This is a genomic window from Pseudomonas sp. NY15435 (assembly GCF_048068295.1).
Classification (GTDB): domain Bacteria; phylum Pseudomonadota; class Gammaproteobacteria; order Pseudomonadales; family Pseudomonadaceae; genus Pseudomonas.
This window is the reverse complement of sequence record NZ_JBLUQA010000006.1, coordinates 341882-397554: the sequence shown is the minus strand read 5'-3', so window position 1 is coordinate 397554 and position 55673 is coordinate 341882. Positions and strand designations below refer to the sequence as shown.

Sequence of the window (55673 nt, the reverse complement as noted above, 5' to 3'; positions counted from 1 at the left end):
GCGGCTGAAACTGTCCTGGGCATCACCCTTGATGGACAGGATGCGCTCGTCCTCGGTCTCGATGGTCAGGCCGCAGATGGCCTCGCACAGGTGGCACGCACGGTGGTGGAGGGTCTTGCTCATGGCTCGCCTCGTTTTTGTTGTCGCCGGCGCCTCATGGGGCCGGTCGTGGGGTGCAAAGCACTATGAATCCAGTCCTGGCGCAGCACCACCAGCTTCCGTCGGGTGAATCCCCGGGCATCAGGAACGACCATGGAGAAACCCCGCCCGACGGGCCTTCCGGGCGAAACTTGCGTAGATCCGTCATTTCCTTATAGGATCGCGCCTTCCTCCATTTTCCGCTCCATGCGGTCCCGCCGCAGGTTCAGCCCGTTTTTTCTCACGAAAGCCGGTCGGTACCTCGGCCTGATTCTGAGAATAAGTAGTAGGTACGAACCATGAGCGCACGTCACTTCCTCTCGATGCTGGATTACACGACCGAAGAACTGCTCGGTCTGATCCGCCGCGCCACCGAGCTGAAGGACTTGCGAGACCGAGGTGTGCTCTACGAACCGCTGAAGAACCGCGTGCTGGGCATGATTTTCGAGAAAGCCTCGACGCGGACGCGGATTTCCTTCGAAGCCGGCATGATCCAGCTCGGCGGCCAGGCCATCTTCCTCTCCCCGCGCGACACCCAGCTGGGCCGCGGCGAGCCGATCGCCGATGCCGCACGGGTGATGTCGCGGATGGTCGATGCGGTGATGATCCGCACCTTCGCCCACAGCAACCTGATCGAGTTTGCCGAGAACTCCCGCGTGCCAGTGATCAACGGCCTGTCGGACGACCTGCACCCCTGCCAGTTGCTGGCCGACATGCAGACCTTCCATGAGCACCGTGGCAGCATCGCCGGCAAGACCGTGGCCTGGATCGGCGACGGCAACAACATGTGCAACAGCTACATCGAGGCAGCCATCCGCTTCGACTTCCAACTGAACGTGGCCTGCCCGGAAGGCTACGAGCCGAACGCCGCCCTGATGGAACTGGCCGGCGAGCGCGTGAAGATCTTCCGTGACCCGCGTGAGGCGGTAGCCGGCGCACACCTGGTGAGCACCGACGTCTGGGCCTCGATGGGCCAGGAAGACGAAGCGGCCGCGCGCCTGCGCCTGTTCCAGCCATATCAGGTAACACGTGAGCTGCTCGACGGCGCGGCGGCGGATGTACTATTCATGCACTGCCTGCCGGCCCACCGTGGCGAAGAGATCAGCGAAGACCTGCTGGACGACGCGCGCTCCGTGGCCTGGGACCAGGCGGAAAACCGTCTCCACGCCCAGAAAGCCCTGCTCGAACTGCTGGTCGAGCACGCGCACTACGCTTAAGCCCCACTTCGAGTCCGATGACCCAAACGCTGCTGCTCAACCTCGACGATCTTTCCTGTGGCTATGAACAGCAGCGTGTGGTGCAAGGCGTCAGCCTGCACCTGAACGCCGGCGACATCGGCTGCCTGCTCGGCCCCTCGGGCTGCGGCAAGACCACGACCCTGCGCGCCATCGCCGGTTTCGAGCCAGTACAGAGCGGGCGCATCGAACTGGGCGGCGAGGTGATTTCCCGCCCCGGCTTCACCCTGTCGCCGGAGAAGCGCCGGATCGGCATGGTGTTCCAGGACTACGCACTGTTCCCGCACCTGTCGGTGGCGGACAACATCGCCTTCGGCATCCGCAAGCACCCCGAGCGCGAGCGCATCGTCGGCGAGTTGCTGGAACTGGTGAAGCTCGACGGCCTCGGCCTGCGCTTCCCTCACGAACTTTCCGGCGGCCAGCAACAGCGTGTGGCACTGGCCCGCGCGCTGGCGCCGCAGCCGCAACTGCTGCTGCTCGACGAACCCTTCTCCAACCTCGACGTGGAGTTGCGCCGCCAGCTCAGCCACGAGGTCCGTGACATCCTCAAGGCGCGCGGCACCAGCGCGATCCTGGTCACCCATGACCAGGAAGAAGCCTTCGCCGTCAGCGATCACGTTGGCGTGTTCCGCAACGGCCTGCTGGAACAGTGGGACACCCCGTTCAACCTCTACCACGAGCCGCAGACGCCCTTCGTTGCCAGCTTCGTCGGCCAGGGTTATTTCATTCGCGGACAGATGCACGGCAACGATGCGGTGCAGACCGAGTTGGGCCTGCTACGCGGCAACCGCGCCTACAGCCTGCCGGATGGCAGTGCGGTGGATGTACTGCTGCGCCCTGACGACCTGGTGCCGGCTGCCGATGGCGCACTGAAGGCACGGATTGTCGGCAAGTCCTTCCTCGGCGCGGCGACGCTCTATCGTCTGCAACTGCCCACCGGCACTCAGCTCGAATCGCTCTTCCCCAGCCACGCCGACCACCAGCCGGGCGATGAGGTCGGTATCGGCGTCGCCGCCGAGCACCTGGTACTGTTCCCGGCCCAGGGCAGTGTGGCGCTCTAGGCGAGCGCCTTCTCAAGTTCGGGCAGCAACTCGAACAGGTCGCCCTGCAAACCGTAGTCGGCAATCTCGAAGATCGGCGCGTCCGGGTCGAGGTTGATCGCGGCGATCACCTTGGCGTCCTTCATGCCCGCCACGTGCTGCACCGCGCCGGAAATGCCTACGGCCAGATACAACTCCGGCGCAACGATGCGCCCGGACTGGCCGATCTGCAATTCTGCCGGCGCGAAGCCCGCGTCCACCGCCGCCAGCGAAGCGCCGACGGCACCGTGCAAACGATCCGCCAACGGATAGAGCGCAGCGAAACCTTCTTCGGTTTGCAGACCACGCCCACCGGCCACTATGACTTTCGCCGACTCCAGCGCGGGGCGCTCGAAGTCCGGATGCTCCTCGCCCTGCCACTGCGCCAGACCGAGATCGCCCGGACCGCCGATGCGTTCCAGTTCGGCGTTGCCGCCGCCAAGGGCAACCGGATCGAATGCAGTGGGACGAATGCCCAGCACGCTCACCGCCGCCTCGCAGCGCACGGTGGCGATGGCGTTGCCGGCGTAGATCGGGCGCTGGAAAGTCTGGTGGTCGAGGACAGCGATGACGTCGGATACCGCGTCCACATCCAGCAGAGCGGCAATCCGCGGCAGGCAATCGCGCCCCACCGCGGTGGCCGGCGCGAGGATATGGCTGTAGCGCGGCGCAAGCTGCACCACCAGCGCTGACAGGCTTTCCGCCAGCAGATGGTCGTAGGCGGGATCGTCCGCCAGCAGCACGCGGTCAACGCCATCAATGGCACGGACACGCGCGGCCAGTTCGTCGAGGACGCTACCGGCCAGCAGCAGATGCACCTCGCCGCCGATCTGCCGGGCGGCAGTCAGCGCGCTCAGGGTCGCGGGAGCCAGAACGGCGGAGCCGTCGGTGCGGTGATAGTCAGCGATGAGCAGAATGGCCACGGGCCTGCCTCCGAATCTGCGAACCGCGCCAGAGGGGCACGGTATTCAGTGAAGGCCAGCCTACGCCAGGGAGCGGGAAGCCCCCCCGGTCACAGATCAAACAACCAGCAGACGACCGCTGGCCACCAGGCGCGCGTAGCCGGCGATGCTCACTCGGTCGCCTTCCAGGCGGCACCAAAGCTCGCCGCCCCGCTCGGAGCACTGGAATGCGCGCATCTGCAGCTTGTTCAGGCGACCCGACCAGTAGGGAATCAGGCTGCAGTGGGCAGCGCCGGTCACCGGATCTTCATTGAGACCAATGGCCGGGGCGAAGAAGCGCGAAACAAAGTCATAGTCATCACTGCGCGCGGTGACGATCACGCCCAGGTAAGGCAGGCGCGCCAGAGCGGCGAAGTCGGGCTTGCACTCACGCACGGCCTGCTCGGACTCCAGCAACGCCAATAGATGCGAGGCGTTGCTCAGGGCATCCACCACATCCACGCCCAGTGCGCTGGCCAGCTCCACGGTGGTGCCGGTTTCGCTCGGCGGCTGCGCCGGGAAGTTCAGCGCCAACCGACCATCCTCACGGGTAACGCGCAGCGGTCCGGACAGGGAATTCAGCTCCAGCACCTCGCCCGGCTCATCGAACACCTCGAACAGCACATGGGCGCTGGCCAGGGTCGCGTGGCCGCACAGCGGCACTTCGGCGGTCGGGGTGAACCAGCGGATACGCCAGCCTTCGGATTCGCGCACCAGGAAAGCGGTCTCCGACAAGTTGTGCTCGGCGGCGATCTTCTGCATCAGTTCGTCGCTCAGCCAGCCGTCGAGGCGGTAGACCATGGCCGGGTTGCCGGCGAAGGGACGGTCGGTGAAGGCGTCCACCTGATGGAAGTCGAGCAGCATGGCGATCTCCTTGTAAGTGATGGCCGAGCATGACAGAAGCCGACGGGCGGCGAACCGTACAGAATGGACCGAACAGTCTTCGCTTTCGACCGGTCAGCTACGCCCGATGGGCGCAAACTTTGCCGAAGTCAGCCCGGCCAGCGTCTCGGCGCTCAGCTCCACTTCCAGCCCACGGCGCCCGGCGCTGACGTGGATAGTCGGGAAGCCCTGGGCGGATTCATCGATGAAGGTACGCAGGCGCTTCTTCTGCCCCAACGGGCTGATGCCGCCGACCAGGTAACCGGTGGCGCGCTGCGCCGCAGTGGGGTCGGCCATGTCGGCCTTCTTCACGCCTGCCGCATGAGCCAGCGCCTTGAGGTCCAGCGTGCCTGCCACCGGCACCACCGCCACCAGCAACTCGCCCTTCTCGCTCGCTGCCAGCAGAGTCTTGAATACGCGCGCCGGGTCGAGGTTGAGCTTCTCGGCGGCCTCCAGGCCGTAGGACGGCGCCTTGGGGTCGTGCTCGTAGCTCAGCACATGGTGTTCGGCGCGGTTCTTCTTCAGCAGGTCGATAGCGGGGGTCATGATCGGCGGGCTTCTCGCAAGCGGCTTTCCAGCGCATAACAGTATGCCAAGGCGTGCTGCACTGCACGGTGTTCGCTTCACCGACACGGACGAATCCCGTATGGTCTGCGCCATTCACCTTCCGGCCCGCGTGGCCGGGACTGCCGAACGGAATCCGCACAAGGCCGCCCGCATGACCGACCTGAAGAACAAGAAATACATCGTCGCCCTCGATCAGGGCACCACCAGCTCGCGCGCCATCATCTTCGACCACGACGCCAACGTGGTCAGCACGGCCCAGCGCGAGTTCGCGCAAATCTACCCGCAGCCGGGCTGGGTCGAACATGACCCGATGGAAATCTGGGCAACCCAGAGCTCGACCCTCGTCGAGGCGCTGGCCCAGGCCAATATCAGCGTCGCCGAAGTGGCTGCCATCGGCATTACCAACCAGCGCGAAACCACCCTGGTATGGGACAAGGCCACCGGCCGACCGATTCACAACGCCATCGTCTGGCAGTGCCGGCGCAGCGCGGCTATCTGCGAGCAGCTCAAGCGCGACGGCCTGGAACAGCACATCCGCGACACCACCGGGCTGGTCATCGATCCGTACTTCTCCGGCACCAAGCTGAAGTGGATCCTCGATAACGTCGAAGGTGCCCGCGAACGCGCCCAGCGCGGCGAGCTGCTGTTCGGCACGGTCGACACCTGGCTGATCTGGAAGCTTACCGAGGGCGAGGTACACGTCACCGACTACACCAACGCCTCGCGTACCCTGATGTTCGATATCCACAAGTGCGACTGGGACGAGCGCCTGCTCACCGCGCTGGATGTGCCGCGCGCCATGCTGCCGCAGGTACGCGGGTCTTCCGAAATCTATGGCCACGCGAAGGTCGGCGGTCTCGGCGTGCACCGTACGCCCATCGCCGGGATCGCCGGCGACCAGCAGGCCGCGCTGTTCGGCCAGATGTGCGTGGAGCCGGGCCAGGCGAAGAACACCTATGGCACCGGCTGCTTCCTGCTGATGAACACCGGCGCCAAGGCGGTGAAGTCCACCCACGGCCTGCTCACCACCATCGCCTGCGGCCCGCGCGGCGAAGTGGCCTATGCGCTGGAAGGCGCGGTGTTCAATGGCGGCTCCACCGTACAGTGGCTGCGCGATGAGTTGAAGGTGATCAACGACGCCCACGACTCCGAGTACTTCGCCACCAAGGTGAAGGACAGCAACGGCGTCTACCTGGTCCCCGCCTTCACCGGCCTCGGCGCGCCCTACTGGGACCCGTATGCCCGCGGCGCACTGTTCGGCCTGACCCGTGGGGTGAAGGCCGATCACCTGATCCGCGCCACCCTGGAATCCATCGCCTACCAGACCCGCGACGTGCTCGACGCCATGCAGCAGGATGCCGGCGAGCCACTGCGCGCCCTGCGCGTGGACGGCGGCGCGGTGGCCAACAACTTCCTCATGCAGTTCCAGGCAGACATCCTTGGCACTGCGGTGGAGCGCCCGCAGATGCGCGAGACCACTGCCCTCGGCGCGGCCGTGCTGGCGGGGCTGGCCTGCGGTTTCTGGGGCGGCCTGGACGAGCTGAAGAACAAAGCGGTGATCGAGCGGGTGTTCCAGCCGGCCTGTGACGAGGCCGAGCGCGCGCGCTTGTACAAGGGCTGGAAGAAGGCCGTGGAGCGCACTCGCGACTGGGCCGCCGACGACTGACGCGACAGGTTCTTTGTAGGAGCGAGCTTGCTCGCGAACCGCCTGATGCCAAGGTGCCAAGCGGGGTTCGCGAGCGAGCTCGCTCCTACAAGTTCATGACATACCCTGCCCACTCCGGCATCCTTGCCCCTTCGGCCCGTCCTCACGAGCACAGCGAATGAACCTGCCCCCCCGCCAGCAAAGCATCCTCGACCTGGTCCGTGAACGCGGCTACCTGAGCATCGAGGAGCTCGCCCAGCAGTTCGCCGTGACCCCGCAGACCATCCGCCGCGACATCAACCAGCTCGCCGAACAGAACCTGCTGCGCCGCTACCACGGCGGGGCAGCCTGGGATTCGAGCATCGAGAACACCGCCTACAACACCCGCGCCGACCAGATGCGCGATGAGAAGCAGCGCATCGCCGAGGCCATCGCCGCGCACATCCCGGACAACGCCTCGCTGTTCATCAACATCGGCACCACCACCGAAGCCATCGCCCGCGCCCTGCTCGGCCACCAGAACCTCAAGGTCATCACCAACAACCTGCACGTTGCCAGCATCCTCGCCGGCAAGGACGACTTCGAAGTGCTGATCGCCGGTGGCACCGTGCGCGGCGACGGCGGCGTAGTCGGGCAGGCGGCGGTGGACTTCATCGAGCAGTTCCGCGTCGATTTCGCCGTGGTGGGTATCAGCGGCATCGACGAGGACGGCAGCCTGCTGGACTTCGACTATCAGGAAGTGCGTGTCTCCCGCGCCATCATCGACAACGCGCGGCAGGTGTTCCTTGCCGCCGACTCCAGCAAGTTCGGGCGCAACGCCATGGTGCGCCTGGGGCCGATCTCCCTGGTCAGCCGGGTGTTCACCGACAGCCCGCCGCCCGCCGCCGTGGCGCGCCTGCTGCACCAGCACAAGGTCCAGCTCGACCTGGTCTGAGCCCCTCGCCCATTCATTTTCGAACATTCAGACGAATGCCTGCGCGAATTCGCGCCGAAGGCTGGTCATATTCCGTTCACTGAACTAGGATATTTTCGAAAACGAACATCAAAAGATTCACTTTCAATCCCCAAGGCGGTCTCCATGCACCCAACCAGCAAGCGCCACGCGCCCCTGGCCGAAGTCTATGACCTGGCCGTCGTCGGTGGCGGCATCAATGGTGCTGGGATCGCGGCGGATGCCGCCGGGCGCGGGCTGTCGGTGTTCCTTTGCGAACAGCACGACCTCGCCAGCCACACCTCCTCCGCCAGCAGCAAACTGATCCACGGCGGCCTGCGCTACCTCGAGCATTACGAATTCCGCCTGGTCCGCGAAGCCCTCGCCGAACGCGAGGTGCTGCTGGCCAAGGCCCCGCACATCGTCCATCCACTGCGCTTCGTGCTGCCGCACCGCCCGCACCTGCGCCCGGCCTGGATGATCCGCGCCGGCCTGTTCCTCTACGATCACCTGGGCAAACGCGAAAAACTGCCGGCCTCCCGTGGCCTGCGCTTCGGTATCGACAGCCCGCTGAAGACCGAGATCACCCGTGGTTTCGAGTATTCCGACTGCTCCGTGGACGACGCCCGCCTGGTAGTGCTCAACGCCATGGCCGCCCGCGAGAACGGCGCCCATATTCACCCGCGCACCCGTTGCGTCAGCGCCCGGCGTAGCAAGGGCCTGTGGCACCTGCACCTGGAACGCCACGACGGCAGCCTCTACTCGATCCGCGCCCGCGCGCTGGTGAACGCCGCCGGTCCCTGGGTCGACCGTTTCCTGCGTGAGGAGCTGCGGCAGAAACCGCCCTACGGCATCCGCCTGATCCAGGGCAGCCACCTGATCGTGCCGCGCCTGTACGACGGCGAGCACGCTTACATCCTGCAGAACGAGGATCGGCGCATCGTCTTCGCCATTCCGTATCTGCGCCAGTTCACCCTGATCGGCACCACCGACCGCGAATATAAGGGCGATCCGGCGCAGATCAGCATCAGCGAAGAAGAGACTGACTACCTGCTCAATGTGGTCAACGCCCACTTCAAGCGTCAGTTGAGCCGCCAGGACATCCTGCGCAGCTTCTCCGGCGTGCGCCCGCTGTGCGACGACGAGTCCGACGACCCATCCGCCGTCACCCGCGACTACACCCTGGCGCTGGACAACACCCCTGGCGAGGCGCCGCTGCTTTCGGTGTTCGGCGGCAAGTTGACGACCTACCGCAAGCTCGCCGAAGCCGCACTGGATCAACTGGCGCGGCACTTTGCCGGCGTGATGAAAGCGAGCTGGACCGCCAACGCCCCGCTGCCCGGCGGCGAAGCCATGACCACCGTGGAAGACCTGGCCATCCAGCTCATGGAACGCCTGCGCCAGCTCGACCCCGCCCTCGCCCGGCGCTGGGCCAGCACCTACGGCAGCCGCATCTGGAAACTGCTGGACGGTGCACACAACCTCAGCGAACTGGGCGAACACCTGGGCGCCGGCCTCTATACGCGGGAAGTGGAATACCTGGTGCGCGAGGAATGGGCGCGCGACGCCGACGACATTCTCTGGCGCCGCACCAAGCTCGGCCTGTTCCTCAACGCCCGGCAGCGGGAGCGCCTGGAGCAGTTCCTGCGCAGCGAAAGCCCGCTGGAACCGAGTACACAGGTCGCCTGAACGTCGAATTGGAGTGGGCAGCCAGTCTCGCGGATAATCCACCGAGTAATCCCCCCGACGCCAACGCCCCGGTGGCGTCGCCAGCTAGAGAACGACGTGGACCTGATCCTCAAGGCAACCATCGGCGCCGGCGTGGTGCTGATCCTCGCCGCGCTGTCGAAGACGCGCAATTACTACATCGCCGGCCTGGTGCCGCTGTTCCCCACCTTCGCCCTGATCGCCCACTACATCGTCGGCAAGAGCCGTTCGCTGGACGACTTGAAGACCACCATCCTGTTCGGTATGTGGTCGATCATTCCCTACTTCGTCTACCTCGCCGCGCTCTACCTGATGGTGGACCGCATGCGCCTGGAACTGTCGCTGGCGATGGCCGCGCTGGCCTGGCTGGTGGCAGCTTCGCTGCTGGTATTCATCTGGGTGCGCCTGCACTGAGTCAGCCGCGCGCCGCCAGCTGAACCTCCAGCTCGGCAATGCGCGCCTGCAGGCGCTCGCGCTCGGCGCGTTCGGCGCGGATGTCCTCGAAGACGCTGATCAGGTGATCAGGCAGGCCGTCCTGGCGATGGCGCTGCAGCGAGGTGCGCACCCGCACCCAGACGTACTCGCCGTCGCGGCGGCGCAGGCGCTTCTCCACCACGTAGCGGTCAAAGTGCCCGGCCAGCAGTTGACGCAGCAGTTCGAGGTTGGTCGCCAGGTCGTCGGGATGGGTGATCGCCTGGAAGGTCATGGCGTAGAGCTCTTCGGCGCGGTATCCCAGCAGTTCGCAGAGGCTGCCGTTGACGCGCTGCCAGCTGCCGTCCAGGCCGATGTAGGCCAGCGCGCCCCAGGTCAGCTCGAAGATGGCGCGGAAGCGCTCCTCGCTGTTGCGCAGCTGCTCCTCGGTGGCCATGCGCTCGGTGTTGTCCATGCTGATGCCCACCATTTTCAGCGGTCGGCCAACGGCGTCGTTGACCACCGTGGCGCGCGAGGCGATCCAGCGCAGGCTGCCGTCGGGCTGGACGATGCGGAAGTCGCACTCGCAGCCTTTGCCCTCGGCCGCGGCGCGATCGTACATCGCCTGCACCGCTGTCACGTCCTCGGCCGGCAGGTGACTCCAGAACTCGTGATTCGAGCTGACGTGCCAGCCGTAGACTGCCTCGACGTTGGGTGAGTAGGTCACCTCGTCGCTGATCAGGTTCCATTCCCAGGTGACGATCCGCGCGCCCTCCTGGGCCAGTTTCATGCGCGTCTCGCTCTCCATGATCTCGGCGGTGTAGCGCCGGCGCAGGTCGGTCATCGGCAGCTCGACGGGTTCGGCGTCCTGCACGCTGCGCAGGGCTTCCTCACCGTAACGCAGCCACAGCCAGTTGACCTTGAGGAAGTCCGCCAGCTTGCGCAGATTGTCGTAGTCGATCTCGCCGCCCTTGGTCCACTTGTGCACCGCCGTGCGCGAGATCCCCAGCGCCGTGCCCACTGTCTGCAGCGTCAGCTTGTGGAGTTCGAGCAGTTCCTTGAGACGGAAGGCGAAGCTGTTTTCCATCATCGGTGGCGCGGTCCCTGGAGGTGATCAAGGGCCGCAGTATACACAGCTGTAAACCGATGGATGACAGCACTGGACCTGTAGGAGCGAGCTTGCTCGCGAACAAACCCGACTACGCAGTGGGTTCGCGAGCAAGCTCGCTCCTACATCAAGGCCAGGAAGTTACAGGTCGATCACCAGCCGCTCCCCGCGGGCGCGGGAGACGCAGAGCATCAGGGTTTGCTGCGACGCTTTTTCCTCGTCGGAGAGGTACTGGTCGAAATGCTCGACCTCACCTTCAAGGATGCGCGTCTCGCAGGTGCCGCAGACACCTTCGCGGCACAGGCAATCCACCTGGGCGGCCTTCACGTTCTCGATGGCCTGGATGATGGTCATGCCCTCCTCTACACGCAGTTCGCGACCGGAACGGCCCAGTACCAGGGTAAAGGCGCCGCCGCTGGCGGGAGCGGCGGCGAACTGTTCGAAATGCACACGGGCGTCGGCAATGCCGGCTTTCTTCGCACCCTCGATCACCGCATCGATGAGCGGTTTCGGCCCGCAGACATAGACGTGATCATTCGCCGCCAGCGACCCGAGCAACACGGAGAGATCGAGCCGGCGCTCTTCGCTGTCCACGTAGAAACGCACATTGGCGGCATGCGGGCTGCCCGCCAGCTCGCTCCGGAACGCACCATGCTCCGGGCTGCGGAAGGCATAGTGCAGTTCGTACGGAACGGTGCCACCTTCCAGCTCATGCAACTGGGAAAGAAACGGCGTGATGCCAATGCCGCCAGCGATCAGTACGTGGCGCCCGGCCGTGGGGTCGAGCTCGAACAGGTTGTTCGGGGTGGAGATGGTCAGCTCGCTGCCGACTTCCACCTGCTGGTGCATGAAGGCCGAGCCGCCCTTGGACTGTTCTTCCAGGCGCACGCCGATCTGGTAGTGGCCAAGGTCGCGCGGATCGCTCATCAGCGAGTAGGCATTGCTCAGGCCGCCGGCCATCTTCACGATCACATGGCTGCCGCCGGTGAAGGCCGGCATTGGCTGGCCATCGGTGCGCGCCAGGGTGAAGCGCTTGATCTGCGGGGTCGCCTGCTCCACGGCAGTCACGCGCACGCTGAACATCTCGTAGGAATTGGCCATGGTTCACCTCAACTGCAATCTCGCGGGGGCTTTCGCCACCCGCCTCCGCCGCCCCCTCAGGCACGGCAGCTCTGTTCTTATGGGTTGCCGCCCCGAGACAGCGCGGGGCGGGCTTTACGCAAGGTCCGGCCCGCGGGCCGGGAAGCCTCAGTCCAGGTGCGACACTGCGATCAGGTTGTGGAAGTGGGCAATGCCGTGCTCGCTGATGCCGGTGCGCTGCTTGTCCACCATGATCCGCCCCTGGCCGCGGTAGCCGCGGGATTTGAGGCCCTTCTGCACGCTCTCCACCAGGCGCAGGTCTTCGGGGCGGAACACGTCGCGGTACCAGTCGATGAGCTTCTGCTGCTCTTCGGTGATGTCCTTGTTGAGGAAGTAGATGTCGTAGTGCTGCAGGGTGGTCTCGGCGTCGACCGGGAACTCGTAGATCACGGTCATGAAGTTGGCGCCCGGCGGCACGTTGAACATGGTGCAGGGCCAGGCCCAGAAGCCGGCGAAGGACGGGTCGGTCACCGACTCGTCGACCTTGAAGGACTGCTCCGAGGACTTGGCGATGCCGTACTGCAGCGTCCAGTTGCCGTGCAGGGTGTGGCCGTACTGGCCGACGTCCACCGAGTCGGCGAAGCTGGGGTGCGCCGGGCCGCAGTGGTAGCACTCCATGTAGTTGTCGACGATGGATTTCCAGTTGGCCGGGGTCCTGCTGACGAAACGCGCGGCCAGGTGCAGGTCATCGATCACCGCGCAGGCGTCGCGCATGCGTGCCTGCAGGCCGGGCAACTGGTCTTCGACGCTGCCGGAGTTCGGGTCCATGTTGACGAAGATGAAGCCGGCGTACTCCTCGACCTTGAGCTGCACCAGGCTGAAGTCGCCCTTGTCGAAGGCTTCGACCTGGTCGCAGTTACGCACGTGGGTCAGCTCGCCATCGAGCTTGAAGGTCCAGGCGTGGTACGGACAGGCGATGACGTTCTTGGCAATGCCGCCGGTGCCCTCCAGCAATTGGTGGCCGCGGTGTGGGCAGACGTTGTAGAAGGCGCGCAGCACGTCGTCGCGGCCACGGACAACGATGATGCTCTCGCCGATCACCTCGCGGACGATGTAGGCATTCTTCTCGGCCACTTCACTGCGGTGACCCAGGCAGATCCAGCTGTGGGCGAAGATCTTTTCCTTCTCGTGCTGGAACACGGCGTCACTGGTGTAGAAGTTCGCCGGAATGGTGAAGGCGCGCTCATGGTCACGGCAGAAGTCGGCGGGCAGGCGTTCGAAGTCGGTCATCAGATATCTCCAGGCTTTCATCGACTCGCGCAACGCGCGGTCTTTACTTGTTAGTTAACTGCAACCCGATGGTTAACAGCGCAGGCAAAAAAAAGCCTGCCGGTGGCACCGCCCTCGGGCTGGCGGCGCCACGCAGGATTCATTGGGCGAGCGCCACCTTGTCGGCGACGGACTCGTCCTGCGGAGCCGGTGCCAGCGGAGGCTGTCCCTCCAGCGCCATGGCGGCGGCTTCCTCTTCGATGCGATAGGCCGGCATCGAGCCGTAGTCGTGGAGCATCCACTTGAAGAAGCCATAGACCTTCACCAGCAGGATCAAGGTGAAGGGAATCGCGGTCAGCACCACGGCGGTCTTCATGGTCGACAGCGAGGCCTTGGCAAACAGCATGGCCAGCGGCACCAGGGTCAGGGTGATGGCCCAGAACAGCCGGTGTGTCGGAGTCGGATCGTCGCCTTCCTGCAGGTTGCGAGTGCTGGTGGCAGCCACGGCATAGGCAGCGGCGTCCATGTGCGAGGCGCAGAATACAGCCATGATGAACAGGTACACGGCGAGGAACAGCTTGCCCCACGGCAGCCCCAGCAGCAGCGCTTCCACGGCGCTTTCGCCGCCCTGCTCGCTGAGGATCTTCGGCACGTCGATGGCGCCGGTGATGAACTGGTGCATGCTGTAGCTCTCCAGCGCACCGAAGAAGAACCAGCAACCGAAGCTGCCGCCCAGCAGCAGGGCGAACACCACTTCACGGATCTGCCGGCCGCGGGAAACACGGGTCACGAACATCGCCACGCCGGGCGCGTAGGACACCCACCAGAGCCAGTAGAACACCGTCCAGTTGCGGGTGAACGCGCCATCGCCAGCCGGGTCGGTGAACAGGCTCATGTGCACGTAGTTCTGGATCATCAGGCCCAAACCATTGGCGGTGTTGTTGATGGTGAACTGGGTCGGGCCGACCAGCAGCACCACTGCGGCGAACACCAGCGCGCCGTAGCAGACGATCTTGCTCAGCTTCTGCAGGCCGCCATCGATGCCGATGTAGGAGCTCAGGGAGAACAGTACGGCGATCACGCCGATCACCATGACCTGAACGAAGAAGGTGTCCGGTGTCCCCACCAACCCGGACAGGCCGCGGGTCAGGGTCGAGGCGGTAAGCGCGAGGGACACGGTGAGCGCGCCCATCATGGTCAGCAGGAAGATCAGGTCGACCACACGCCCCACCGGGCCGGTGGCCTTGAAGCCGGTGACGGCCTCGACGATGGAGGCCAGGTTCAGGCCGCTCTTCTTGCGCACGTGGAAGTGGTAGGCCATGGCCAGCGAGGCCAGCGCGTAGATCGACCAGGCGCTGATGCCCCAATGGAAGAAGGAGTAGCCGACGCTGTACTCCAGCGCTTCACGGGACTGCGGCGCGATGTTCAGGCCTGGCGTCTGGTAGTAGTACGCCCACTCCATCACGCCCCAGTAGAGCGTGGAAGACCCCATGCCGGCGCAGATGAACATGAACACCCAGGTAGCCGTTGAGTATTCCGGCTTGCCGCTGCCGAAGCGGATGTGGCCGTACTTGCTGCAGGCGATGTAGAGCACGGCCAGGGAGCTGCCGAAGATCAGCAGCTGCACGGCTGTGCCGAAGGTACGGGTGGCAATTTCGAACAGTTGGTTCGCGGCTTGCTCGGCCTGGGTCGGAAACGCAGCCAGCCCGATCACGGTCAGCAGCACTGCGACCAGGCTCATGGAAATCAGGAAAACATCGACCTTCTTCTTGTTGCGGGACATCAAGGGGGACATCAGGCGTCTCCTGGGACGTTTTTTGTTGTTGTTTCGCATCCGACGCAGGCAGCGGATGAAGGATCAGCGAGCCGTTTGACTCTCTTTTAATTAACCATCAGTTAACAAATATCCATTGGTTAACAGTCTGCGATGAATCGACGCAGGGCGCAAGAGCTCTCCATCGCCTCGTGCTCTCCCCCTTGATGCCCGCAGCCATACAGCCACGGGCATTTCATGCGTGATCGCCACAGAGTCAGGATTTATCTGCTAACGATCTCGGCAATTGCCGCCCCCACCGCCTGGGTCGACAACTGCCCCCCCATGTCACGAGTGACCGCCCCCTGGGCGATGACCTGCTCGATGGCCGCCAGAATCTCGTCATGGGCGGCGCGGTAGCGCGCATCACCCTGACCGACGAAGTCGAGCATCAGAGCGCCGGACCAGATCATGGCGATAGGGTTGGCGATGTTCTGGCCGAAGATGTCCGGCGCCGAGCCATGCACCGGTTCGAACAGCGAAGGGAATTTGCGTTCGGGGTTGAGGTTGGCCGAGGGGGCGATACCGATGGTGCCCGCGCAGGCCGGGCCGAGGTCGGAGAGGATGTCGCCAAACAGGTTGGAGGCCACCACCACATCGAAGCGTTCCGGCTGGAGAACGAAGCGGGCGCAGAGGATATCGATGTGCTGCTTGTCCCAAGTGATATCCGGATAGTTGGCGGCCATGGCGGCGGTGCGCTCGTCCCAGTACGGCATGCTCACCGCCATGCCGTTGGACTTGGTGGCAGACGTCAGGCGCTTGCGCTCACGGGTCTGCGCCAGGTCGAACGCGTACTTCAGAATGCGATCGACGCCGCGGCGGGTGAACACCGATTCCTGCAGGACGAACTCGTTCTCGGTACCCTCGAACATGCGGCCGCCCAGGGACGAATACTCGCCCTCGGTGTTCTCGCGAATCACCACGAAATCGATGTCGCCGGGCTTCTTCCCGGCCAACGGGCAGGGCACGCCGGGGAACAGGCGCACCGGGCGAATGTTCACGTACTGGTCGAAGTCGCGGCGGAACTTGAGCAGCGAGCCCCAGAGGGAAATGTGGTCCGGCACCTTGTCCGGCCAACCGACCGCGCCAAAGAACAGCGCGTCGAAGCCCTTGAGTTGCTCGAACCAGTCGTCCGGCATCATCTTGCCGTGCTCCAGGTAATAGTCGCAGCTGGCCCATTCGAAATGCTCGAACTCCAGCGCCAGGCCATGTTTGCGCGCGGCCGCCTGGACGACGCGCAAACCTTCGGGGAGGACTTCCTGGCCGATACCGTCTCCGGCAATGGCGGCGATTCTGTAGGTCTTGCTCATGGGGCACCTCGCAGGTCAGAAGAAAGAAGCAGCGCGGGCCATGCTATAAGTCGACGAAACAAACATAATCAGATCGACCGTTGATTCTTGAAACACGAAATGTGAACAATCTGCCGAACCTGGAAGACCTGCGGGTCTTCATCCATGTCACCCGCCGCTCCAGCTTCGCCGCCGCGGCCAGCGAGCTGGGCATGTCCGCCGCCTTCGTCAGCAAGCGCATCCGCCTGCTGGAAGAGGACCTCGGCGTGCGCCTGCTGCACCGCACCACCCGCCGGGTCTCGGTCAGCGAGGATGGCGAGCGGGTCTACCAGTGGGCGCTGCGCATCCTCGACTCGGTGCAGCGCATGGGCGATGACGTGTCAGCATTGCACCGAGAGCCCAGCGGCCAGCTGCGCATCGCCAGCAGCCTGGGACTGGGCCGCCGCTTCGTCGCCCCCGCCCTGTCGGAGCTCGCCACGCGCCACCCGCAACTGGATATCCGGCTGGATGTGCAGGACAGGCTGGTGGACCTGATCGGCGAAGGATTCGACCTGGACGTCAGGGTCGGCAACGAGATCGATCCGAACCTCATCGCCCGCCCCCTGGCGCGCAATCGCCGCGTACTCTGCGCCGCTCCCGCCTATCTGGAACGTCGCGGCACACCGCGCGCACTGGCGGAACTGGCAGGACACGATTGCCTGGTGATCAAGGAGCGCGACCACCCCTTCGGCATCTGGCACCTGCAAGGGCCGGACGGCGAGGAAAGCGTGAAGGTGACCGGGCCACTGTCATCCAACCATGGCGAAGTGGTTCATCAGTGGTGCATCGACGGGCGCGGCATCCTGCTGCGCTCCTGGTGGGACGTGCATGACAGCCTGGAAGACGGGCGCCTGGTGCAAGTGCTGCCGGAGTACCAGCAGCAGGCGGACATCTGGGCGGTGTACGCCGCGCCCCTGGCCAGCTCGGCCAAGGTGCGGGTGGCGGTGGAGTTCCTGCGACAGTATTTCGCTGAACGCTACAGCCTGCCGGAAGGCTGAATCTCACAGGGAGCGCAGGAGCGGACTCTGTCCGCGATCGATTTCGGACAGCTCCGAACTGGCGGGTTGCACATCGAGGACAGAGTCCGCTCCAACAAAAACATCAGAGCTGAGCGACGTGCCCACCACCCTGATGCTCACGCAGATAAGGCAGCACCGCCCCCAGCAGTGGCTCCTTGAAATCCTCCTGGAAGCGATGCGCCATCCCCGGAATCAGCTTGAGCACCGAACCACGGATATGCGCGGCCACGTGCACGCCGTGCATCACCGGCAGCAGCGGGTCGGCGGTGCCGTGGACGACCAGCGTTGGCACATTCAGGCGATTGAGCAACTCCACGCGGCTCGGTTCGGCGAGGATCGCCAGCATCTGCCGCTGCACGCCTTCGGGGTTGAAGGCGCGGTCGTAGGAGCGCGCCGCCTGTTCCAGCAATTGCTGGCGGTCGTCACGCACTTCCGGGCTGCCGAGGGCGGCCAGCAGGTCAGCCTGCTGTTCGATGGCCTGCTCACGGCTGGCCGCTTCACGCCGCGCGAGCAGACGCAACAAGGATTCACTGGGCGCCGGCAGGCCTTCGGCACCGGAACTGGTCATGACCAGGGTGAGGCTGATGACGCGATCGGGAGCGAGATCGGCCACGTGCTGGGCGATCATCCCCCCCATGCTTGCACCCAGCACATGGGCGCGCTCCACATGCAGGGCGTCCAGCAGATGCAGCGCGTCGCCGGCCATGTCGGTCAGGCTGTAGGGCGCGCTGACGGGCAGACCGAGGCGATAGCGAATCACTTCGTAGGTCAGGTTGCCGCTGGGTGCAGGTACGCGCCAGGAAGACAGGCCGACATCGCGGTTGTCGTAGCGGATCACCCGAAAACCCTGTTGGCAGAGCGCTTCGACTACTTCATCCGGCCAGTGGATGAGTTGACCGCCCAGGCCCATGACGAGCAGCAGCGTCGGGTCCTGGGGGCGGCCGATGCTCTGGTAGGCCAGGCGCACGTCGCCCAGGTCGACCATTTCGGTCGGCACCCGCGCATCGCAACGATCCGCGGCAACGGCCCGATCGGCAATAGAGATGGAGGACAGGCCGCAGAACAGAGCGGCTGCCAGTAGAAAAGCACGCATGAGTGAAAATCCGGAACGCAAAACCCCAGTGGATAGCGATTCTGATGAATTTCCGACGTTCGCTCTGCCACAGCTCCGTGACAGTTTGATGAAAGTCGCCGAGCGGTCGCCAACGGCCCTTCCCCACGCTTCCCGGGTTTCCCATGACAGGGATCAAGGGAGGCTTGCCCCGACAGTCGCGAAGATAGGAACTCCTCGCTCGGAAGTTTCGTCATGGCTTATCCCGTCCTGCTGGTGCTGCACCTGTTCGCTGCGATCATGTTCGTCGGCACGGTGTTCTTCGAGGTGCTTATCCTGGAGAGCGTGCACCACCATGTGCCGGCGCGGGCAATGAGAATGGTCGACGGCGCGCTGGGGCGTCGCCTGCGCCGGGTCATGCCTTGGGTGATCCTGACGCTCTTCGGCAGCGGCCTGGGCATGCTGCACCTGCGTTATGCGCCGCTGCTGGTCGATCCGCTGGCAACGTCCTTCGCCACCTTGCTCAGCCTCAAACTGTTGCTGGCCGCCAGCGTCCTAGGCCATTTCATCTTCGCCATGTACTCGTTTCGGGTGGGACGCATGACCGGCCAGCGCTCGCGGCGTATTCACTACAGCGTGTTTGCCCACGTGGTACTGATCGTCCTGTTGGCCAAAGGCATGTTCTACCTGAGTTGGTGAGCGCCGGACTGGTGAAGCGCCAGCCGCCGACTTATCATGAGAGCAGCTCAATTGATCCGCCGTTTAATCAAGATTCCCTCATATTGAGGCGAGGCCGCGCCATGCTTGAACTCCGTCACCTGAAAACCCTGCATGCCCTGCGCGAAGCCGACAGCCTGGTGGAAGCCGCCGAACGCCTGCATCTCACGCAGTCCGCCCTGTCCCACCAGTTCAAGGAACTGGAGGAGCGCCTCGGCCTGTCCCTGTTCATCCGCAAGACCAAACCGGTGCGCTTCACCAGCGCCGGGCTGCGCCTGCTGCAACTGGCCGACGCCGTGCTGCCGCAACTGCGCGGCGCCGAACGCGACCTGGCGCGCCTGGCCGGCGGAACCGCCGGCCGCCTGCACATGGCCATCGAATGCCACAGCTGCTTCCAGTGGCTGATGCCGACCATCGACCAGTTCCGCGACGCTTGGCCGGAAGTGGAACTGGACCTCGCTTCCGGTTTCTCCTTCGCCCCGCTGCCGGCCCTGGCCCGCGGCGACCTGGACCTGGTGGTGACTTCCGACCCGGTGGAAATCGCCGGCATTACCTACGTGCCGCTGTTCACCTACGAGGCACTGCTGGCGGTGGATAACCACCACGCGCTGGCCGGCAAGTCCTACATCGTCCCGGAAGAGTTGGCCAACCTGACACTGATCACCTACCCCATCGAACGTGATCGACTGGACATCTTCACCCGCTTCCTCGAGCCGGCCGACGTGGAGCCTGCGCAAGTACGCACCTCGGAACTGACGGTGATGATGATGCAGTTGGTGGCTTCCGGCCGCGGCGTCTGCAGCCTGCCCAACTGGGCGCTGCACGAATACAGCTCGCGGGGCTACGTGACTGCCAAGCGCCTGGGCGAGAAAGGCCTGTACTGCACCCTGTTCGCCGCTATCCGCGCGGACATGCTGGACGCGCCGTTCATGCGGGATTTCCTGCTGACAGCGAAGGACACCTCCTTTGCCACCTTGGAAGGTGTCAGCGCGGCCAAGGGCTGACAGTCGGTGCCTACGTTTCAGATAAATCACAGAATCTGACGTAAGCCTCACGGGCACCCGATGAACAAAGGCCGCAAGAGGAACACCCGTCCATAAAAAAGGCCCGCCATTGCTGGCGGGCCAAACGATAACGATTGACTAGTCGATCAATCATTAGGAGCACCCTGTAGGAACAGGGTGCGGGAAGCATGATCGGTAAGTTGACGGATTTATCCAAGCCCGCTCATCCGCGTAGGAATCGCCCTATGCACTTCTGAGACATCCGCCACATCCCGGGTTTGTTTTCCGACGCAAAGGGGAAGGGATAAAAAAGGCCCTTCCAGGTGGAAGGGCCTTGGGGGACATAACGCTCGTAGCGGCTTGTAGTAGTTATGGTTGCCGACGCCGCGCGATGGGGTGCGCTGCGTTGAATGGATCATTGACCAGCTCGGCCACATGGGAAATATGCCCACGCCGAAAAAGGAATTTTCCCAAGCATCTTGAGACTGTTTCCTCAAATTCTTCGCTTGGTCTCTCCTTTCGCAAAACTTCCGATACATCCCTCTGTTCAGGGCGCCTTCGCTTCAGCGGCCTTCAGATGCTCCTCCGCCCACTGCACGTCCCGCGCCCATACCCGCTGGAAGGACGGGCGAGAGGTGACCAGTTCCACGTAGCGTTCGAACACCGGCAGCTTGGGCACCACGCCGAAACCAATGGTCCAGCGCAGGGCCGCGCCCCACAGCACGTCGGCGGCGGTCATGCGGTTGCCCAGCAGGTAAGGCCCGGTTTCCAGTTGCTCGGCGAGGGCGCGCATCACACTGTCGTAATCGCCGTAGGGGCTCATGGCCGCTGGCGCGGGCTCGCGTTTCAAAGCGCGGTCGACGATGGCCGGCTCAAAGCTGGAGCCATAGAACACCAGCCAGCGCAGATAGGGGCCACGCAGCGGGTCGTCGAGAGCGGGAGCAAGGTTCGCTCGGGGGAAGAGGTCGGCAAGATAAATGAAGATGGCGCCCTGCTCGGTGACCAGCGATTCGCCGAGGCGGATCGCCGGGACCTTGCCCAGCGGGTTGAGCGCCAGATAGCCCGGCTTGCGCTGCTCGCCGGCCTTCATGTTGATCAGTTCGAGGTCGTACTCGGCGCCCAGTTCTTCCAGCAGCACCAGGGTGCCGCTGGAGCGAGTCTGGGGCGAATGGTAGAGAGTGAGGCGGGGCATGGCGGGATCTCCTCGGGCATCACGGCTCGGAGTCCCCAGCATAGCCCCGCGCGGGGCTCACGCCTCCTCGAAATGCATCTCCGGTGGTTGCTGGCGGAAGCCGCCGGTGATCACCGCCAGGTAGATCACGCCGAGCACCAGCCAGGTGGCGCCGAGCCAGATCGCCAGGTGGTCGAGGCTGACCATCAACCACAGGTCGGCAAGCAGGCCGATCAGCGGGAACAGCAGGAACAGCACCAGCTCGCGCAGGCCGCGACGCTCGGCGTTGAGGTAGTAGTGGAAGATCACCGAGAGGTTCACCAGGCTGAACGCGAGGAAGGCGCCGAAGTTGATGAACGAGGTGGAAGTGGTGACGTCCATGTGCAGCGCCAGCAGGGCCACCACGCCGCACAGGACGATGCTGTTCACCGGGGTTTCGAAACGTTTGCTGATGCGCCCGAAGAACGGACGCGGCAGCACGCCGTCGCGGCCCATGGCGAACAGCAGGCGCGACGCGCTGGCCTGGGCCGACAGCCCGGAGGTGAACTGGCCGACGATCAGACCGATCAGGAAGAAGCTGACGAACAGGTCGCCACCGATGTTGCGGGCGATTTCATACGCGGCGGAATCGGCGTTCTGGAACTCCACCGACGGGTGCGCGAGCTGTACGAAGTAGCTGGCAGCGATGAAGATGCCGCCACCAATCAGGGTGATCAGCAGGATGGCGCGCGGAATGGTCTTGCGTGGCTCGTGGGTTTCTTCCGTCAGGGTACTGACCGCGTCGAAGCCCAGGAAGGAGTAACAGGCGATGGCCGCTCCGCCCATGATCAGCGGCAGCTGAGTGCCTTCCTTGAGGAAGGGTTCCAGGGTCCACAGCGGACGGCTGCCATCACCCATGACGTAGTGAATGGCCAGGCCGACGAAGGCGATCAGGACGAGGAACTGCACCAGCATCAGCACGCCGTTGATATTCTTCGCCAGGCGCAGGCCGACCACGTTGATCGCGGTGGTCACGCCGATGAACGCCAGCACCCAGAGCGCCTGGGGCACCGCCGGAAACGCGGAGTGCAGGTAGGCCGCGCCGATCAGCCAGATGGCCATGGGCAGGAACAGGTAGTCCAGCAGCACGGCCCAGCCGGCGAGGAAGCCCAGTTTCGGGCTGATCGACTTGCGCACGTAGGTGTAGGCCGAGCCCGCCACCGGGAAGGCGGCAGCCATGCGCCCGTAGCTGAGCGCGGTGAACAGCATGGCCACGGAGGCGACGAGGTAGGCCGAGGGCACTACGCCGCGGGTGACGTCGGCGAGGATGCCGAAGGTGCCGAGGACGATGATCGGGGTCATGTAGGCGATGCCGAACAGCACCACCGAACCCAGCGACAGGGTTCGTTTGAGTCGAGCCATTACTGCTTACTCCGCGTTGTGTTTGTTATGGCAGTACTAAGTTGCTGGCCTGCGCTCACCCGCAGGCCTCGCGGGCGCTCAGGTCGCCCGTCGAATGTGGAATAACGCTGTATCGGCGCAGCCCTGCGCCCCGGCATCCTTGCAGCGGTGCCGGAAGGGAACTCAGGCGGGAATGATCAGCTCGCGCAGGCCATCGTCGTGCTCGCGCATCTCGCCCGGCAGCACAAAGCGGCGCTCGGCCAGGTAGCTGTAGTCGCGACGCGATTGCGCCAGGCGCTCGAAATCCAGCTCGACGATCTGCCGGCACTCTTCGCGGCCGGCTTCGACGATCAGTTGGCCGTAGGGGTCGACCACCGCACTGCCGCCGGCGAACACCAGGCCGTCGTCACCTTCGCCGACGCGGTTGACCATCACGGCGTAGGCCTGGTTTTCCATGGCGCGGCCCATGATTGCGGTACGGTGGGTCGGGCCGTACGGGTCCATGTTGCCGTTGGTCACGATGATCAGCTCGGCACCCAGCTGGCCCAGGGCGCGGGCAGACTCGGGGAACTCGATGTCAAAGCAGATCACGATGCCCACGCGAATGCCGTTCCACAGGCAAGTGGCGTAACGGTCGCCCGGGGTGAAGATGCCGCGGTCCGACGCCCACAGGTGCGTCTTGCGGTACTTCATCGCAATGCCTTCGGGGGTGATCAGCAGCGTGGTGTTGTAGAAGCGACCGTCCTCGGCGGCTTCGGCGAAGCCCACGGCGACGCTGATGTTCTTCTCCCGCACGGCGCGCTGTACTGCCTGGACGCTGGGGCCGTCCACCGGTTCGGCGATGGCGGCGATATTCTGCTCGGTGGGGAAGCCGGTCAGCTGGGTCTCGGGGAACACCACCAGTTGGGTGTCGTCGGCGCAGGCGTGGATGGCCTCCAGGGTGCGGGCCAGGTTCCAGGCCACGTCGCCATCACGGCCGGCGAGTTGGACGAGTTCTACTTTCATGGGGCTTCCTCGGATTCTTGTATTCCAGTGACCGCGCAACGCAAAAGGGTCAAAATGCGCACCGCGCCGGCTCAAGGCATCCACCGAGTATGCCGGGCGTGCCATCACCGGGTAATTACGCCCGCGTGGTAACCCATCGGGGGTAGAGTCATGAGCCTTTCCCTTCAGGATATCGCCTGGCATCGTTCGGTCGGGCAGCTGATCGAGGCACTGGACAAGCCAACTTTCTGGACCTCGCTGGTGCGTCTGCTGGGCCAGTATGTGCCCTTCGACAGCTGGGTCGTGCTGCTTTTCAGCGATGGCCGGCCACAAGTGTTCGCCGAATGTCCCGGCGAGGACGGTGGCCCGGATTCGCTGTTCCAGGACTACCTCAAGGGCCTCTACCTGCTTGACCCGTTCTACATCGCCAGCCGCGAGGCGCCCGGCAGCGGGCTGTTCCGGCTCGATGACGTGGCGCCGGAGATGTTCGAGCAGACCGACTACTACCAGCGCTACTTCAGCCTCAACGTGGTGGCCGATGAGGTGCAGATCAACGTGCAGCTCGACGGCGAGCGGACCCTTTGCTGCTCAGTGGGCAGCAAGGGCCGCTTCACCCCGGAGCAGATCGCCCTGCTCGCGCTGGTGCAACCCTGGGTTGCCGGACTGATGCGCCAACGCATGGCCTTCGAGCGCGAAGTGCAGGAAGCGCCCCCGCCGCCGCGCTGGCAGAACCGCCTGGAGTCCACCGCGCAGCAGATGGAAACCCCGCTCACCGCCCGCGAGCTGGAAGTCGGCCGGTTGATGCTCAGCGGCTGCTCCAGCAAGGAAATCGCCCGCAAACTGGCGATCTCCGCAGAGACGGTGAAGGTCCACCGCAAGCACATGTACGCCAAGCTTGGGATCAAGTCGCAGTCGGAGCTGTTCTCGCTGTTCCTGCAGGCGCAGGGCTAGAGCCGCTTTTGTAGGAGCGAGCTTGCTCGCGAACCGTGCAGCACTGGAGCCGCCGGCGAACTCGTTCGCGAGCAAGCTCGCTCCTACAGTGAATGTCCAGCCGCCGAGCGGTCGGTGAGCATTCGAGGCTTCATGGGTCCATGCTGAAGGCAGGAGGAATCCCCATGAGCCTCAGCGTCTTCGACATGTTCAAGCCCGGTGTCGGGCCATCCAGTTCCCATACGGTGGGGCCCATGCGCGCCACCCGCGAGTTCGTCGACCGCTTGCGCGACGCCGATCTGCTGCCGCACACCGCCGCCGTGGAAGTGCACCTCTACGGCTCCCTCAGCGCCACCGGCAAGGGCCACGCCACCGACCGCGCCTGCCTGATCGGCCTGCTCGGCATCGACCCGGCCGAAGCCGATCCCGCCACCCTCGCCCCGCAGGTGGACGACATCCTGCTGCGCCATCGCCTGCGCCTGGGTGGCGTGCAGGAGATCGACTTCGACCCGGCGCGCCAGTTGGTCTTTCACGATGACAGCCTGCCCGCCCATCCCAATGGCCTGCACCTGCGCGCGCTGGATGAACAGGGCGAGTTGCTGGCCGAGCGCGTCTGCTACTCGGTCGGCGGCGGCTTCGTAGTGGACCAGGCGGACTTCAACACCGACCGCGCCCTGCCCGACAGCCCCATGCCCTACCCCTTCCACAGTGCCGAGGAATTGCTGCGCCTGTGCCACGAGCACGGCTTCAAGCGCATCAGCGATCTGATGTGGGCGAACGAGCTGGCGGTGCGCAGCGAGGCGGAAATCCACGCCGGCCTGGCGCATATCTGGGAGGAAATGCAGGCCTGCGTGAACCGCGGCCTGGAAACCGAAGGCACACTGCCAGGTGGCCTCAAGGTGCGCCGTCGTGCGCCCATGCTCTATCGCCGGCTGAACGAGGCGGACAGCGGCAACCTGATCGCCACCACCCTCGGGGCCATGGACTGGGTGGACCTCTGGGCACTGGCAGTCAATGAGGAAAACGCCGCCGGCGGACGCGTGGTGACCGCACCCACCAACGGCGCGGCCGGCATAGTCCCGGCGGTGCTGCACTACTACGCGCGCTATGACAGCAACGCCAACGCGCAAAGCATCGAGCGCTACCTGCTGACCGCCGCCGCCATCGGCATCCTGTGCAAGCTCAACGCCTCCATCTCCGGTGCCGAAGTCGGTTGCCAGGGCGAAGTGGGTTCGGCCTGCGCCATGGCCGCCGGTGGACTGGCGGAAGTCCTGGGAGGCAGCCTCGAGCAGGTGGAAAACGCCGCCGAGATCGGCCTGGAGCACAACCTCGGGCTGACCTGCGACCCGGTCGCCGGACTGGTGCAGGTGCCTTGCATCGAGCGCAACGCCATGGCCTCGCTCAAGGCCATCAACGCCGCCCAACTCGCCCTGCGCGGTGATGGCCAGCACCTGGTCAGCCTCGACAAGGCCATCGACACCCTGCGCGATACCGGGCGCGACATGATGGACAAGTACAAGGAGACGGCGAAGGGCGGGTTGGCGGTGAATGTGATTGCCTGTTAGCCCGAGTGAATGGTGGTTCGCGAGCAAGCTCGCTCCTACGAAGAGCGCACCGGCTTCAGTCCTGTAGGAGCGAGCTTGCTCGCGAACAGCCCGGACACATGACTCCTTGCACCGCCCGAAACAAGCTTTCTCAGCCCCCGAGAAAATCGTTAGCTAGCTTTCTTTTTCCATCGCTTCGGGCTACCGTCGATGCCCGCCAGAACTAGAACGACTTCCGAAAGTCCGCCGCATTGACCTTTGCCCAGGCACGTTCGCGTGATGCCTGCCATGCTCTGTGGCGGCCCTTTCGGCCAACCTGACCGTGATCAAAGCCTGACGACTGGAGATTCCATGAACCTGTCGCTCCTAAGCCGCTATGCCTTTTTTGCCGCTTGCGTCCTGTTCACCGTGCTCAGCCTGCCCTTCCTCGGGCATGACTGGGTGTGGCCCTTCACCCTCACCACCCTTGCCCTGAGCGTGCTCGGGGTCTTCGACCTGCTGCAGGAGCGCCATGCGGTACGGCGCAATTACCCGGTCCTGGGCAACATCCGCTACCTGGTGGAAGCCATCCGCCCGGAGATCCGCCAGTACCTGCTCGAAGGCGACCAGGAGGCCCTGCCCTTCTCCCGCGCCCAGCGCGCCCTGGTGTACTCGCGGGCAAAGAACGAGACCGCCGACAAGCCCTTCGGCACCCTGATCGACGTCTATCAGTCGGGCTTCGAGTTCATCGCCCACTCCATCCGCCCCGCGCCGGTGGCGGACCCGTGCACCTTCCGCGTCACCGTCGGCGGCCCGGAGTGCAAGCAGCCCTACTCCATCTCGGTGTTCAACATCTCGGCGATGAGCTTCGGCTCGCTCAGCGCCAACGCCATCCGCGCGCTGAACAAGGGCGCCAAGCTCGGCGGCTTCATCCATGACACCGGCGAAGGCAGCATCAGCCCCTACCACCGCGAATACGGCGGCGACCTGACCTGGGAACTGGGCAGCGGCTACTTCGGCTGCCGCAACGACGACGGTAGCTTCAGCCCCGAGCGCTTCGCCAAGCAGGCAGTCGACCCGCAGGTGAAGATGATCGAGATCAAGCTCAGCCAGGGCGCCAAGCCCGGCCATGGCGGCATCCTGCCCAAGCACAAGGTGACCCCGGAAATCGCCGCCACCCGTGGCGTGCCCATGGGCCAGGATTGCATCTCGCCCTCCTCCCACAGCGCCTTCGACTCGCCCCACGGACTGCTCGACTTCATTGTCCAGTTGCGCGCGCTTTCCGGTGGCAAGCCAGTGGGCTTCAAGCTGTGCATCGGCCATCCGTGGGAGTTCATGAGCATTGCCAAGGCCATGCACGAAACCGGCATCCTCCCCGACTTCATCGTCGTCGACGGCAAGGAAGGCGGCACCGGTGCGGCACCGCTGGAGTTCACCGACCACATGGGCCTGCCGATGCGCGAGGGCCTGCTGTTCGTGCACAACACCCTGGTCGGCCTGAACCTGCGCGACAAGATCCGCATCGGCGCCAGCGGCAAGATCGTCAGCGCCTTCGACATCGCCAGCGTGCTGGCCATGGGCGCCGACTGGGCCAACTCGGCGCGCGGCTTCATGTTCGCCATCGGCTGCATCCAGTCGCAGTCCTGCCACACCAACAAATGCCCCACCGGCGTCGCCACCCAGGACCCGCTGCGCCAGCGCGCCCTGGTGGTGCCGGACAAGGCCGAGCGCGTCTACCACTTCCACCGCAACACGCTCAAGGGCCTGGCGGAGATGATCGCCGCCGCCGGCATCCAGCACCCGTCGCAGCTGGAAGCCAAGCACCTGGTACGTCGTGTCTCCGCCACGGAGATCCGCCTGTTCTCGCACCTGCACTACTTCCTCAAACCCGGCGAACTGCTCTCGGGCAACATCGAAGGCGAGTTCTACGAGCGCATCTGGCGCATGGCGCGCAGCGACAGCTTCGAGGCCGCAGCGGGCTGATTCCACGCGATACATCCTTGGTGACTGTCCCTGCCGGCCAACCGGCCAGGGGCAGTTCCACCTCCCGTGACGTATTCGTCGGCGCTGAATGAGGCGTCGTCATCGCGCCCACTGTACGGCGGTATAGGGGAGCCTGTTCTTCGACGGTAAAGCGTCGTAATTTAGCTGCAAAAATTACAGGGATGCTGGGGGCTTGGGTGGGGGCGTATCGTCTGTTGTTGGCCGTTCTGGTGGCCGTTTCCCATTTGGGAAAAACCTTTGCCGGCTTGAACCCGGGCGTGGTCGCGGTGATTTCGTTCCTTCTGATCAGCGGCTTCGTAATGACCTCGCTGATCGAGCGTAACTACGCCTCCTTGGATAAAGTCGGCCTGTTCTACCTGGACCGGGCGATGCGGCTATATCCCCAGTTCATTCTCTACTTCGCAAGTGCTTGCCTGGCCATCCACTTCCTCCTTCCCGACACACCCCAGGCAGCCGAGCTGACGCTCGGAAACATGGCCGCAAGCATCGCCATGGTGCCGCTGGGTTTCTACATGTTCGGAGCTGCAAGCCCAGACATCCTGCCGCCGGCATGGTCACTGGGATTGGAGGCGTGTTTTTACCTGGCCATCCCTTTCCTGATCATTTACAGGCTACGCGGTGTTGCGTTTTCGCTATCGGTCGGCGTCTTCCTCGTCGCGTGCCTGGGTTACGTCAACACGGACAATTACGGATACCGGCTTCTGCCCGGCGTACTGTTCATATTCCTCTGCGGCAGCTACCTGTACAAAGCACGGGCCAAGGGTCTGATCATTGCAGCTTGCACCGCCGTCGCGGCAGCGCTGATGTTCGCGGCGATCATGACTGGAATTATCGAGCGTCGGCCATTCAATGCCGAAGTGAGCGCCGGCATCGCACTGGGCATCCCGGCCGTCTATCTGCTGACGAAATTCCCATTCCATTCGATCGACGAGTTCCTCGGAAACATCAGTTACGGCGTATTCCTCAACCACTTCGTGGTCATTTACATCCTGCGGGCGTTCTGGCCAATCAGCTATTCGGACTACATCGTTCCAGCGGTGCTGGTGTTTTCCTTCCTGCTCAGTGGCGTGTCGTACTACTACGTCGAACGCCCCGCGCTGACGCTCCGCCATGCACTGCGCAGGGGCACAACTCGCAAGCAGCAGCCCCTCAGTTCTCCAGCCGCCCCCACACCTGCGCCAGCCCTAGCAGATGCATCAGCGCAAACCCCAGGCAAATTGCCGAGCTGACGTAGATGAAGCGCTGGCTGCGCCCGGTGCCCTTGAGAATGAGCGGGCCGGCCACGCCGCGCAGCAGGTAGATCAGCGAGATCGCCGCCAGCGCCGGGCGCAGCAATGGCAGCGGCCTCAACACTCCGGCTGCGGAGAGCGCATAGGCGGACCAGATGAACAGCACGAAGGCGATGCCGAAGGTGATCAGGGCCGGATAAAGCCGCCCGGCTTCGGCGGCCCGGGCGAGCCTTTCGCCAGCGCCGAACAGCCGGTACCAGCGCGGCCCGACCAGCACCACGCCGACATGCAGCGCCCCTGCGATGGCGCTGAGCGCCGCGGCGATGATCAATGCCAGGTTGTAGTCCTGCCCCATGAACGGCTCCCTCCTGGAGTGTGGCGATGTGCGCAAGAAGCAATCATATCGTCAGCGTCGACGAAGCATGCGAGTCGACCATCGGCTGCACGAATCTTCCAGACAGCCACTCCACGCGCGGTATGCTGGCCGACCGGGCAAGCGGTGCGGAGGCGGCCCATGCACAAAGACAACTGGATCGACCTGCTACAGGATGCCGACACCGGCATCCAGAGCCTGCGCGCGCACTTCAAGGGCCACGCCTACGACCCGCACTGGCACGACAGCTACCTGATCGGCTACACCGAGTCCGGTGTGCAGCAGTTCCGCAGCCGCAACCAGCGCTACGTCAGCACCACCGGCAAGGTGTTCTTCCTCGAGCCCGGCGACATCCACGACGGCGATGCCCCCACCGAGGGCGGCTTCACCTACCGCACCCTCTATCTCGACGCCCCCTGGCTGGAGCGGGAGATCGCCACGCTGTTCGAAGAGGCGCCGGGCAACTGCCAGCTGGCCGTGCCTGAGTTGCTGATCGACGACCCGCAACTGGCGCGGCGCATCGACAATGCCTTCCAGGCGGTGCACGGCAACGACCTGAAGATCGTCCGGCAGAGCGCCCTCGATGACCTGCTCGACGGCATGACCTGCCACCTGCACTGGCGCAAGCGCGGCGCCACGCAAGCGCACCTGCCGCTGGTGGCGCAGCGTGCGCGGGATTATCTGCACGCCAACCTGACCACCGATATCGGCCTCGATGACGTGGCGCGCGCCAGCGGCTGCGACCGTTTCCGCCTGACCCGCGCGTTCAAGCAGGCCTTCGGCCTGCCGCCCTACGCTTACCTGATCCAGCTGCGCCTGGCCCGTGCGCGGCAGTTGCTTGGCCGCGGCCTGGCGCCCGCCGACATCGCCGCCGACCTCGGCTTCGCCGACCAGAGCCATCTCGGCCGCTGGTTCCGACGCGCCTATGGCGTCACCCCCGCTTACTACCGCAAGCGCTGCTCAAAGCTTCCAGACTGAACCCGCCGTGCTGGCGAAGATGAACTCCCACGGATTCACCGGAGTTCCCGCCATGCACTTCTCGCAGCTCGGCCAATGGCTGCCCTTCATCCTCTTCGCCTTCGTCGCTTCGATCACACCAGGGCCGACCAACCTGCTGATCTTCAGCAACAGCGCGCGCTTCGGCTGGGGCGCCGCATTGCCGATCATGTTCGGCGGTTGCGCGGCCGCCGCCGCACTGGTGCTGGCGGTGGGCAGCGGCCTGGGCGAAGTGCTGGCCAGCCGGCCGCACGTGCAGCAGGCGATGAGCGTCGTCGGCGTGCTCTGGCTGAGCTGGCTGGCGTGGCAGATTTTCCGCAGCCCGCCAGCGGACCTGGAACGCGACGGCGATGCCGCGCGCCTGGGAGCGGTCGGCGCCGCTGCGCTGCAACTGGTCAACCCGAAGACCTGGATGATGGCGCTGGCGGTGATCAGCGTTTACGCCGGCCACGGTGTCGATCGGCTGGACCGCGTGCAGTTGCTGTCGCTGCTGTTCTTCCTCGTGTCGATTCCCTGCACGGCCGTCTGGGCCGGCCTGGGCATCGGCAGCCAGCGCCTGCTTTCGCCCACGCAGATGCAGCGGCTCAACCAGCTGATGGCAGCCCTGTTGCTGGTGTCGGCCTGGGCCGGGGCGCTGCTCTAGGAACTCAAAGGATGCCGTCGCGTCGCAAGTATTCGCGCAGGTGCTCGATGAACGCGTGGATCTTGCGCGTCGCCCGCCGGTTGCTCGGGTAGACCGCCAGGATCTGCGCACCGAAGGTATCGGGCTCAAAGAAGTAGTCGTCCAGGACCGTCACCAGCCGCCCGCTGCGCAAGTGCTCCAGCACGCTCCAGCGCGGGCAAGGCAGCAGGCCGTGACCGGCGAGGCAGGCGGTCAGCAGCACCGCCTGGTTATCGCTGTTCAGGCGGCCGGTGCGCGGAGTGGAAAAGCGCTCGCCCTCCACATCGAACCACCAGCGGTCATCCAGCGCCGGATGGCGATAGACTAGGCAGTCGTGCTCTGGAATCTCGCTGGGGTGACGGGGCGTACCGCGCCGCTCCAGATAGGCCGGGCTGGCGCACATGGCCAGGCGACTCTCGGCCAGCGGCTGGGCGATCAGCCCCGGCAGGTCACTGTTGCCCATGCGCAGGGCGAGGTCGTAGCGGCCGTCGAGCAGGTCGACGTAGCTGTCGGAGAGGTCCACCTGCAGGCGCACGTCCGGATGCAGGTCGAGGAACTCCGCGCAGGCCTGGTCGAGAAACACCGGGCCGACGATCAGCGGCCCGGTTATGCGCAGCACGCCACGCAGGCTGTGCTGCAACTGGGCGATCTCCTCGGTGGTTTCACGCATCCGCGCCAGCACCTCGCGGGCGCCGTCCAGATAGAGCTGGCCGGCTTCGGTCAGCGACATGCTGCGCGTGGTGCGCTCGAACAGGCGCGCGCCGACTTCGATCTCCAACTGGCCGACCGCCTTGGTCACCGCCGAGGGTGTCTTGCCCAGTTGCTCGGCGGCGCGGCTGAAACTGCCGGTCTCGGCGCTGGCCACGAACATTGCCAGGCTGCTGAATCTGTCCATCGTCATTCGTGCCAATCCTTCACAAGTGTTATGCCCATTGGCGACTTCCGCGCGACTCCGTCCGCCAGTAGCCTGCGCCGCAGACCAACAATAATCCAACGAAAAGCAAGGGGAAGTCATGCACGGCATGCTCAAGGGCGCGCTGGCGCTCGCCATCGCACTCGGCACTTTTGAAGCACAGGCACAGAACGCAGACCTGATCCTGTACAACGCCAAGGTCTTCACCGCCGAGCCTGGCCAACCGCTGCAGCAGGCCGTGGCGGTCGCTGGCGGCAAGGTGCTGCAGGTGGGCTCCAACGAAGACATCCGCAAGCTCGCCGGCACCGGCAGCAAGCAGGTCGACCTGGGCGGCAAGGTACTGATGCCCGGTTTCATCGACAGCCACTCCCACTCGATCTTCGGCGGCCTCGAGCTGATCTCCGCGAGCCTGCTGGACGAACAGATGGACCTGGACGCCTTCGAGAAGCGCCTCAAGCAGGATCGCGACAGCGGCAAGGCCAAGGTGCACGACACCATTGTCATGAACGGCATGAACTCCACCTACTGGTCCCAGGCCGATGGCCTGGCCAAGCGCTTCAACCAGGGCGAGTGGAAGGACACGCCGGTGGTGCTGATCGGCAGTGACCACCACACCGCCTGGGCCAACGCCGCCATGCTCAAGCGCGCCGGGCTGGATGCGAAACGCCTGCGCGGCCTGAGCCCGCTGGAGCAGCAGAACGTCGCCCACGACAAGGACTTCAACCCCACCGGCTTCCTCGTCGACTCCGGTTTCGACCTGGTGGCCGCCGCCATGCCGGTTCCCGACACCGCCACCATGGATCGCGCTGGCGTGGCGGCGGTGAAGTACAACAACAGCCTCGGCATCACCGCCTGGATGGACCCGGCCGCCAACGGCACGCCTGGCGAGGCACTGTTCGCCATCAAGCCCACCGAGAAGACCGTCGGCGTGCTGCCGGTCTACCGCGACCTGGCGCGTGACGGCCAGCTCACCGCCCACGTCGCCGCGCTGCAAGTGGTCAACCCGAAAAGCACGCCGGCCGACCTGGACGTGATCGAGAAGGTCCGCCAGCAGTTCCAGGGCATCCCCAACCTGACGCTGCCGGGGATCAAGGTCTTCGCCGATGGCGTGATTGAGTTCCCCGCGCAGTCCGCCGCGCTGCTCGAGGACTACAAGAACAGCCACAAGCCGGGTGAATTGCTGATCGATCCGAAGCACTTCGGCGAGCTGGTCAGCGCCGCCGACGCCCGCGGCTGGCTGGTGCACGTGCATGCCATCGGTGACCGCGCGGTGCGCGAATCGCTCAATGGCTTCGCCCAGGCGCGCAAGGACCGGCAGAGCGCCGTGACCCACTCGATCACCCACCTGCAACTGGTCAACCCCAAGGACTTCCCGCGCTTCAAGCAGCTGAACGTGATCGCCTCGATGCAGCTGGACTGGGCCACCGCCGAGCCCTACACCGTGGAGCTGGTGAAGCCCTACATCGCCGACGAAGCCTACCGCTACATGTACCCGGCCAAGTCGCTGCTGGACAACGGCGCCACCATCGCCGGCGCCAGCGACTGGCCGGTTTCCACGCCTGATCCGCTCAAGGCCATCTACCAGGCCGTGACCCGCCAGGGTGAGGAAGGCGTACTCAACGCCGCCGAGCGCGTGGATCGGCAGACCATGTTCTACGCCTACACCCGCAACGCCGCGCAGACCATCGGCCTGGCCGACAAGATCGGCACCCTCGCTCCCGGCAAGCAGGCCGACATGGTGGTGATCGACCGCGACGTGTTCAGCGTGCCCGACCAGCAACTGGACGAAGCCCGCGTGCTGCGCACCCTGTTCGAAGGCCGCGAAGTCTACCGCGCCGACGATCAACCGGCTCTCTGAGCCGGGCTCCTGCGCCGGGGTCTGAACAGCCCCGGCGCCTTGCCCGCCAGCCCTGCACTCCCTTCACGCTCCTCGGCATAGCCGGGAGGGCGGGTGCTGCGCGGGATTTTTCATCTGCCCACAGACAATCACAACAAAGGGACTCCCCGCATGAATCGCCCCCATTGGCTGGCCGGCGCGCTGCTCGCCTGCGCGCCGCTCACCTCCGCCCTGGCCGTCGAGCTGGGCCATGACTTCAACCTGCAGATCGACACCGCGCTGGTCAGCGACTACCGCACCCGCGGCATCTCGCAGACCCAGGGCGACCCGGCCCTGCAGGTCGGCGCCACCCTGCAGCACGCCTCCGGCGCCTACCTGGGCGTATGGAGTTCCAACGTCGACTTCGGCGGTGGCCTGAAGACCCGCCAGGAAATCGACTACTACGGCGGCTGGTACTGGCAGGCCAACGAGGATGTCGCCCTGGACCTGGGCTACATCAAGTACGCCTACCCCAAGGAAAGCCAGTTCAACCAGAGCGACACCTACGCCATCCTCCACGCCTACGGCTTCGAAGTGGCGGCGTACTACGGCAACGACTACCCGACCTACTTCGGCGAAGACCAGGCCAACCTCTACACCTACCTGGCCTACAACGCCGAGCTGCCGGCCGAGTTCAAGCTGCGCGTGCGCTACGGCCGCAACGATGCCAAGGACCCGCTCTACCTTTCCGGCGACGGCAGCACCCGCGATACCTACCACGAGTGGGAGGCGAAGCTGAGCCACGAATGGGTGGGCTTCGACTGGGCAGTGAGCTACATCGACACCGACCTGTCGCAGAACGAATGCCGGACCCAGTTCGGTTTCGGCGACGTGTGCACGGCCACCGTGGTGGCCAGCGTCTCCCGCAGCTTCTGACGCCGGTCTAGCGCAACGGTGCGGGGCGCGACGCGTGCGCGCCCCGTTCGCCGAGCAGGGCGATGGCGCACAACGCCAGGGCGGCGATATTGGTGGACACCGGATTGAAGGCCCCCAGCAGCAATTCCGGGGCGAGCAGTGCGACGTCCACCAGCAGTCCGACCAGCGCAGCCACCGCCAGCCACAGCGGCCAGCGGCTCCGACGCAGCAACAGGATGGCCAGCGCCAGGACGATCTCGGCGACGCCTGCGACCTCGGCAATGCGCTGGGTGGACAGCGGCCAGCCGTGGGCCTCGATCATCCGCACTTCATCGGCGCTGAGAAACAGCAGCTTGGGCACCAGCCCGTGATAAAGGAATACCACCCCCAGCGCCAGCCGGGCGATGGCCGCGCTAGTCATTGCCAAGGAAACGCCCGCGGAACTGTGGCGACGGCATCAGGCAGATATCTTCGCGGCCGAACAGGCGATAACGGTTGAGCGCAATGCGGTCGTAGCACCAGTCGCGCAGCGGCCTGGGGATCAGCCAGAGCACGCGCAACCAGTTCCACGGCGCCGGCAACTGGCCGACCACCCGCAGGAAGGCGTCGCTGCGCTCGAAACCTTCACGGCCATCGACATAGAGCATGGTGTCGAAATACTCGGTGGGCAGGCCGAACCAGTCGAGGATTGCCTGGCCCTCGGCGGACTGCACGCTGCACAGCTTCACCCGGCGCTCGCGGTCGTGCTGCAGGAGAAAGCGGCTCCATCCGTTGCACAGGCGGCAGGTGCCGTCGAACAGCACCACCTTGTCGTCGGGCTGCATGTGGGGGGGCAGAGCCATGGCGTCGCCTCCAGTTCCTTGATGCGCCAACTGTGCCCGCCGTGTGTGACAAGTCTTGCTCTTCATCGCTCATCCATTGGCGAGTGAGTACAAACGGTATTCGACCCAGCCTGGCCCCAGCCGGCCCTCCCCCACCGCCAACTGGTGATTGAGCCAGCGGTAGCGGTCGTCGCCCACCTCGAAACGTGGCTGGATCATGAAATAGGTGTCGCCGAACTCGGTGCTGTCTCCCCGCGAGACCGCATGGATGATCTTCGGGTTGGCCACCAGCAGCCCGTTGTGCTGCATCAGGATACGCGCGCCATCGTCGGTGCGCAGCACCAGGCGCACCTCCAGATGCCAGCCACCGTCGCCATCCACCAGAATCCAGTCACCACCGCCGGGCAGCACTTCGCCGCTCAGGCGCTGGCCCTTGAAGGTCCCCCCGCCGGCTGCCGAGATCAGCCGCTGGCCCTGCGGCACGCGGCCGATTTCCACGGGCACGCTGGCCTTCACGTTCATTTCCATCAACGGCTCGAGCTTCATCGCCGGCTCCTGCGCACTGTCGTCGTAGAGGGATGAGTAAAGCAGCCAGCGGCCGAATCGGCCTGTCTAGCCGAAGCGATAGCGCAGCAGGCGCCCCATGCGGCGCATCGCCGGAATGGCCAGGGTGATCTCGTAAAGCAGGCGCATGCCCAGCGACAGACGGGCGATCTGCGCGCGGTCGTAGCCAGCGATGGCCTCGACGAAGCGCAGGCCCGGCACTTGCTGCTCCAGTTCCTGCGGCTCGTCGATGCCCCAGTGCAGCACGGCGCCGGTGCGGCGGATCATCGGATTCCACTGCAGCAGGCGGATACCCAGGCGGCTGTAGCCGTCCAGCGCCAGCTCACCCTGGCCACAGTGCATCACCAGCGCGCGCAGCAACTCGGGCACCTTGTCTGCCTCGACGTAGGGCAGCACGCCTTCGGAAAGGATCAGGACCGGCCGCCCGGTCGGCACCGCGCGCCACCAGTCCCGAGCCGTCAGCGAGGTGGCCAGCAGATGGCAGTTTTCCCGCGGCGGATACAGGCGCTCGCGCAGCGCGATCACCTCGGGGAAGTCCACCTCGAACCATTGCACGGTGGACGGCGGGTCGATGCGAAAGACGCGACTGTCCAGCCCGCAGCCCAGTTGCAACACCACACAGGCCGGATGCTGCGCGAGGAAGTCGCGCACCCAGTCGTCAAACAGCTTGGCCCGCAGGGCAATGCCCACCTGCTCGGCAGGGCCGATGTGCAGGCGCGCGAAGTCATAGTCGATCTGCTCCACGGCTTGTCGCGAGAACCGGTCACGCAGCAGGCTGTCGGGCAGCTCGCTCTCCTTCGCCTTGGCGTAGAGGGTGATCAGCAGGGTTTCCGGTGTACCGCGCAGGCCGATGCGTTCCACGTCACTCGTGCAGGTAGTAGAGCTTGTTGATGATCTGCCAGCCGTTGCCGACCTGCAGCAATGACAGGTAGTCGGTGAAGTGCATGCCGAGAAACTCGTCGGTGACCTTGGCCACCGCGCTGTCGCCGGTGATGTCCAGGGATTTGAGCTCCCACGCTGGCGGCGCGCCTTCCGAAGGCGGCGACTCGGCCTTGATGGCGCCGATGAACTCGTCCAGCGACGACCACTCCAGCGCGCCATGGTAGTTGCCGATGATCTTGCAGGAAGGATGGAAGGCCTGGCGCAGCCTGGCCTCGTCGCCGAAGGTCATGCCCTCGACATAGTCCGTGAGTACCCGGTTGATGGCGGCGCTATCCGCCGTGTAGTTGCTCATCGCCTCTGCCCTCCAGGCCGTCTTGGCCATTGGGCAAGGCTAGCATCGCCCCCCGGTCGCGCCGGGATGGGCGACGACCGGGCGGCGGGCCGCGCTCAGACCACGGCGAGGTGGCGCTTGCGGGTCGGCGGCGGGAAGGCCGCGTCCAGGGCTTCGAGGTCCTCTGCTGTCAGTCGCAGTTGCAGCGCAGCGGCATTGTCGCGCACGTGCAGCGGCTCTACTGCCTTGGGAATGGCGATCACGCCCGGCTGGTGGATCAGCCAGGCCAGCGCCACACGGGCCGGCGTGGCGTCGTGACGGCCGGCGATTTCCACCAGGGTGCGGTGGCGCAGCAGGCTGCCGCCCTGGCCGACCGGACAGTAGGCCATCAGCGGCATGCGTTGTTCCTGGCACCAGGGCAGCAGGTCCCATTCGATGCCGCGCTCCTCCAGGCTGTACTGCACCTGGTTGGTGGCGCAGGCCGGCTCGTTCAGCTCCTGCATGTCGTCGAGGTCGAAGTTGGAGACGCCCCAGCGCTTGATCTTGCCGGCCTCGCGCAGCCGCTCGAAAGCTTCGACGGTTTCCTCCAGCGCATACTGGCCACGCCAGTGCAGCAGGTAGAGGTCCAGGCAGTCGGTGCGCAGGCGCTTGAGGCTGCGCTCGCAGGCCTCGGGCACGCCGCGCCGGCTGGCGTTGTGCGGATAGACCTTGCTGACCAGGAAGACCTGCTCGCGCAGCCCGGCCAGCGCCTCGCCGACCACCTCTTCCGAGCCGCCCTCGCCGTACATCTCGGCGGTGTCGATCAGGGTCAGGCCGCGCTCGATACCTTCGCGCAGGGCGGCGACTTCGCGCTTGCGCTGCGAGCGGTCCTCACCCATGCGCCAGGTGCCCTGGCCGATGGCGGGAACGGCGGTGCCGTCGGCGAATACTACGGTGCTCATCTCGTGCTCCTTCTTGCGCGGGTAATGGGGACACGGGGCCGGCCGCCCGAAACCGGGCGACGGGCACTCAGGGTAGCGCAGAAGCAGGAGCCGGGCTGTGGATCAGCGATTGGTCTGCAGGTTCCGACGCGCGGCGTGGCGCTCGATGGCCAGGTCGATCAGGCGGCTGACCAGCTCGCTGTAGGTCATCCCGGCAGCCTGCCAGAGCTTGGGGTACATGCTGATGCGGGTGAAGCCGGGCAGCGAGTTCAGTTCGTTGATCAACACCTCGCCGGTCTCGGTGAGGAACACGTCGACCCGCGCCAGGCCGGAACACTCCAGAGCCAGGAAGGCATCCACGGCGAGCTGACGGATACGCTCGCTGGCCTCGGCCGGGATATCCGCCGGCACCACGACCTTGGCCGCGTCTTCGTCGATGTACTTGCTGTCGTAAGAGTAGAAGCCGCTGCCCACCACGATCTCGCCACAACCGCTGGCAATCGGTTGTTCGTTACCCAGCACCGCGCACTCGATCTCGCGGCCCTTCACGGCGGACTCCACCAGCACCTTGTCGTCGAAGGCCAGTGCCAGGCGCACGGCTTCGTCGTAGGCAACCTCGTCCTCGACCTTGCTGACGCCCACCGAGGAGCCCATGTTCGCCGGCTTGATGAACAGGGGCAGGCCGAGCTTGCGCTGCGCCTCGGCAAATGGCGTGCGCCCGGCGCTGGCGCGGGTCAGGGTGACGAAAGGCGTGATGGCGATGCCAGCATCACGCAGCAGGCGTTTGCTCACGTCCTTGTCCATACAGATGGCCGAGCCCAGCACGTCGGAGCCGACGAAGGGGATGTCGGCCATGCGCAGCAGGCCCTGCAGGCAACCGTCCTCGCCCTGGGTGCCGTGGACAATGGGGAAGATTACGTCGACATGGTCGAGCAACTGGCGGCTGCCGGTTTCCACCAACTGCTGCTCGGCCTTGCCGGGCACCACCGCCAGTTCGCGGTTGGAGCGGTTGAGGGCGATCAGCGCGGGGTTTTCCTGGTTGAGCAGGTAGTCGGAGGCATCGTTGAGGTGCCAGCGGCCTTCCTTGTCGATACCGATCAGCACCGGCTCGAAGCGCTCGCGGTCCAGTGCGTCGACGATGTTCTTCGCCGATTGCAGGGACACCTCGTGCTCCGCCGAACGCCCACCGAAAATCACCCCAACGCGCAACTTGCCCATGACAACCTCCGAATGATCGATGGGCGCTTTCTAACACGCGCTCCAGCGCTTGGGTAGGAACAGTGGACGACGAACAGACCGGACGTCCCCGCTCAAAACCGGCTCAGCGCCTGCGCCAGTTCTCGAGCGGCCTGGCCACTGTGCACGCCGGGGAACAGGTGGGTAAAAGGCAGCGCCACGAAGCGCCCTTCGCGCACGGCACGCAGGCGTGAGAGGACCGGGTCGGCGCGCAACGCTCGCCTCTTCTGCTCGGCCGTGGACCACAGCGCGTCAGCCAGCAGGATCACATCCGGGTCGCGCGCCAGCAGTTGTTCTGTGTTGGCGGTAAAGCCGCCCAGATCGACATCCTCGAACAGGTTGTGCGCGCCGGCAGCGTGCAGCAACTGCGTGACCACGCCGCGCCGGCCCTGGCTCTCCAGGCCGTTACTGGCGCTATCGAGGTAGAAGACTTCCAGCGGCGTGCTCCCGGCGAAGTGGCGGCGCGCGTTGGCCAGCTCGGCGCGTTGCTGGCGAATCAGTTCCTGCGCTCGCTCCTGCTCATCCATCAGATTGCCCAGCGTTTTCAGATCCAGTTCGATACCCGCGAACAGATCGTCCTGCCGCGCTGCGCAACCGGCATCCAGCAGGTAGCTGGTGACGCCATGACCGGCCAGTTCCTCGCGGGACAGGTTGCCCAGCCGAAAGGCCGAGGCAAAGCCGGCCACTACCAGGTCCGGACGCTGCGCGTAGACCGATTCCGCCGCAGGGTACTGGCGAGATAGAACCGGCACGCCGCGATAGCTTCCCTTCGTCAGGTCGAGATCGTCATCGATGTAGGCCACGCCGATCAGCCGTTCCCCGGCGCCCAGCGCCAGCAGCAGGTCAGCGGCATGCTGATTGAGGGCGAGGATGCGCTGCGGTGGGTGATCGATGTGCCAGTCCTGCGCGCAGTTGCGGTAGTCCTGGGCAGTGGCCGTCGCCATGCCCAGAATCGCCGCCAGCCCGAGCACCAATGCCAATGTGTAGGAGCGAGCTTGCTCGCGAACCAAACCGGGCACCGATGGCATCAAGCGCTTCGCGAGCAAGCTCGCTCCTACAAAGAGCCATGCCGGCCTCATGCTTCGTCATCCACGCGCAAATCCGCCACCGGCACGCCATCAAGCAGATGTTCCTGCACCACCCGACACACCTGCTCGTCACTGTGCAGGCCATACCAGACGCGCTCGGGATAGACCGTCAGCACCGGCCCGCGATTGCAGGGAAATTGGCAACCGGTACGGGTCAGCAAGGCACCCTCGCCGTTCTCGTAGAGATCGAGACGGATCAGCTCGCGGCGCAAGGTCTTCCACAGCGGCAGCGCACCACGCCGCACGCAGCGCGGCCCGGTACAGAGGAACAGGTGATGCCGGTGCGGCGGCGGCGCGGACCAGTCCGGCTGTGACGGCACCTCGCCGATGCCCTGGCAATCCAACTGCTGCGCTGGATCGTCAATCGCCGCCAGTACCGCCGTCGCATCCAGCCCGCGCCGGCCAAGCGCCGATGCGGTGATCCTGGGCGGCGGCGCCTGGGGATAGCCTGCCGACAGCACGGCCAGCTCGGCACGCAACCAGTCCAGGTAGGCACCGTCAGCGCTCGGCTCCAGGTCCACCAGCAACAGCTGACGATTCTCGGCGAACAGCTCGCGCATCCGCCTCCAGAGCGAATCGAAACCCTCGCCGGTGTCGATGATCTCGACACCGGCAAGACGCGCCGATACCGCGCGCTGCAGGTGCTCGCCCTGGACGCCGGCCAATGGGCCGACCAGCAGGATGGCCTTCATCAGAAGCTGAAGGTGTAACGAAGTTCGGCGGTGCGTGGGCGGCCGAGGTTGTCCACCTGACGCATGCCGTTACTGGTGCGGCCGGTGGCGTAGTCGCGGTCCAGCAGGTTCTCCAGCAGCAGGCTCAGGCGGTGTGCGCGGGCCACATCGAGGTAGCGGTAAGCGTCGCCGTCGAGCACGCTGTAATGGCCGTAGTCGTCGTCCTGGGCGCTGACGATTGAGCCTACGTAGCGCGTGGCGAGGCCGGCGCCCCAGAAGTTGTCGTCGTAGCCGGCACGCACGCGGGCGAAGAAGTGCGGGATGTTGTTGACCGTCACGCCGTCACGGCTGTCCACCAGGTTGCGCGTGGCGTCGGCCGAGACCTGCCAGTGCCGGCCAAACTGCCACTGGCCGTTGGCTTCCACGCCGCGTACCTCGATCTCACCGTTGCCGTTCACCCACTGGTCGCCGGCGAGAGTGATGAGGTCGGTGATCTCGCGGCGGAACAGGGTGACGCTGCCGCTCCACGGCTGGTCGAACAGCTCGCCGGTGTAATCCAGGCCCAACTCGGCGTTGCGGCTGCGCTCGGGCTTGAGGTCACGGTTACCGACTTCATCGCCCGGTTCGTTGACGAACAACTGCTCGGCGGTGGGCAGCTTGAAGGCGGTGCCGAACTGGCCGCGCAGCTTGAGCTGCTGGGTCAGGTCGTAGAGCGAGGTGAGCATCCATACCGTGGCGCCCTCGCCGCCGGAGATTTCCTCGCGGCGCACGCCCAGGCTCGGGTGCCAGTCGGGCAGCGCCTCGATGTTCGGCCGCAGCTGGGCATACAGCGCGTGGGACTCGGCCTTGTCGTTGTCGATGATCAGCACGTCGTCCTGGCCCTTGTACCACTGGTTGTCGCTGCCGAAGACCAGCTCGTGGCCGCCGGCCAACCTGGCCTTGCCCTCAAGCTGCGCGCCCCAGTCGGTAAAGCCCCAGTAGTCGTTGTGATTGAGCACCTGGGTGCCGCCGCCCTGCAGGTTGTAGACGCGGTCGTAGCGGGTGTCCCAGTCATTGATATGGGTCTTGGCGAACCAGCTGAAGTCGTCGCTGACGCTCTGCTGGAAGGTCGCCGTGGCGATCTGCTGGATACGGTTGTTGCTGGTGTGGTGGTTGGATGTCGGGCGGGCGAAGTCCAGTTCGGCGTCGGCGTACTGGTAGAACAGCTCCAACCGCGAGGCCTCGCCGATGGCCTGGATGGCCTTGGCGCCGAACACGTTGACGTCATAGGAGCGGCGCTTGTCGCTGACCGTGCTGGTCATGTCCTGGTCGCGGTAAGGCTGGTAGCCGTCGGAGCGGTTGTGGCTGACGTAGGCCATCAGGCCGAGATCGCCCAGGCCGTTCTGCACGATTCGCTCCGCGCGGGCATCACCGCTGCGACCCTTGAACGTATCCAGGCCGAGGTTCACCTCACCGGCCGCCTCGCGCGAACGCGCACTGCGGGTGACGATGTTGATCACCCCGCTCACCGCCTGGGTGCCGAACAACAGGCCCTGGCCGCCCTTGAGCACTTCGATGCGCTCCACGGCGGTGGTCGGCAGGGTGTCGATGTAGATGCCGCCGTAGAGGCGGTTGTTCAGGCGCACGCCGTCCAGCAGGATCAGCGTGTCGTCGTTGCGCCCGCCCAGCAGCGAGTAGGTCCCGTAGTCGAACGGGCCGTTCTTCGGCGCAACGAACAGGCCGGGTACGTACATCTGCAGCACGCGGGTGATGTCGGCGCTGGGGCCGGCACGCTCGATCTGCTGGCGGTCGATGACCTCCAGCTTGCTGCCGTAGCGCGCCATGTCGGCCACGGTGGTGGACTCCACCGAAGGCGCGCTGACGATCTCGTCGGCCAGGTCGAGTGGCGCCGCAACGAGCTGCGAGCTGAGGGCACAGAGGGAGAGAACGGGAGTCCAGCGCGGGGCGCGCCGGTTCAGGAACGAAGAATGTTGCAAGGTGATCGCCTCGAAATAGAAATTTCGCAGGCGGCGCAGCGACACCCGGAACGAGCGCGCCCCGGGAACCGGCTCACGCCCGCCCACCGCGGGTTTGCCAAACAGGTTCCAGGCCGGTCTCCGGGCTTGCGAGGGTCGTGGGGCATCCGCCTTCCCATGCTTGCGCACAGTGGCCTAGTGGATGCTCCGCTCGCTTACCGTTGCGGGGGCAGCGCCGGACTGATCGCACGAAGGCGACGCACCGGCTTCCCGTTTCACCCCACGCACGGCGGCGGGGGGCACCTGAAACGGGGCGCATATCAACATTGCGGGTGGGAAAGCGTCAAGCACGGGGGTTGGGCAGGATGTTGCGAACGTCGCCGTCAGTGCCACGGATCGTAGGTGCCGAAGCTCCAGATATGTCCTTCAGGATCGCGGCAGGTGAAGCCCTGGCCGCCGTAGTCCTCGTCCTTGATGTCGATGACGATCTGCGCGCCGCCGTTCACCGCCGCGCGATACAGCACCTCGGCGTCCCTGACCACCACGTAGATGCTCTGGGTGCAACCGCCGATCTCGTCGGGCTGGCGCATCAGCCGGCCGTACTCGTTGTCGTGCAGCGAGCCAAGCATCACCAGCCCACTGCCGTCGGCCAGCGCCAGCTGCGCATGGGCGATGCCGCCATGGTCATCGGCGACCACCAGTTGGCGCTGGAAGCCGAAAGTCGCGCACAACCAGTCGATGGCCTGCGGCGCATCGCGGTAGCGCAGGCAGGGAATCACGCTGGGGCGAACGGCGGGCAAGGGCTGCGACATGGCAATCTCCGGCAAGAAACGGGCGCAATGCTCTGAGCATAGTCGCCGGTTTTTCGCTCCTCAGCGCTGCGCGGCGACCAGCAGCAACATGGGGCGCTCGCGCTCCTCGGCCAGTGCCGGAATGGTCTGCACCTGCTCCGCACTCGGCCCCCAGTCCTCGACGTGGCGCAGCGTCAGCCCCGCGCCGATCACGGCATTGAGGATGCTGCCAAGGGTGCGGTGATGCTTGAGCACACCCTTGGCCAGCCAGTCGGTGCGGCGCTCGCCTTCGTCCTGGTAATGGTCCACCGGCCAGCAGCGGCGGCCGTCTTTTTCGACGATCCAGCCGGGATTGCGCGACGCCATGTAGATCGGGTGCTCGATGGAGAACACCAGGCTGCCGCCAGGGCGCAACGCGTCGTGCACGTTGCGGAAGAAATGCGGCAGATCCTCGAGGTAATGCAGGGTCAGCGAGCTGTAGGCCAGATCGAAGGCCGCGGTGGGCAGCTCAAGCTGCTCGAGGTCGGCGTGGAAGTAGCTCACTTGCGCCGCCTCGGTCGTCTCCCGCGCGCGGTCGAGCATCTTCTGTGACACGTCCAGCCCGCTCACCGTGCGCGCGCCCTGCTCCGCCGCATATCGGCAGAACCAGCCGTAGCCGCAGCCAAGGTCGACCACATCGAGCCCCTCCAGCGGCGGCAGCAACGCGCGCAGCGAGGCCCACTCCGGCGCGCCGTCCAGGCCGTGCTGCGAGCGCGGCAGCTGGGCGTAGCCGGCGAAGAATTCGGGGTTGTCGTAGATGTTCTGCGCCATGGGATGGCACCTCCTTTCTGACGGACCAAGGTCCGATTGTCTGCACCAAGGACGGGGGTGGCAACCCGATGAGGTCAATGCCTGGGCGATCGAAGCGCAAGTTCCTGCAAGACCGCTTGGCGGGGCGACCTTAGTGTCAGCCCAATCAAAAAAGGAGAATCAACCGTGACCCAACGCCAACCGATCAACCTGCAGAACAAGCTCGCGCTTATCCACGAAACCTGGCAGCCGCGAGTGATCGCCGAGATGAACGACTACCAGTTCAAGGTGGTGAAGCTGCATGGCGATTTCGTCTGGCACAGCCACGCCGACACCGACGAGACCTTCATCGTGCTCGACGGCGAACTGCGCATCGACTTCCGCGACGGCCCGCTGACCCTGCGAGCCGGTGAGCTGTACGTCGTACCGCGCGGTGTCGAGCACAAGCCCTACGCCGAGCACGAAGTACAGGTGATGCTGATCGAGCCGCGCGGCGTGCCGAACACCGGCGATGCGGGCGGTGAGCGCACGGCGGAGAATGATCGTTGGCTGTGACCGTCGATCACCTGCCTTGGCGGCCGCCGATCAGTGGCCGCGCCCGCTTCGCTGGGTGCTGCTATGCCTGTCGGAAGAACGCCGCTCCCAGCCGGAGACTGTCACGCCTGGGATACACAGGCGCGGCTCTGGCGGCGTCGCCGGTTCGGGTCCGCGTCCATCGAAGCCCGGAGTCGGGCCGGAGGTGCGACATGCTTTATCTGGTGAACTGGACCATCCCCATCGAAAACCGCGACAGGATCATCCAGCGCTTCCTCAAGACCGGCGGCCAGCCACCGTCCGGGGTGAAGCTGGTCGGCCGCTGGCACGCCATGGGCCACATGCTCGGCTTCGGCCTGGCGGAGGCCGAGAACCCGCTCGATGTACAGCGCTGGATGTTGCAGTGGACCGACCTGATGCACCTGCAGGTGCACCCGGCGATGACCGACGCCGAATATGCACCGCTGCTCGCGCAGATGCTGCAGCAGGCGGCGGACACGCCATCGGTCAGTCCCTGAGCGCGACCTCGGCTGGCTTGGCGCCGAAGCGCTTGCGGTAATCGCTCGGCGCCATCCCGGTGATCTTGCGGAAGGTGCTGCGGAACGAACCCGGATCAAGGTAGCCGACCGTGTAGGCGATGTGGTCGACCGTGCCGTTGGTGAACTCCAGCAGCTCTCGTGCCTTGCCCACTCGCAGGTGCTGGCAGTATTCGGTCGGCTTGAGTCCGGTGGCGGCACGGAAACGGCGCAGGAAGGTGCGCTCCTCCAGCCCGGCCTGGGCGGCCATGGCGGCGAGGCTGACGTCCACCGCGCCGTTGCCCTGCAGCCAATGCTGCACCCTGAGGATGGCAGCGTCGCCGTGGCCCAGCAGTGGCGCGAAGTTGCTGCCGCATTGCTGCGCGCTGTCGCTGTGCTCGACCACCAGGAAGCGCGCGGTGCGGTTGGCGATGCTCGGGCCGAGCAGGCGGTCGACGATGCGCAGGCCAAGGTCGGACCAGGCCATCAGCCCGGCCGAGGTGATCAGGTCGCCGTCATCCACCATCGGCTTGTGCGGTTCCAGGCGCACAAGCGGGAAGCGTTGGGCGAAGGCCTCCGCTCCGCTCCAGTGGGCGGTGGCGCTTCGCCCGTCGAGCAGCCCGGCCTCGGCCACCAGCAGCCCGCCGATACACACCGAGCCCACGATGGCGCCCTCGCCGTGGCGCGCAGCGAGCCAGTCGGTGAGGTTGCGCAGCGGCGTGGCGTCGGGCAGGCCGAACAGTGAGGGCGGTACAAGCACGGCGACCAGGCGGCTCAGGGCGCCTGGATGTGTGTCGAACACACGCCGGGGTTCGCCGCCGTCCTCACCGGACCAATGGCTGACGCGCAGTGCCGGCAATTGCTGCGCGGCCTCTTCGCCAGCGATGCGCTCAGCCACCGCGAACAGGTCGGTCAACCCATGCAGCGCCGCCGTCTGCACACCGGGATAGAGCAGCAACCCGATCTCGACGACGCTTCGTTGCACACCCATTGTCAGTTTTCCCCCGGTTATTGTCGTTCCGCCTGATCCCCGCCGGACGCGCGGCGAACCATACTGGCTCCACTTCCTCACCACTCGCAAAGGAATTTGGACATGGCAAAGCAAGCGCTCATCCTAGTGGATATCCAGAACGACTACTTCCCTTCCGGCAAGTGGCCGCTGGTCGGCATCGAAGCCGCCGCCGACCAGGCCGCCAAGGTACTGGCCGCCTTCCGCGAGCGCGGTGACCTGGTAGTACATGTGCGCCACGAATTCGAAAGCGCCGACGCCCCGTTCTTCGCGCCCGGCAGTGACGGCGCAAAGATCCACGGCAAGGTGGCCAATCTGTCCGACGAGCCGGTGGTGCTCAAGCACTTCGTCAACTCCTTCCGCGACACCGACCTGAAGGCCATCCTCTACCAGCACGGCGTGGAGTCGCTGGTGGTGGTCGGCCACATGAGCCACATGTGCGTGGATGGCGCGGTGCGCGCCGCTGCTGACTTCGGCTACCCGGTGACCGTGCTGCACGACGCCTGCGCCACCCTGGACCTGGAGTTCAACGGCGTGAAGGTTCCGGCAGCCCAGGTGCATGCGGCCTACATGGCCTCCCTGGCGTTCGCCTACGCCGAGGTGGTGTCTACTGCCGAGTACCTGAACCGCTGATCCGGAGCAAAACCTGTAGGCGCCAGCTTGCTCGCGAACCGCCTGATGCCGTGGTGCCAGGTGGGTTCGCGAGCAAGCTCGCTCCTACCGCTGCGGCCAGTCTCCTGCCCCCTGCAACGAGGCGACCCGCTTAACTGGCTTTCAGCTATGATCGACGCTCGATCGCCTGCCGATAAGGACATCCCATGAGCGTTTCTTCGATCATCACCCTCGCCATCATCGCTGGCGTGATCTTCCTGCTGATCAGCGTATTCAACCGCCTGGTCGCCCTGCGCAACCGCTACCAGAACGCCTTCGCGCAGATCGAGGTGCAGCTCAAGCGCCGCTACGACCTGATCCCCAACCTGGTGGAAACCGCCAAGGCCTACCTCAAGCACGAGCGCGAGACCCTGGAAGCAGTGATCGCCGCCCGCAACGCTGCGGTGGCCGGTCTGAAGGCCGCTTCCGAACAACCCGGCGACGCCGGCCGCATGGCCCAACTGGCCGCCGCCGAGAATGCCCTGGGCGGTGCCATGGGCCGCTTGAACGTGACCCTGGAAGCCTACCCGGACCTCAAGGCCTCGCAGAACCTGCAACAAGTCAGCGAGGAGCTGTCGAGCACCGAGAACAAGGTCGCCTTCGCCCGCCAGGCATACAACGACTCGGTGATGGAATACAACACCTACCGCCAGTCCTTCCCCGCCAACTTCCTCGCCGCCACCTACGGCCACAGCAAAGATGCCAGCCTGCTGGAGTTCGAGGACAGCAAGGAAATCCAGGCCGCGCCGAAAGTCGCTTTCTGATACGCCGGCGCAGGACGCGCGATGAACTTCTTCGAACACCAGGACCGCGCCCGCAAGCAGACCGGCCGCCTGGTCCTGCTGCTGACCGTGGCAGTGGTCTGTCTCGTGACCATCACCAGCTTCGCCCTGGGCTGGCTCTGGCGTCACCTGGGTGAGCCGGCGCTGCACCTGACCTCGCGCGCCTCCCTGCCCGATCCGGAGCTGTACCTGTCGGTGGCCGCCGTGATCATCGGCGTGGTCGTCCTCGGCGCGCTGTACAAGCAGGTGCAATTGAGCGCCGGCGGCAAGGTAGTGGCCGAGTGCCTGGGCGGTCGCCTGCTCAACCTCAGCGCCGGCAACGCCGACGAGCGCCGTCTGCTCAACGTGGTCGAAGAAATGGCCCTGGCCTCCGGTTCGCCGGTGCCGCCGGTGTACGTGCTGGAAGACGGCTCGATCAACGCCTTCGCCGCCGGCCTGACCCCGCGCGACGCGGTGATCGGCATCACCCGCGGCGCTATCGAACAGCTCGACCGTAACGAGCTGCAAGGCGTGATCGCTCACGAGTTCAGCCATATCCACCACGGCGACATGCTGCTCAATACGCGGCTGACCGCCCTGCTCCACGGCATGCTCCTGCTCGGCTTGATCGGCGGCATGCTGTTGCGCGGCTGGAGCGAAACCAGCAGCGGCATCCGCATCAGCAGTCGGAGCAGCAGCAACGACAAGAACGGTGGCGGCAGCGTAGTGCTGCTAGTGATCGGCGCCGGCGTGGTGCTCTATGTGCTGGGCTATGTCGGGACCTTCTTCGGCCAACTGATCAAGGCCTCCGTCAGCCGCCAGCGCGAATACCTGGCCGACGCCTCGGCGGTGCAGTTCACCCGCGATCCCTCGACCATCGCCGGCGCCCTCAAGAAGATCGGCGGCAACCCGCTGGGCGCGCTGCTCAGCGCGCCGCGTGCCGCCGAGTTCAGCCACCTGTACTTCGGCGACGGTGTGGGCAGCAGCTGGTTCGACACCCACCCGCCGCTCAAGGACCGCATCCGCCGGGTCGATCCGGGTTGGGACGGTCGCTACCCGAAGTTCGAGCCGCGCCTGGACGTGGCGCTGATGAACAAGGACGCCTGGACCGCCGCCGTCACTGGCCAGCCCTATCAGCCCAGCGCCGTGGAAGTGGCCGTGGCCGCTGTCGGTGCTCCCACCGTTGCGCACCTGCAGGAAGCCCGCAGCACCCTGCAGCGCCTGGATGAACGCCTGCAACGCGCCGCCCATGACAGCGAAGGCGCCCAAGCATTGGTCTACGGCCTGCTGCTGGACAGCGAGCCCGGCCTGCGCGCGCGCCAGCTGGAAGCGATCAAGCAGCGCCTGAACCTGAGCCTGGCGCTGCAACTGGACCTGCTGGAAGAATCGCTGCTGCGGCTCGACCCCGGTCAGCGCCTGCCGCTGCTGGACCTGGCCATGCCGGCGCTCAAGCAGCTGGACACCAAGGCATTCCTCGCCGTGCGCGAGAACATGGCGCTGCTGATCAAGATGGACGGCAAGGTCAACCTGCTGGAATGGACCCTGCTTCGCATCATCGAGCGCAACCTGCTGCCGGGCAGCGGGAAAATCGGCAATGTGGCACTGGCGGACCTGTCCGACGCCTGCGCGACGCTGCTGTCCTTCCTCGCCCGTGTCGGAGAAACCAGCGACCTGCAGACCGAGCAGGCCTTCGCCGATGCCTGGAATGGCCTGCCCTTCGCGCCCCGCCCGCTGCCGGCCGCCGCGACCCTGCGCGATCTGGAAACCGCGCTGAAACAGCTGGAGCAACTGCGCCCGCTGCAGAAACCGCAACTGCTCAAGGCTATGGCCCGTTGCGTGGAACACGACGGCCAGATCACCGCCGGTGAGGCGGAATTGATGCGGGCGGTGGCGGATATCCTGGATTGCCCGATGCCGCCGCTGCTGGCGAGCTGATCGGCCAAGCACGGGAAAAGTCCGCCCCCGCGAGAAACCCCGGCGCCAGGGAGTCCTGTAGGAGCGCGTTTGCTCGCGAACGGAATTTCCGACGGCTCCGGCGTTGGACGGGTTCGCGAGCAAGCTCGCTCCTACAAAAAACCGCTTCTACGACTGGGCAAGGGCCAGAAACGCACTCGGCAGACGCGCCTGCCGGCGATCCTTCAGGCAGTACAGGTATTCGTCGATCAGGCTCGCGCCCTTGATCTCCAGCACGCAAAGCTGCGGGTTATCCGGCACTTCCTGGCGGGCGATGATGCTCACGCCCAGGTTGCGGATCACCGCCTCGCGGATTGATTCGCGGCTGCCGATCTCCAGCATCGAGGCCGGCACCACGCCGGCCTGCCGCAACATTGCCTCAGTCAGCTGGCGGGTGGTGGAACCAGCCTCGCGCATCAGCAGGCAATGGCTGCGCAGGTCGGCCAGGTTGACCGACTGCAGGGCCGCCAGCGGGTGGCTCCGGTGCACCGCCAGCACCAGCGGGTCGCTGCCCAGCACCACGCGGGTCAGGCGCGCGTCGTCCACCTGCTGCGAGGAGGCCGCGAGGTCGACCCGGCATTCGATCAGCGATTCGAGTACCTGTTGGGAGTTGCCGATCTCCACCGAGACCTCGATCTGCGGGAAGCGCTCGCGGAAGCTCTTGATCAGCCCGAGCACATAATAAGGAGAGGTGGCGCCGATACGCAGGGCACCCTGCATCTGCCCGCAGTTGCGCAGGTAGAACTCGATGTCGGCTTCCTGCTGAAGCAGCGCTTCGACCATCGGCAACAGGCGTGCGCCCTCGTCGCTCAGGGTCAGACGGCGGCCGCCGCGATAGAACAGCTCCACCGCGTACTGGCTTTCCAGGTTGCGGATCTGGGTGGTCACGGTCGGCTGGCTGAGGCCGAGTTTCTTCGCCGCCTGGGTGATGCTGCCCAGCTTCGCCACCCGGTAGAACGCCTTCAGTTCCGCGCTCAGCATCGACCGATCCGCCTTCTCGAAAAATTCATCAACAGTTTTTCTCGCCGCTGCCGGCAAACCGGCGCCAGCCCACTGGCGACGCGGCTTGCAGCCAAGCGACAAAACACCCAAAAAGGTCAATGTATCTGACCTGTATCACTGGCATCACCAGTTGTCGCTGGACAGCCCGGACTTGAGCGACTTTCATTGCCCTTGGAAAAATCCCACACGGAAAACCGAAGGCGGCCTCACAAGGGTGCGCCCAAGGAGCAATTGATGAAGTACAAAGTCACCATGGTTTTCGGAACCCGTCCGGAAGCCATCAAGATGGCCCCCCTCGCCCGCGTCCTCCGCCGTACTCCGGAAATCGAGCTGCGTATCTGCTCCACCGGCCAGCATCGCGAGATGCTACAGCAAGTACTGGACTCCTTCGAACTGGAGGTCGATGAAGACCTCGATGTGATGACCCAGGGTCAGACACTCAACAGCCTGTCGCTGCAGATGATGGGCAAGCTGGACGATAGCTACGACCGCCATCGTCCGGACATCGTGCTGGTACACGGTGATACCACTACCAGTTTCATCGCTGCCCTCACCGCCTTCCACCGGCAGATTCCGGTGGGCCACGTCGAGGCTGGCCTGCGCACCGGCAATATCCACCAGCCCTGGCCGGAGGAAGCCAACCGTCGCCTTACCGCAGTGATCGCCGACCTGCACTTCCCGCCAACCAAGGCCTCGCGCGACAACCTGCTGCGCGAGGGGGTGAACATCGATCAGATCGAGGTCACTGGTAACACGGTGATCGATGCCCTGCTGTGGATGCGCGAGCACCTGCACGAAACCAACTGGAAACCCGCGGCTGATTCCCCCCTGGCCAAATTCACCGGTGACCGCCGTCTGGTGCTGATCACCGGCCACCGCCGGGAGAACTTCGGCAAGGGTTTCGAGCGCATCTGCCTGGCCCTGGCGGAACTTGGCCAGCGCTTCCCCGACGTGGACTTCGTCTACCCGGTGCACCTCAACCCGCAGGTGCAGAACGCCGTCTACGGCCTGCTCTCTGACAAGCCGAACATCCACCTGATCGCCCCACAGGATTACCAGCACTTCGTCTGGCTGATGGACCGTGCCTATTTCATCCTCACCGATTCGGGCGGCATCCAGGAAGAAGCCCCGGCGCTGGGCAAACCGCTGCTGGTGCTGCGCCGCGTCACCGAACGCCCCGCCGTGCTGGAAGGCGGCACCGTGGTGCTGGTAGGCACCAACACTGGCCGCATCGTCAGCGAAGCCAGCCACCTGCTGCGCGACGAGGAAGTCTACGAACAGATGAGCCGGGTATTCAGCCCTTATGGTGACGGCCATGCCAGCGAGAAGATCGTCGCCCGGCTGCTGTCCTGGTTCGGTGAATCACGCACGCCAAGCGAGTTCGAATGAGCCTCGAACTGGTCGATATCCTCACTTACGTTCTCTATGCCCTGAAGTACCTGGCGATCATCCTGGCCGCGCTGATGTTCCTGCTCGGCCTGGATGACCTGTTCATCGACCTGGTGTATTGGGGTCGGGTGCTGGTACGGCGCTTCCGCATCTACAACCGCTTCGACCGGGCCGACGAGGAGCGCCTCTTCGCCGCCCCGGAAAAGCCGCTGGCGATCATGGTACCGGCCTGGAACGAGGTCGGCGTGGTGGGCGAGATGGCCCGCCTGGCGGCTTCCACCCTGGACTACGAGAACTACCAGATATTCGTCGGCACCTACCCCAACGACCCGCAGACCCAGGCGGACGTGGACGCGGTGTGCCTGCACTACCCCAACGTGCACAAGGTGGTCTGCGCGCGGCCCGGCCCCACCAGCAAGGCCGACTGCCTGAACAACATTATCGATGCCATCCTGCGCTTCGAGGCCGACGCCCGCATCGAGTTTTCCGGCTTCATCCTGCATGACGCCGAAGACGTCATCTCGCCGCTGGAACTGCGCCTGTTCAACTACCTGCTGCCGGCCAAGGACCTGATCCAGATTCCGGTCTACCCCTATGCCCCGGAATGGACCGGTTTCACCGCCGGCCACTATGTCGACGAGTTCGCCGAGAACCACGGCAAGGACGTGCCAGTGCGCGAGGCGCTGACCGGCCAGGTGCCCAGCGCCGGCGTCGGCACCTGCTTCAGCCGTCGCGCCATCGCCGCGCTGCTGGAAGACGGCGACGGCATCGCCTTCGATGTGCAGAGTCTCACCGAGGACTACGACATCGGCTTCCGCCTCAAGCAGAAGGGCATGAAGTGCATCTTCGCCCGCTACTCCATCACCGACCCGCAGTTGGCACTGAAGAACGAATGGGTGCCGGGCATGGACCGGCGCTTCTCCCAGGTCATCTGCGTGCGCGAACACTTCCCGCGCACCTGGCAGCACGCCATCCGGCAGAAGTCCCGGTGGATCACCGGGATCGTCTTCCAGGGCACGCGCAACCTGGGCTGGAGCAGCAAGACCATGCTCAACTACTTCCTCTGGCGCGACCGCCGGGGGCTGATCGCCTACCTGCTGAGCTTCCTGGTCAACCTGCTGTTCCTGGTGCTGATCACCATGTGGCTGATCACCAGCCTGTCGCCCAACGCCTGGCGCTTCCCGTCGATCCTCGAAGGCAGCCAGCTGCTGGTGGTGCTGCTGTTCCTCAATGGCCTGATGCTGCTCAACCGGCTGTTCCAGCGCTTCTGGTTCGTCACCCGCTTCTACGGCATCTTCGAGGGGCTGCTGTCGGCGCCACGGATGATGTGGAGCAACTTCGTCAACTTCTTCGCCAACCTGCGCGCGCTCAAGCAGGTGATGGAGATGGGCGACTCGCGCCGCGTGGCCTGGGACAAGACTACCCACGAGTTCCCCGCCCTCGCCGGCCCGCAGCGCACGCCGCTGGGCCAGCGCCTGAAAGAAAAGGGCCTGATCACCGAGGAGCAGCTGCAAGCGGCGCTGACCAACCCGGTTCGCCGCCGGCTCGGCCGCGAGCTGCTGTTGCGTGAGCTGATCACCAGCACCCAACTGGTGGAAACCCTGGCCGAGGAACTGGGTGAGGAATGGGCGCCGCTCAACCCCTTCACCCTCGATCCGAAGCTGATCGAAGCGCTACCGCGCAAGATGGCGCTGCGCTATGCGGTGCTGCCGGTGGCTGAGGAAGGCAACACGCTGGTCCTGGCCTGTGAGCAGCAGATCAGCCAGGTCTCCCTCGGGGCCATCAGCCGCCACCTCAAGCGCCCGGTGCGCGGCCGCCTGGCTCCGCAGGGCCGCGTCACCCTGGGCCTGCGCCACTGGTACGGCGGCCGCCACCAGACCGATGAGACCCGCGCCATCGTCGAAGCACTCAGACAGCACCACGGCGATGAAGCCCTGATGGAGCGCCTCTGTGGCCACGTGGTGATGTTCGGCACCCTGCTGCAGGTACGCGGGATGGTGCCGCCGAGCCTCTTCAACCAGGCCCTGATCGACTTCGACCCCGAGCAGGATTCCCTCGGTGAACACCTGATCAAGCGCGGCATGATCACCCAGCAGGTGCTCGAAGAAGCGCTCAAGGAACAGGCCAGCGAACAGCACGAGGCCTATCGCATCGCCCGGGAGGCCGTGTGAAACCGCAACAAACCCTGCTTTACGGCCTGATCCTGGCGAGCATCGCAGCGCCACTGGCGCAGGCCGCCGATGACCAGCTCACGGAGTTCCAGCGCTTCCGCAGCTTCCCCTACCTCGACAAGGGCTACAAGGAAGCGAAGAAGAACAACTGGGCGGAAGTCGAACGCCTGATGCGCCACCTGCTCGACCGCGTGCCCAACAACACCGAGGCGCGTGCCCTGCTTATCCAGGCCCTGGCCAAGCAGCAGCGCTTCGCCGATGCCGAGAAGGAAGCCCAGGCCCTCGCCGGCACTGATGCCGGTGCACAAGCACTGACCGAACTGCGCCTGGACCTGATCGAGAACGGCCCACCACCCGAAGCCCAGGTCAACCAGTGGCTGGCCCACACCAGCAACGCCAACGAGCGCGTGCGGCTGTGGCAGGCCTACAGCCTCAAGCTCGGCCAAACCCAAGGCGCCGCCAAGGCGCTGGACTGGCTCGGCACCCTGCCGCCGGGCAGCGATGGACGCGTTCTGCGCGAGGCCCGGGCCAACTGGGCCGAACAGTTGCGCGACTGGGACACCACTATCGCCCAGTTGGCGCCGCTGGCAGCTGCCCACCAGCTCTCCGCCGTGGACTGGAATCGGCTCGCCAACGCCTATGCCCAGCGCCTGGACGAGAAGCCGCTGGAGCAACTGATCCAGCAGGCCCCGGATGCCGATGCGGCGCGCAAGGCGCGGCTGGCGATCATCGACCGCGCCATCGCCGTCGAGCAGACCGAAGTGGCCAAGCGCTGGCTGCTCACCCTGCCGGAGCAGGACCGCAACGATCCGACGCGCCA

At 65.3% G+C, this 55673-nt stretch carries 54 protein-coding genes and 1 riboswitch (2 of these 55 running past the window's edge); of the genes, 25 read left to right on the top strand and 29 right to left on the bottom strand.

The features are described 5' to 3' along the window. Positions 1-123, bottom strand: the 5' portion of a protein-coding gene (locus ACNFH5_RS17215; protein WP_416747944.1) for a molybdopterin oxidoreductase family protein. Its footprint begins 1971 nt before the window's first position; 123 of the gene's 2094 nt are visible here — the first part of the coding sequence; its start codon is at positions 121-123; its stop codon lies beyond the left edge, outside the window. Positions 124-437: 314 nt separating this feature from the next. On the opposite strand from ACNFH5_RS17215, the gene argF reads away from it, so the two are divergent. Continuing rightward, positions 438-1355 (top strand): ornithine carbamoyltransferase, encoded by a 918-nt coding sequence (argF, locus tag ACNFH5_RS17210; protein ID WP_416747939.1) that lies wholly within the window; start codon positions 438-440, stop codon positions 1353-1355. Between the two features lie 17 nt (positions 1356-1372). Then, positions 1373-2434 carry an ABC transporter ATP-binding protein gene (locus ACNFH5_RS17205; protein WP_416747937.1) on the top strand — a complete coding sequence of 354 codons (1062 nt, stop codon included), beginning with the start codon at positions 1373-1375 and terminating at the stop codon, positions 2432-2434. Here ACNFH5_RS17205 and ACNFH5_RS17200 read toward each other — a convergent pair. The 3 genes from ACNFH5_RS17200 to ybaK form a co-directional block, all read right to left on the bottom strand. After that, positions 2431-3375 carry an electron transfer flavoprotein subunit alpha/FixB family protein gene (locus tag ACNFH5_RS17200; protein ID WP_416747935.1) on the bottom strand — a complete coding sequence of 315 codons (945 nt, stop codon included), beginning with the start codon at positions 3373-3375 and terminating at the stop codon, positions 2431-2433. The genes ACNFH5_RS17205 and ACNFH5_RS17200 overlap by 4 nt on opposite strands. A gap of 96 nt (positions 3376-3471) precedes the next feature. Continuing rightward, the gene (locus ACNFH5_RS17195; protein ID WP_416747933.1) at positions 3472-4257 is read right to left on the bottom strand and encodes a PhzF family phenazine biosynthesis protein; all 786 of its coding nucleotides are present in this window, start codon (positions 4255-4257) and stop codon (positions 3472-3474) included. Positions 4258-4350: 93 nt separating this feature from the next. Further along, positions 4351-4821, bottom strand: a complete 471-nt coding sequence (gene ybaK / locus ACNFH5_RS17190; protein ID WP_416747931.1) for a Cys-tRNA(Pro) deacylase — start codon at positions 4819-4821, stop codon at positions 4351-4353. Between the two features lie 172 nt (positions 4822-4993). On the opposite strand from ybaK, the gene glpK reads away from it, so the two are divergent. The 4 genes from glpK to ACNFH5_RS17170 all read left to right on the top strand — a co-directional run bounded on the left by glpK (position 4994) and on the right by ACNFH5_RS17170 (position 9539). Continuing rightward, positions 4994-6508, top strand: a complete 1515-nt coding sequence (gene glpK, locus ACNFH5_RS17185) for a glycerol kinase GlpK (protein ID WP_416748092.1) — start codon at positions 4994-4996, stop codon at positions 6506-6508. A gap of 157 nt (positions 6509-6665) precedes the next feature. After that, complete coding sequence (locus ACNFH5_RS17180) at positions 6666-7421, top strand: DeoR/GlpR family transcriptional regulator (protein WP_416747929.1); 756 nt, start codon at positions 6666-6668, stop codon at positions 7419-7421. A 144-nt stretch (positions 7422-7565) separates the two neighbouring features. Further along, positions 7566-9107, top strand: coding sequence for a glycerol-3-phosphate dehydrogenase (gene glpD / locus ACNFH5_RS17175; RefSeq protein ID WP_416747927.1), 1542 nt, complete (start codon positions 7566-7568; stop codon positions 9105-9107). A 105-nt stretch (positions 9108-9212) separates the two neighbouring features. Beyond that, positions 9213-9539 carry a GlpM family protein gene (locus ACNFH5_RS17170; protein ID WP_416748090.1) on the top strand — a complete coding sequence of 109 codons (327 nt, stop codon included), beginning with the start codon at positions 9213-9215 and terminating at the stop codon, positions 9537-9539. 1 nt (position 9540) lies between these two features. Here ACNFH5_RS17170 and ACNFH5_RS17165 read toward each other — a convergent pair whose 3' ends face one another. The 5 genes from ACNFH5_RS17165 to ACNFH5_RS17145 form a co-directional block, all read right to left on the bottom strand. Next, complete coding sequence (locus tag ACNFH5_RS17165; RefSeq protein WP_416747925.1) at positions 9541-10626, bottom strand: PAS domain-containing protein; 1086 nt, start codon at positions 10624-10626, stop codon at positions 9541-9543. A gap of 159 nt (positions 10627-10785) precedes the next feature. Then, positions 10786-11745 (bottom strand): PDR/VanB family oxidoreductase, encoded by a 960-nt coding sequence (locus ACNFH5_RS17160; protein ID WP_416747923.1) that lies wholly within the window; start codon positions 11743-11745, stop codon positions 10786-10788. A gap of 147 nt (positions 11746-11892) precedes the next feature. Next, entirely contained in the window at positions 11893-13014 is a 1122-nt protein-coding gene (locus ACNFH5_RS17155; protein WP_416747921.1) for an aromatic ring-hydroxylating oxygenase subunit alpha, read from the bottom strand. Between the two features lie 139 nt (positions 13015-13153). Further along, positions 13154-14788: a BCCT family transporter gene (locus ACNFH5_RS17150; protein WP_416747919.1), complete on the bottom strand. Its 1635-nt coding sequence runs from the start codon at positions 14786-14788 to the stop codon at positions 13154-13156. Positions 14789-15030: 242 nt separating this feature from the next. Further along, on the bottom strand, positions 15031-16116 hold the full coding sequence (locus tag ACNFH5_RS17145; RefSeq protein ID WP_416747917.1) for a tartrate dehydrogenase: 1086 nt from the start codon (positions 16114-16116) through the stop codon (positions 15031-15033). A gap of 101 nt (positions 16117-16217) precedes the next feature. Here ACNFH5_RS17145 and ACNFH5_RS17140 point away from each other — a divergent pair, with 101 nt between their 5' ends. Beyond that, positions 16218-17132, top strand: a complete 915-nt coding sequence (locus ACNFH5_RS17140) for a LysR substrate-binding domain-containing protein (protein ID WP_416747915.1) — start codon at positions 16218-16220, stop codon at positions 17130-17132. Positions 17133-17235: 103 nt separating this feature from the next. Here ACNFH5_RS17140 and ACNFH5_RS17135 read toward each other — a convergent pair whose 3' ends face one another. Further along, entirely contained in the window at positions 17236-18246 is a 1011-nt protein-coding gene (locus tag ACNFH5_RS17135; protein ID WP_416747913.1) for an alpha/beta fold hydrolase, read from the bottom strand. A gap of 213 nt (positions 18247-18459) precedes the next feature. On the opposite strand from ACNFH5_RS17135, the gene ACNFH5_RS17130 reads away from it, so the two are divergent. Further along, positions 18460-18903: a CopD family copper resistance protein gene (locus tag ACNFH5_RS17130; RefSeq protein WP_416747911.1), complete on the top strand. Its 444-nt coding sequence runs from the start codon at positions 18460-18462 to the stop codon at positions 18901-18903. Positions 18904-19004: 101 nt separating this feature from the next. Beyond that, positions 19005-19925, top strand: coding sequence for a transcriptional regulator MetR (metR, locus tag ACNFH5_RS17125; protein ID WP_416747909.1), 921 nt, complete (start codon positions 19005-19007; stop codon positions 19923-19925). A 547-nt stretch (positions 19926-20472) separates the two neighbouring features. Here metR and ACNFH5_RS17120 read toward each other — a convergent pair. The 3 genes from ACNFH5_RS17120 to ACNFH5_RS17110 form a co-directional block, all read right to left on the bottom strand. Beyond that, a complete protein-coding gene (locus ACNFH5_RS17120; RefSeq protein ID WP_416747907.1) occupies positions 20473-21117 on the bottom strand; it encodes a glutathione S-transferase family protein in 645 nt (214 codons plus the stop codon). Positions 21118-21174: 57 nt separating this feature from the next. Then, the gene (locus ACNFH5_RS17115; RefSeq protein ID WP_416747905.1) at positions 21175-22497 is read right to left on the bottom strand and encodes an APC family permease; all 1323 of its coding nucleotides are present in this window, start codon (positions 22495-22497) and stop codon (positions 21175-21177) included. 162 nt (positions 22498-22659) lie between these two features. Then, a complete protein-coding gene (locus ACNFH5_RS17110; protein WP_416747903.1) occupies positions 22660-23481 on the bottom strand; it encodes a carbon-nitrogen hydrolase family protein in 822 nt (273 codons plus the stop codon). Positions 23482-23631: 150 nt separating this feature from the next. Here ACNFH5_RS17110 and ACNFH5_RS17105 point away from each other — a divergent pair, with 150 nt between their 5' ends. From ACNFH5_RS17105 to ACNFH5_RS17090, 4 genes are all read left to right on the top strand, one after another. Continuing rightward, positions 23632-24411 (top strand): response regulator transcription factor, encoded by a 780-nt coding sequence (locus ACNFH5_RS17105; protein WP_416747901.1) that lies wholly within the window; start codon positions 23632-23634, stop codon positions 24409-24411. 164 nt (positions 24412-24575) lie between these two features. Then, entirely contained in the window at positions 24576-25955 is a 1380-nt protein-coding gene (locus ACNFH5_RS17100; RefSeq protein ID WP_416747899.1) for an L-serine ammonia-lyase, read from the top strand. Between the two features lie 330 nt (positions 25956-26285). After that, positions 26286-27896 (top strand): FMN-binding glutamate synthase family protein, encoded by a 1611-nt coding sequence (locus ACNFH5_RS17095; protein ID WP_416747897.1) that lies wholly within the window; start codon positions 26286-26288, stop codon positions 27894-27896. A gap of 197 nt (positions 27897-28093) precedes the next feature. Further along, on the top strand, positions 28094-29146 hold the full coding sequence (locus ACNFH5_RS17090) for an acyltransferase family protein (RefSeq protein ID WP_416748088.1): 1053 nt from the start codon (positions 28094-28096) through the stop codon (positions 29144-29146). On the opposite strand, the gene ACNFH5_RS17085 is transcribed toward ACNFH5_RS17090, so the two are convergent. Further along, entirely contained in the window at positions 29067-29501 is a 435-nt protein-coding gene (locus ACNFH5_RS17085; protein ID WP_416747895.1) for a hypothetical protein, read from the bottom strand. The genes ACNFH5_RS17090 and ACNFH5_RS17085 overlap by 80 nt on opposite strands. Positions 29502-29660: 159 nt before the next feature. Between ACNFH5_RS17085 and ACNFH5_RS17080 the strand changes: the two genes are divergently transcribed. Beyond that, on the top strand, positions 29661-30497 hold the full coding sequence (locus ACNFH5_RS17080; protein ID WP_416747893.1) for an AraC family ligand binding domain-containing protein: 837 nt from the start codon (positions 29661-29663) through the stop codon (positions 30495-30497). 52 nt (positions 30498-30549) lie between these two features. Next, positions 30550-31158, top strand: a complete 609-nt coding sequence (locus ACNFH5_RS17075; protein ID WP_416747891.1) for a LysE family translocator — start codon at positions 30550-30552, stop codon at positions 31156-31158. 4 nt (positions 31159-31162) lie between these two features. Here the strand turns inward: ACNFH5_RS17075 and ACNFH5_RS17070 are convergent, their stop codons facing one another. Continuing rightward, entirely contained in the window at positions 31163-32071 is a 909-nt protein-coding gene (locus ACNFH5_RS17070; protein ID WP_416748086.1) for a LysR substrate-binding domain-containing protein, read from the bottom strand. 118 nt (positions 32072-32189) lie between these two features. Between ACNFH5_RS17070 and ACNFH5_RS17065 the strand changes: the two genes are divergently transcribed. After that, entirely contained in the window at positions 32190-33947 is a 1758-nt protein-coding gene (locus ACNFH5_RS17065) for an amidohydrolase (protein WP_416747889.1), read from the top strand. 150 nt (positions 33948-34097) lie between these two features. Next, on the top strand, positions 34098-34841 hold the full coding sequence (locus ACNFH5_RS17060) for a TorF family putative porin (RefSeq protein WP_416747887.1): 744 nt from the start codon (positions 34098-34100) through the stop codon (positions 34839-34841). A gap of 7 nt (positions 34842-34848) precedes the next feature. On the opposite strand, the gene ACNFH5_RS17055 is transcribed toward ACNFH5_RS17060, so the two are convergent. The 12 genes from ACNFH5_RS17055 to ACNFH5_RS17000 form a co-directional block, all read right to left on the bottom strand. Then, complete coding sequence (locus ACNFH5_RS17055; RefSeq protein WP_416747885.1) at positions 34849-35241, bottom strand: DoxX-like family protein; 393 nt, start codon at positions 35239-35241, stop codon at positions 34849-34851. Next, on the bottom strand, positions 35234-35662 hold the full coding sequence (locus ACNFH5_RS17050) for a thiol-disulfide oxidoreductase DCC family protein (protein WP_416747883.1): 429 nt from the start codon (positions 35660-35662) through the stop codon (positions 35234-35236). The genes ACNFH5_RS17055 and ACNFH5_RS17050 overlap by 8 nt, the downstream gene beginning before the upstream one ends. Positions 35663-35731: 69 nt before the next feature. Further along, positions 35732-36187, bottom strand: coding sequence for a DUF3237 domain-containing protein (locus ACNFH5_RS17045; RefSeq protein ID WP_017517433.1), 456 nt, complete (start codon positions 36185-36187; stop codon positions 35732-35734). A gap of 66 nt (positions 36188-36253) precedes the next feature. Next, the gene (locus tag ACNFH5_RS17040; RefSeq protein WP_416747881.1) at positions 36254-37066 is read right to left on the bottom strand and encodes a class I SAM-dependent methyltransferase; all 813 of its coding nucleotides are present in this window, start codon (positions 37064-37066) and stop codon (positions 36254-36256) included. A gap of 1 nt (position 37067) precedes the next feature. After that, a complete protein-coding gene (locus ACNFH5_RS17035) occupies positions 37068-37439 on the bottom strand; it encodes a nuclear transport factor 2 family protein (RefSeq protein WP_416747879.1) in 372 nt (123 codons plus the stop codon). Positions 37440-37534: 95 nt separating this feature from the next. Then, complete coding sequence (locus tag ACNFH5_RS17030) at positions 37535-38359, bottom strand: aldo/keto reductase (RefSeq protein WP_416747877.1); 825 nt, start codon at positions 38357-38359, stop codon at positions 37535-37537. A gap of 102 nt (positions 38360-38461) precedes the next feature. After that, a complete protein-coding gene (ddlA, locus tag ACNFH5_RS17025) occupies positions 38462-39556 on the bottom strand; it encodes a D-alanine--D-alanine ligase (RefSeq protein ID WP_416747875.1) in 1095 nt (364 codons plus the stop codon). Positions 39557-39648: 92 nt separating this feature from the next. Continuing rightward, positions 39649-40518, bottom strand: a complete 870-nt coding sequence (locus tag ACNFH5_RS17020) for an ABC transporter substrate-binding protein (protein ID WP_416748084.1) — start codon at positions 40516-40518, stop codon at positions 39649-39651. Between the two features lie 131 nt (positions 40519-40649). Beyond that, positions 40650-41354 (bottom strand): (2Fe-2S) ferredoxin domain-containing protein, encoded by a 705-nt coding sequence (locus ACNFH5_RS17015; RefSeq protein ID WP_416747873.1) that lies wholly within the window; start codon positions 41352-41354, stop codon positions 40650-40652. Further along, the gene (locus ACNFH5_RS17010) at positions 41354-43309 is read right to left on the bottom strand and encodes a TonB-dependent receptor plug domain-containing protein (protein ID WP_416747871.1); all 1956 of its coding nucleotides are present in this window, start codon (positions 43307-43309) and stop codon (positions 41354-41356) included. The genes ACNFH5_RS17015 and ACNFH5_RS17010 overlap by 1 nt, the downstream gene beginning before the upstream one ends. A gap of 93 nt (positions 43310-43402) precedes the next feature. Beyond that, positions 43403-43610, bottom strand: a riboswitch (cobalamin riboswitch). A 61-nt stretch (positions 43611-43671) separates the two neighbouring features. Further along, positions 43672-44100: a VOC family protein gene (locus ACNFH5_RS17005; RefSeq protein ID WP_416747869.1), complete on the bottom strand. Its 429-nt coding sequence runs from the start codon at positions 44098-44100 to the stop codon at positions 43672-43674. 60 nt (positions 44101-44160) lie between these two features. After that, positions 44161-44889 carry a class I SAM-dependent methyltransferase gene (locus ACNFH5_RS17000; RefSeq protein WP_416747867.1) on the bottom strand — a complete coding sequence of 243 codons (729 nt, stop codon included), beginning with the start codon at positions 44887-44889 and terminating at the stop codon, positions 44161-44163. 165 nt (positions 44890-45054) lie between these two features. Between ACNFH5_RS17000 and ACNFH5_RS16995 the strand changes: the two genes are divergently transcribed. Together ACNFH5_RS16995 and ACNFH5_RS16990 are read left to right on the top strand one after the other, a co-directional pair. Continuing rightward, on the top strand, positions 45055-45423 hold the full coding sequence (locus ACNFH5_RS16995) for a cupin domain-containing protein (protein ID WP_416747865.1): 369 nt from the start codon (positions 45055-45057) through the stop codon (positions 45421-45423). Between the two features lie 191 nt (positions 45424-45614). Further along, positions 45615-45920 carry a DUF3303 domain-containing protein gene (locus ACNFH5_RS16990; protein ID WP_416747863.1) on the top strand — a complete coding sequence of 102 codons (306 nt, stop codon included), beginning with the start codon at positions 45615-45617 and terminating at the stop codon, positions 45918-45920. Here the strand turns inward: ACNFH5_RS16990 and ACNFH5_RS16985 are convergent. Then, positions 45910-46908: a GlxA family transcriptional regulator gene (locus ACNFH5_RS16985; protein ID WP_416747861.1), complete on the bottom strand. Its 999-nt coding sequence runs from the start codon at positions 46906-46908 to the stop codon at positions 45910-45912. The two genes, ACNFH5_RS16990 and ACNFH5_RS16985, sit on opposite strands and share 11 nt — an antisense overlap. Before the next feature lie 102 nt (positions 46909-47010). Between ACNFH5_RS16985 and ACNFH5_RS16980 the strand changes: the two genes are divergently transcribed. The 3 genes from ACNFH5_RS16980 to ACNFH5_RS16970 all read left to right on the top strand — a co-directional run bounded on the left by ACNFH5_RS16980 (position 47011) and on the right by ACNFH5_RS16970 (position 50273). Beyond that, positions 47011-47559, top strand: a complete 549-nt coding sequence (locus ACNFH5_RS16980) for a cysteine hydrolase family protein (RefSeq protein WP_416747859.1) — start codon at positions 47011-47013, stop codon at positions 47557-47559. Between the two features lie 185 nt (positions 47560-47744). Beyond that, positions 47745-48341 (top strand): LemA family protein, encoded by a 597-nt coding sequence (locus tag ACNFH5_RS16975; RefSeq protein WP_416747857.1) that lies wholly within the window; start codon positions 47745-47747, stop codon positions 48339-48341. Between the two features lie 21 nt (positions 48342-48362). Beyond that, entirely contained in the window at positions 48363-50273 is a 1911-nt protein-coding gene (locus ACNFH5_RS16970) for a M48 family metallopeptidase (RefSeq protein WP_416747855.1), read from the top strand. Between the two features lie 147 nt (positions 50274-50420). Here the strand turns inward: ACNFH5_RS16970 and ACNFH5_RS16965 are convergent, their stop codons facing one another. Continuing rightward, entirely contained in the window at positions 50421-51272 is an 852-nt protein-coding gene (locus ACNFH5_RS16965) for a LysR family transcriptional regulator (RefSeq protein ID WP_416747853.1), read from the bottom strand. 255 nt (positions 51273-51527) lie between these two features. Between ACNFH5_RS16965 and wecB the strand changes: the two genes are divergently transcribed. The 3 genes in view from wecB to ACNFH5_RS16950 are tightly spaced (each overlapping or abutting the next) and all read left to right on the top strand, a layout consistent with a single transcriptional unit that may run on beyond the window. Next, positions 51528-52682: a non-hydrolyzing UDP-N-acetylglucosamine 2-epimerase gene (gene wecB / locus ACNFH5_RS16960; RefSeq protein ID WP_416747851.1), complete on the top strand. Its 1155-nt coding sequence runs from the start codon at positions 51528-51530 to the stop codon at positions 52680-52682. Continuing rightward, entirely contained in the window at positions 52679-54853 is a 2175-nt protein-coding gene (gene nrfB / locus ACNFH5_RS16955; RefSeq protein WP_416747849.1) for a cyclic di-3',5'-guanylate-activated glycosyltransferase NrfB, read from the top strand. The genes wecB and nrfB overlap by 4 nt, the downstream gene beginning before the upstream one ends. Continuing rightward, positions 54850-55673, top strand: the beginning of a protein-coding gene (locus ACNFH5_RS16950; RefSeq protein WP_416747847.1) for an NfrA family protein. The gene runs 2362 nt beyond the window's last position; the window shows 824 of its 3186 coding nt (coding positions 1-824); its start codon is at positions 54850-54852; its stop codon lies beyond the right edge, outside the window. Before nrfB ends, ACNFH5_RS16950 begins: the two co-directional genes overlap by 4 nt.

Bases quoted from the DNA above. Each gene is read 5' to 3' on its own strand.
- ACNFH5_RS16990 (WP_416747863.1), top strand. From the start codon at position 45,615: ATGCTTTATCTGGTGAACTGGACCATCCCCATCGAAAACCGCGACAGG.
- ACNFH5_RS17030 (WP_416747877.1), bottom strand. From the start codon at position 38,359: ATGAGCACCGTAGTATTCGCCGACGGCACCGCCGTTCCCGCCATCGGC.
- ACNFH5_RS17155 (WP_416747921.1), bottom strand. From the start codon at position 13,014: ATGACCGACTTCGAACGCCTGCCCGCCGACTTCTGCCGTGACCATGAG.
- ACNFH5_RS17145 (WP_416747917.1), bottom strand. From the start codon at position 16,116: ATGAGCAAGACCTACAGAATCGCCGCCATTGCCGGAGACGGTATCGGC.
- ACNFH5_RS17160 (WP_416747923.1), bottom strand. From the start codon at position 11,745: ATGGCCAATTCCTACGAGATGTTCAGCGTGCGCGTGACTGCCGTGGAG.
- ACNFH5_RS17055 (WP_416747885.1), bottom strand. From the start codon at position 35,241: ATGACTAGCGCGGCCATCGCCCGGCTGGCGCTGGGGGTGGTATTCCTT.
- ACNFH5_RS17105 (WP_416747901.1), top strand. From the start codon at position 23,632: ATGAGCCTTTCCCTTCAGGATATCGCCTGGCATCGTTCGGTCGGGCAG.
- nrfB (WP_416747849.1), top strand. From the start codon at position 52,679: ATGAGCCTCGAACTGGTCGATATCCTCACTTACGTTCTCTATGCCCTG.
- ACNFH5_RS17080 (WP_416747893.1), top strand. From the start codon at position 29,661: ATGCACAAAGACAACTGGATCGACCTGCTACAGGATGCCGACACCGGC.
- ACNFH5_RS17035 (WP_416747879.1), bottom strand. From the start codon at position 37,439: ATGAGCAACTACACGGCGGATAGCGCCGCCATCAACCGGGTACTCACG.
- metR (WP_416747909.1), top strand. From the start codon at position 19,005: ATGCTTGAACTCCGTCACCTGAAAACCCTGCATGCCCTGCGCGAAGCC.
- glpD (WP_416747927.1), top strand. From the start codon at position 7,566: ATGCACCCAACCAGCAAGCGCCACGCGCCCCTGGCCGAAGTCTATGAC.
- ACNFH5_RS17050 (WP_416747883.1), bottom strand. From the start codon at position 35,662: ATGGCTCTGCCCCCCCACATGCAGCCCGACGACAAGGTGGTGCTGTTC.
- ACNFH5_RS17100 (WP_416747899.1), top strand. From the start codon at position 24,576: ATGAGCCTCAGCGTCTTCGACATGTTCAAGCCCGGTGTCGGGCCATCC.
- ACNFH5_RS17110 (WP_416747903.1), bottom strand. From the start codon at position 23,481: ATGAAAGTAGAACTCGTCCAACTCGCCGGCCGTGATGGCGACGTGGCC.
- ACNFH5_RS16965 (WP_416747853.1), bottom strand. From the start codon at position 51,272: ATGCTGAGCGCGGAACTGAAGGCGTTCTACCGGGTGGCGAAGCTGGGC.
- ACNFH5_RS17120 (WP_416747907.1), bottom strand. From the start codon at position 21,117: ATGCCCCGCCTCACTCTCTACCATTCGCCCCAGACTCGCTCCAGCGGC.
- ACNFH5_RS17070 (WP_416748086.1), bottom strand. From the start codon at position 32,071: ATGGACAGATTCAGCAGCCTGGCAATGTTCGTGGCCAGCGCCGAGACC.
- ddlA (WP_416747875.1), bottom strand. From the start codon at position 39,556: ATGGGCAAGTTGCGCGTTGGGGTGATTTTCGGTGGGCGTTCGGCGGAG.
- argF (WP_416747939.1), top strand. From the start codon at position 438: ATGAGCGCACGTCACTTCCTCTCGATGCTGGATTACACGACCGAAGAA.
- glpK (WP_416748092.1), top strand. From the start codon at position 4,994: ATGACCGACCTGAAGAACAAGAAATACATCGTCGCCCTCGATCAGGGC.
- ACNFH5_RS17165 (WP_416747925.1), bottom strand. From the start codon at position 10,626: ATGATGGAAAACAGCTTCGCCTTCCGTCTCAAGGAACTGCTCGAACTC.
- ACNFH5_RS17150 (WP_416747919.1), bottom strand. From the start codon at position 14,788: ATGTCCCCCTTGATGTCCCGCAACAAGAAGAAGGTCGATGTTTTCCTG.
- ACNFH5_RS17075 (WP_416747891.1), top strand. From the start codon at position 30,550: ATGCACTTCTCGCAGCTCGGCCAATGGCTGCCCTTCATCCTCTTCGCC.
- ACNFH5_RS16985 (WP_416747861.1), bottom strand. From the start codon at position 46,908: ATGGGTGTGCAACGAAGCGTCGTCGAGATCGGGTTGCTGCTCTATCCC.
- ACNFH5_RS17020 (WP_416748084.1), bottom strand. From the start codon at position 40,518: ATGGCGACGGCCACTGCCCAGGACTACCGCAACTGCGCGCAGGACTGG.
- ACNFH5_RS17130 (WP_416747911.1), top strand. From the start codon at position 18,460: ATGGCTTATCCCGTCCTGCTGGTGCTGCACCTGTTCGCTGCGATCATG.
- ACNFH5_RS17205 (WP_416747937.1), top strand. From the start codon at position 1,373: ATGACCCAAACGCTGCTGCTCAACCTCGACGATCTTTCCTGTGGCTAT.
- ACNFH5_RS17015 (WP_416747873.1), bottom strand. From the start codon at position 41,354: ATGAAGGCCATCCTGCTGGTCGGCCCATTGGCCGGCGTCCAGGGCGAG.
- ACNFH5_RS17065 (WP_416747889.1), top strand. From the start codon at position 32,190: ATGCACGGCATGCTCAAGGGCGCGCTGGCGCTCGCCATCGCACTCGGC.
- ACNFH5_RS17000 (WP_416747867.1), bottom strand. From the start codon at position 44,889: ATGGCGCAGAACATCTACGACAACCCCGAATTCTTCGCCGGCTACGCC.
- ACNFH5_RS17180 (WP_416747929.1), top strand. From the start codon at position 6,666: ATGAACCTGCCCCCCCGCCAGCAAAGCATCCTCGACCTGGTCCGTGAA.
- wecB (WP_416747851.1), top strand. From the start codon at position 51,528: ATGAAGTACAAAGTCACCATGGTTTTCGGAACCCGTCCGGAAGCCATC.
- ACNFH5_RS17135 (WP_416747913.1), bottom strand. From the start codon at position 18,246: ATGCGTGCTTTTCTACTGGCAGCCGCTCTGTTCTGCGGCCTGTCCTCC.
- ACNFH5_RS16980 (WP_416747859.1), top strand. From the start codon at position 47,011: ATGGCAAAGCAAGCGCTCATCCTAGTGGATATCCAGAACGACTACTTC.
- ACNFH5_RS17095 (WP_416747897.1), top strand. From the start codon at position 26,286: ATGAACCTGTCGCTCCTAAGCCGCTATGCCTTTTTTGCCGCTTGCGTC.
- ACNFH5_RS17115 (WP_416747905.1), bottom strand. From the start codon at position 22,497: ATGGCTCGACTCAAACGAACCCTGTCGCTGGGTTCGGTGGTGCTGTTC.
- ACNFH5_RS17045 (WP_017517433.1), bottom strand. From the start codon at position 36,187: ATGAAGCTCGAGCCGTTGATGGAAATGAACGTGAAGGCCAGCGTGCCC.
- ACNFH5_RS17005 (WP_416747869.1), bottom strand. From the start codon at position 44,100: ATGTCGCAGCCCTTGCCCGCCGTTCGCCCCAGCGTGATTCCCTGCCTG.
- ybaK (WP_416747931.1), bottom strand. From the start codon at position 4,821: ATGACCCCCGCTATCGACCTGCTGAAGAAGAACCGCGCCGAACACCAT.
- ACNFH5_RS16970 (WP_416747855.1), top strand. From the start codon at position 48,363: ATGAACTTCTTCGAACACCAGGACCGCGCCCGCAAGCAGACCGGCCGC.
- ACNFH5_RS17195 (WP_416747933.1), bottom strand. From the start codon at position 4,257: ATGCTGCTCGACTTCCATCAGGTGGACGCCTTCACCGACCGTCCCTTC.
- ACNFH5_RS16975 (WP_416747857.1), top strand. From the start codon at position 47,745: ATGAGCGTTTCTTCGATCATCACCCTCGCCATCATCGCTGGCGTGATC.
- ACNFH5_RS17085 (WP_416747895.1), bottom strand. From the start codon at position 29,501: ATGGGGCAGGACTACAACCTGGCATTGATCATCGCCGCGGCGCTCAGC.
- ACNFH5_RS17060 (WP_416747887.1), top strand. From the start codon at position 34,098: ATGAATCGCCCCCATTGGCTGGCCGGCGCGCTGCTCGCCTGCGCGCCG.